We start from the raw sequence: 57,671 nt of genomic DNA on the forward strand, positions 1-57,671 counted from the left end.
TGATTCGCGACACAGAAAGTACAGCACTGCATGTATTGCGCATTCTGCAAGAGGAAGCCATGAAGGAAGGTACGGCCAGTGTGCACGTACAGGTTCTCGTGGACGTGGCAACATTCCTTCTGAACGAAAAACGCTCTGAAATCTACAAGCTGGAAGCGCGTTTGAAGGTGAATGTGCTCTTGATTCCAAACAAACATTTGGAAACACCGCATTACGAAATAACACGCTTGCGCCATGATGACGAGCGTCTTGAAGATCCGCGTCAGAGTTTTGAATTGGCAACTTCCAAGGAGGAGCCAAACTACTATGAGAAGAAAGTTGAAGGCGAAGCGGTTAAACGTCAGGAAGCGGTGATCAAGGGAGTAATTCCTACCCAGCCAGCACCTCCCCATCAGGAACGTAAGCCCAAAGCTGAACGGGCTGTTGCAGTTACTGCACCTGCGGGGCCTTCCTTGATTCAACGAATTATTGCTTGGTTTAAACGTGACACCACGGCTGAAGCACCTGCAGTGGTCATCGAGCAGAAGAGCAATGATCGTGGTGGCCGTGGACAAAATCGGTCTCAAGGTGATCGAAATGATCAGCGCAATGGTCGCGGTGGAAGAAATCGCCGACGTGGTGGCCGTGGTCGTGACGATGAGGCTACAGGCACAGCAACTGGCGACGAAGTGAAAGCCGCTGATGCGCAGCAAACACGCTCTGGCCAACAGAACCGTGGTGGCCGGGGCAAACCACGTGATGAGCGTGCAGCAGGCGCAGAGGTGCTGGAAGTAAAACCGTTGGCCGCTGTGGAAGCTGTGGCTGGCGATGCATCTGAATCCTCTGCCGAGCAAAATGAACGTACCGGTGGTCGCCGCCGCCGTCGTCGTGGTCGAGGTGGCCGAGGCGCAGGCGAAGGTGAAACAGCAGCAGCTGTAGACCAGGCCGCCATGCAGTCGGAAGATACTTTCCAGGCCGCTGATGCAGCAGATGACGAGGACTTGGCCAACAAGATTGCAGAAACCATGTCTTATGGCAACGATGAGGAACTGAGTGGTGATGAGCCACGTCGCCGTCGCCGCCGCCGTGGTCGTGGTGGCAACCGTGATGGGGCAGCCCGTGACAATGCTGGCACTGAGCAGTCTTCAGAAACCTCTGAACAAGTTTCTGAAGAGACAGCAGAGCAAACCATTGCAGCAACCGGCATGAATGTTTCTGAAATGGGTTTACCTGCAGAACCAACACAAATGGGCTCTACGGAGAACAATCCCGATGAGTCAGGTGTTTTGGGTGCGGAAGTACAGGCTGTTCAATCAGTAATCGCTGCAGTGGCCCAACCGGCGGAAGAAGCAAAGCCTGAGACAACGGAACAAGAGACTGTGGCCAAGGCCGAGACAGTACAAGCTCCTGTTGAAAGCCCAGCGGATACTGCACCTGTGGTCGAGCTGGAAACCAAACCAGTTGTTGAACCAACGGTAAAGCCGACAGCAAAGCCAACAGCAAAGCTGAACAAGGTTGAGCTGGAACAAATGTTGAGCAGCGCCGGTATGTTGTGGGTTGAAACGGACCATGAAAAATGGTCGCTTGTACAGTCGAATCTGGCAGTCACACCAAAGCCGGTTCGAGCACCACGCGAGCGAAAGCCGGTTGTTCAGATTGCCTCCGAGAATCTGGTTTTGGTTGAAACAAAACCTGAATTCAGAAGTGGTTCAAACTAAAGCAGTTCTCAGGTCAGCCATGACCCGAGTAAAAAACCCGATGGATGAGAGTCCATCGGGTTTTTTTATTGATACACAATGCCGGTAACCATAAAAAAAAACCCACTCATTGCTGAGTGGGTTTTTGCCATACCGTATCGAACTGATTTCCCTTTACTGGGCCATCACCTGAGAACCCATGGCTGTTGCACCCTCTTTGGAGCGCACTGGCGATATTTTGCCAGACTTGATGTCGTCGTACCAGGCATCATGATGAGCCTTGGCCCATGTTTCATCCACATAGCCGTCGCGCATGGCCTCAAGCGCACCTTCCATACCGATAGAACCGACATAAATATGCCCCATCGACATGATGATGAACAACAGCGCAGCGCTGGCGTGAATCACATGAGACTGTTGCATCAACAGACGTTCCTGGTCAAAGTTCGGGAAGTCGAGAATAAGGCCAGTTGCAGACACCACGAGGCCAAGCACCGTGACACCACCCCAGAACCAGATCTTCTCGCCCATGTTGAAGCGGCCTGCCGGTGCATGACCGAACAAACCACCACCCTTCTTGAGCCATTCAATGTCGTTTTTCTCTGGCAAATTGTCTTTCACGTACATGATGAAAAACACAATGATGCTGACCGCAAACAATGGACCCACAAAGTTGTGAATCACAATGCTCATGGAGGCGAGCCATGAATTGAGCGTTAAGCCCATCCACGGTGCCAACACATACTTGCCAAACATTAACAACAAGCCCGTAAGCGCCAAGGCAACGAAACTGAATGCCATGGTCCAGTGGGCCACACGTTCTGCCGAAGTAAAACGCTCAATCAACTTACCGGTACGTGGCTCAGGCAGCTTTACAGGACCTTTGACCAAGTGAGCACCAACAATCAACAGAAAAACCACTGCAACGGCCCAGCCGCCATAGTAGGAAATCCAGTCATTGCGCATTTGGCGCCATGTTTCACCGCTTTTGTTGATCAACACACCGGTTTCACGGCCTTTGGTGACTGTGGTGAATGAATCACCCGACGCCACGTCGGACCAAACCGGTGAGTTGTTCAGGGGCTGCGTTTGCTGCTTCTGGACTTGCGCTTGCGCGCGTTCAGATGCATCTTGCGCCATGGCCCCCATTGACCACAGTGAGCACACCGCGAAAACCAGCGCTGTGAACAAAGCCAACATCGCCTTGCTCATGCCTGGCTTTGCAGCAGCCCGAATGGTTGAATGTGTCATGATTGACTCTCCTTATTTGGCCTTTGCCGAATCGCCGGTACGAACGTATTCGTTCTGTGCTTTGGCTCGGACGTTCAGGTTGTCTGCCCAGCTTTCCTTGTCACCCGCTTTGAAACCACCGGCGGTGAATTCACCGCCGCCAGTCATATAAGCCGGTGTGTCGGCCTTGCCTGCATACCCCTTGCCTTCGTTGGCATCTTCCAGGGGTGAGCAACCAGTGGCCAAAACCAGGCCCGCAAAGGCCCCGGAAAGGATCAACTTGCTACGAAGCGCCATAATTACGCGCCCTCCTTGGCAGGTTGGCCATAAGCAGAACTCCAGCCCCACACTTCAGCGCCTTTGCCGCGAACAACCACACGATTGCGGAAGATGTCGGAGACTACGTCACCGTCACCAGCCAACAAGGCTTTGGTTGAACACATTTCGGCGCACAGTGGCAGCTTGCCTTCGGCCAAGCGATTGCGACCATACTTCTCGAACTCGGCTTCGGAAGCGTCTTCTTCTGGGCCGCCTGCACAGAATGTGCACTTGTCCATCTTGCCACGCTGACCAAATGCACCTTCCTGAGGGAATTGTGGTGCACCGAATGGACAGGCGTAGAAGCAATAACCGCAACCAATACACAGGTCCTTGTCGTGCAACACAACACCTTCATCGGTCTTGTAGAAGCAGTTCACTGGGCATACGGCCTGACAAGGCGCGTCTGAACAGTGCATACAGGCTACGGAGATTGAACGCTCTCCGGGTTCGCCGTCGTTGATGGTAACCACGCGGCGGCGGTTGATACCCCAAGCCACCTCGTGTTCGTTTTTACATGCGGTGACGCAGCCATTGCACTCAATGCAACGCTCGGCATCACACAGAAACTTCATTCGTGCCATTTTGTTATCTCCTTTGCATTAGTGCTTAAACCAGCTTTTCGATCTGGCAAACGGTGGTCTTTGTTTCCTGCATCATGGTAACCACGTCGTAACCGTAGGTTGTCGCAGTGTTTACCGCCTCTCCACGTACAACGGGTGCCGCACCTTCCGGGTAGTACTGCAGAAGGTCTTTGCCTTCCCAGTGTCCAGAGAAGTGGAATGGCAGAAACACAGTGTCTGCGCCTACACGGCGTGTAACCAAGGCTTGCACCTGGATCTTCGCACCGGTTGGTGTAGTCACGCGAACCTGATCGCCGTGTTTGATGCCACGGTCGTTCGCTGCCTTGGGGTTGATTTCAACAAACATGTTTTGTTGAAGTTCAGCCAGCCATGGGTTGGAACGAGTTTCTTCACCACCACCTTCGTATTCCACCAAACGACCTGAAGTCATGATCAAGGGGAAAGACTTGCCAATGTCGGCATTCTTTTCCTGAACAGACTTGTACAGGGTCGGCAAGCGCCAGAAGGCTGCCTTGTCGTCGTGTGTTGGGTACTTGGCAACCAAATCGGGTCTGGTGGAGTACAGCGGCTCACGGTGCTTGGGCACTGGATCCGGGAAGTTCCACTCCACAGCACGGGCCTTGGCGTTACCGAATGGATGGCAACCGTGCTTCATGGCCACGCGCTGAATACCGCCGGACAGGTCGGTTTTCCAGTTTTTGCCTTCGGCTTCGGTTTTTTCTGCCTCGGTAAGGTCGTCCCACCAACCCAACTGCTTGAGTAGGTCGGCTGTAAACTCGGGGTGACCGGTTGTAATTTCAGCACCCACTGGGTGTGATCCAGCCTCGGCCAACAGGTTGACACCGTCTTTTTCAACACCGAAGTTGGCGCGGAAGTTACCGCCACCGTCCATGACCGATTTTTCTGTCGAGTACAGGTTGGGTGAACCGGGGTGTTTGATGTCGGCTGTGCCGTAGCAAGGCCAAGGCAAACCGAAGTAATCACCATCACATGGGCCACCTTCGGCTTTCAATGTGCGAACGTTGAAGGTGTGCATGTTTTTCATGTGCAGCTTCAAACGCTCTGGACTTTGACCGGTGTAGCCGATGGTCCATGTGCCTCTGTTGATCTCTTTCAAGACGGATTCCATTTCTGGCTCCATCATGCCGCCCTTGCCCTTTACCAGTGTGAAGCTGCGGCTGAACTCGTCTGCGAACCCAAGCTTCTCTGCCAATTGCTGCATGATCATGTGGTCAGTGCGGCTATCGAACATGGGCTCGATCACCTTCTCGCGCCACTGCAGTGAACGGTTGGAGGCTGTGCAGGAACCGGCACACTCGAATTGTGTGGCTGCAGGCAGCAAGTACACTTCGCGGTTGGGGTTCAGGCCAGCAGGGTCGCCGGGCATCGCTGCCATGGAGGCGGTTGCTGAAGGATAAGGATCAACAACCACGAGCAAGTCGAGCTTGTCCATGGCTTTCTTCATGTCCAAACCACGGGTTTGTGAGTTCGGTGCATGCCCCCAGAAGAACAGGCCGCGAAGGTTGCCGGATTTCTGATCAATCAACTCGGGGTTTTCAAGTACACCGTCTACCCAACGCGACACGGTCATACCGGCTTTGGTGGTCATGCCCTCTGCATAGCGGCTCTTGATGTATTCGTAATCCACACCCCATACGCGGCACCAGTGTTTCCAGGAGCCTTCGGCAACGCCGTAGTAGCCTGGCAGTGAATCTGGGTTTGGACCTACGTCGGTAGCGCCTTGTACGTTGTCGTGTCCACGGAAAATGTTGGCACCGCCACCAGACACACCAATGTTGCCCAAAGCAAGTTGCAAAATACAAGATGCGCGAACCATGGCGTTACCAATGGTGTGCTGGGTTTGACCCATACACCACACAATAGTACTGGGGCGGTTCTTGGCAAACATCTCAGCCACTTTGTACATTTGCGCTTCGCCCACACCACAGGCTTCTTCAACTTTATCAGGAGTCCAGTTGGCCAACACTTCAGCCTTGATCTGGTCCATGCCGTAGACACGGTCGTTGATGTACTTCTTGTCTTCCCAGCCGTTTTTGAAGATGTGGTGCAACAAGCCAAACAGGAAAGGAATGTCTGAGCCAGAGCGAATACGCACGTATTCGTCTGCGCGCGCAGCAGTGCGTGTGAAACGTGGGTCAACCACGATCATTTTCGCGCCTGTTTCCTTGGCATGCAGCATGTGCAACACAGACACGGGGTGCGCTTCAGCTGCATTGGAGCCGATGTACAAGGCGCACTTGGTGTTCTGCATGTCGTTGTAGGAGTTGGTCATTGCACCATAACCCCAAGTGTTCGCAACGCCAGCCACCGTGGTGGAGTGGCAAATACGCGCCTGGTGATCACAGTTGTTGCTGCCCCACATCGATACCCACTTGCGCAGCAAGTAAGACTGTTCGTTGTTGTGCTTTGAAGAGCCGATGATAAATACGGAATCAGGACCGTTTTCTTCACGCAGTGCCAGCATTTTCTTGGCGATACCGTCGAGCGCTTCGTCCCAGGAAATTTTCTGGTACTTGCCGTCCACCAATTTCATGGGGTATTTCAAACGGTACTCACCGTGGCCGTGCTCACGAAGCGCCGCACCCTTGGCACAGTGCGCACCCAGGTTAATGGGGCTGTCGAACACCGGATTTTGGCGGATCCACACGCCATTCTGCACTACCGCATCGGTGGCGCAACCCACTGAGCAGTGCGTACAAATTGTGCGTTTGATTTCAATTGCGCCGCCAGCTGTGCTGCCTTCAGCAGCCGCTTCAGCGCGTTTGACCATACCAAACGGCAGGCTGCCCGCAACGGCACCCGCACCCACGCCAATTCCGGAGCGCTTCAGGAAAGCGCGGCGGTCCATTGTGGCACCCAAGCGCGACCCAATTTTATTGAGCAGGCTGTGGTTGTGATTTGGGATCACTTTGGCCACTGTCTTGTCGTCTCTTCTCTTTAACATCCTGGTCTCCTTGAGTTACACCAGCAAGGTTCTGTAATAGGTTTTCACATGCTCAGAGAGCTGGTAACCCTTCGATTTCTTTTCTGTGCCTGCGGCAGCGACTTGTTCGGCCACTTCAGGTTGTTTACTTACCACCAGTGCAGCACCGGCAGCAGCGACACCCACACCGGCACCCACCAGGAACTGGCGTCGTGCAAGCTTGGGTTTGTCTTGGCTTATCATTTTCTTGGTCATCTCATCACCTCCAATCAAACGGCACTTTCAAAATCGAAAGACTGTGTTTCAACATCAAAGAACACGCGGGCCAAACGACCCACAGTTTTGTAAAAATCGGTATTGCTGGCTGCCTCTATGTCGTCGGCCATGCGGCCATACCAGCTCGCCATGTGGGCCTGGAAGAACGCACGCTGCTCTGCAAACGACACAGGTGGCTCGTCCGCCAAAATCAAATAACGCATCACTTCGCACAGAAAAGCGATGTGGTCTTCGGTTTCCACCAAAGCTTCGTCGCGGGTCAGTCCAAACTTTGCCAGGTCATCGCGCAAGGCAATCAAGGGCTTTTCGTTCAAAAAACCAGCCATGTAATACGAGCCATACAACATCACTTCGGGGCGACCCACGCCAATGAAGTTGTCGACAAATTCCTGATTGATTTTCTTGCTGTCGAATTGCTCCACCACGCGAATGAGCTCGGAAAACTCGAAGCCCAACGGTGTTGTAATGTCGAGCGTGCCGCGATCAATTTCACGGAAACGGGCCAGAAACTCATCGTTTACCTTGCCGGAAAACAATTGGGACAACAGGCCATAAAAATCGGCGCGAGCCCAGTCTTCGCCGGCGATCAGGTTGTCATCCTGTTGAACCTGGGTGGTCATTTTTTCACCTCAAATATGGTCATTTCATCTTTGGCGCTATACATGTCAGTTACGCGGCAATCGGCGCACATTTTCAGCCGGTTTGCATTTCGTTCAAACATGCTGTGCGCACTCAGTTTTGCAAACATGTTCTCGATCATGTGCTTGGTGCCAAACGCTTTTCCACAGCTGATGCAGTGGAATGGCTGCGATTCGTTCAACACGCGCTTTTCGCGAGCTGCCGGGCCAAGCAACAGCTGTGGCACCAATTCCATTGCATTTTCGGGACAAGTTTCAACACACAATCCACACTGAACACAGTTCCGCTCAATGAAGCGGAGCTGAGGCAATTCGGGATTGTCGATCAGTGCTGAAGCTGGACAAGCGCTGGTGCAGCTCATGCAAAGCGTGCATTTGTCTTTGTTAACCAACACGGCACCAAAGGGTGCGGAAGCGGGCAATGCTATTGGTTCTTCAAAATCGAGCTGAGCATGCTTTTGAGCGTGCTCTGCCAGATGATCCACAGCGAACTCCATGCGGGTTCGCTTGTTGGAAGACAGCTCGAAGCTGGCAGCTTGCACACCGGAAGCGACCAAATTCGACGGCTGGAACAACTGCTCGGTTTGCCCAACAGCAAGAAGGCGGACACGGCGCTGCAAACCCATGGCTTCGAGCAGCGTATTTACCCAACCTACTTGTGCGCCAAGCGGCTCACCATAATGGGCCCCTTCCAGCGCAGATTGCACAATCGTAATTCTGTCTACACCAAAAGCCAGGGCCGACAACCACAAGTCTGGGCCCGCACTTGCACTGTGATTCAATTCGATGGGCAACAAACTAAAATCTGAGGAAGCGGACTTGCCGGCATTGATTGCCGCCATTTTTTTGGCTGACTCCAGCCAGTTGTGTTCAAAGTCTGGGCCGTGAAACACCAACTCCAACTTTTTTCCACCATTTGCACGAAACGCTTTCACAGCCGTTTTTATCGCGCGCCCCTGCGCAGTTGCGGGGCTCAATGCAAATTGAATTGCGCCGGTTGGGCACACGGTAGTACAGGCACCACAACCTAAACAAAGATGTGGATTTACCTCAATTTTTTCACCGGCAGATCGAATTGCCTTGGTACTGCAGGCGTCGATACAGTTGCTGCAGCCCTCTTTGTTCGAACGGCTGTGCGCGCAAATGCCCGACTTGTAATCAAAGAACTTGGGCTTCTCGAATTCACCCACAGTTTGAACTGCGTCCAGCATGGCTTCGAGCATAAGTTGCTCACTGTCGCCCACATGCCAATAACCCAAAGGCGCTTGGCGATCAGCAAACAAGCCCGGCATGGTGCAGTCAATGACCATGTCGTATTCGCGCGCTGAAACCAAATTCATGTCGGAAAAAGAAATGGCTTTGAACTCGCCACACGCCTTGATACATGCACCGCTCTGATCGCAACTGCCGAGGTCAATCGCAAAGGAATCTTTGGAGATCGACTTTGTTGGGCATGCATCAACACAAGCGCCGCAGCGTGTGCACATTTCCATGTCCACAGGGTTTGTTTTTCGGGTATTCAGAGTGAACGAACCCAAGTAACCCTCGGCTGAATCAACAGCCAAAGCCAGCACATTCAAATCACGCTTGGCTGGCAACACAACGCCAGAGGCATCAACAACCAACAAATCAACAGTGAGGTTGTTGGCCAGCGTTTGGGCATGGTGAAGCTGCTTGTCGGTTTGCGAAACAACAGCAATGCGGCCTTGCGATTTGAACAGCACGGCCGGGACGGGTTCTACCTGAAATTCAGTTTCGTAGGCGGCGAGTGCCGCAACGGCTGCAGCTGCCTCGGGAGATGACTGCAGGCCGGGCTGACCTCTCAGCAATCCGCGCAAATTTACGAATTCAATTGTTTGGGTGTTTGAAGATGTGTCTGAAACAGATTCGAACACCGCCTGTTCCTGAGTACACCCTACGAAACAACGCGCACCGCTGGACCGGTTTTTTGAATCAAGAATCGTGGAAATACCATCGCGACAAGCACGCTGAGCGGACAAAAACCGTACACCGTCGACGCTGACGTTTTTCAACGCCTTGTCAACTGTCTCGCCGCTTCCCTGGCAACCACACACAAACACATCCGAGTTGGTCATCTAAAACTTCTATTTTGGTTATTTGGCAATTAATTGCAAAACTTGTGCCACATCCACCCCGTAATTTTTCTTATTTAAAATCATTGGACTAGGAGAAGGGGCTTGTATACAAGGAAGGCATATGGTGCATTTTGTCTGTATCGACATGGACAATCGATACGACAAAATGTACCAAATGAAGATCATTTTTTTGGAAGATTTTCGAACGATCGTTCTGTTAACTGTTCTTTTGAATCAACGGCTTGCGATTCATTAGGGATTACCCTCGGGTCACCCTCGGTTTGTGTATTTTCTTCACCGGTCTGTGCTTCGTTTTCCGGTTTGTCTAGCACAGGCGTTGGAACTTCCGGCAACTCATCAACCGACCCAGGCAAGGCATTCAAACCCTCTTTTATGTCACCTATTTTCGGTAACTCAAGGTCTGGGCGACTCAACAATTGCTTTGACAACGTCATCTTGCCAATGTCCTCCTGACTCAACGGAGTGAACTTGCTGTAGTCATCAATGTAAATATCCAAACCGTCCATGACATTGAATTCCGGGCGGGAAAACAGAGCTTTGAAGGCCTTGTTTTTCAACTCTGCGGATACTTTGTCCACCATAAACGCCTTGATATCACCGCCCTGCTCCACTTTTGTTAAATCGGCTTCGGTGGGCAAAGGAATATCGACTTGGGGCTCTTTCGAGACCGCCACCGCAGAATCACCACTGGAATCGCGATTCAACTCAGCAGGGGTCTGTTTAATGCTCAGCTCACTGCCCCCTTGGATTGGCTCCGAGAGGTTTTCAAGTTGTTTTTCCTGCTCTTTGGCCTCCAGTTTTCGCTTTGACCACCTGCTTAGAAAATTATCACTCATCGCTTTAACTACGCTCCCCAGGTTTCACAAAAGACTGTGGGCGTCGGCGCTGCTTGGGCTCGGGTTGATACCTCGCCTGCACCAACTCAGCAAGCCAACTTGCCACGGGGCCGGGCAATGGAAGCGTTTGGACTTCCTCATTCGAGTCCATCCAGCGCGCGGCTTCGTCATAACTTAACGTTGCTTCAAAAACCGATGGTCTCAAGGTCTTGTTGTCTTCGGGATAACGTACGCAAAAGAAAACATAGGGCACTTCAGTATCGAGGTTTAAAAAATAGCCTTGCAATTGGTCTTGGTACACCTCAACTTTAAGGGTTTGCACCAGTTCTTCATCACCTTGTTCCAAGGGTACTTCCGCCGGACACATGTCAAGAACCTGCCAGCGAAAAGGCTGCCAGGGCGACTGTTGCATTACTTTTCCGATTTTTACTTTGATCGCCAGTTCACCCAGCACCAAAAAATTTGCACTCAAAAAACACCTCTGCGAGTTGCCGGTGCCCGCCAGTACGGGCACAATTCATGGTTATTAGATTAGAAGATACACCACAAGTATCACAATAGGAGTTTGCCCCATGGGGCGAGGGATTGAACGATGACAGACCGAGTTATTCAACTGGTCCAGGACAATTCGCGCGTAATTCCATTGAATTTCAGCGCGCCCGCAAGCAGTGAAGTACCCGCAAAAGATCATTTCAATCGCAGGCTTCATGACTTGCGCATTTCTGTCACTGACCGCTGTAATTTCCGTTGCGTGTACTGCATGCCAAAGTCGATCTTCGACAAGGATTACCAGTTTTTACCGCACAAAGACTTGCTCAGCTTCGAGGAAATCGAACAGGTGGCCCGTCAATTCGTGGCCTTGGGTGTAGAAAAAATCCGCCTGACTGGCGGTGAACCGCTGCTGCGCAAAAACATCGAAATACTGATCGAGAAACTGGCCCGCTTGCAAACACCCAACGGCAAGCCTGTTGAAATTACGCTGACAACCAATGGCACCCTGCTTCGAAAAAAGTCCAGAATATTGAAAGAGGCTGGACTAAACCGCGTCACTGTTAGCCTGGATGCGATCGATGATGCCGTGTTCAAAGCAATGAATGATGTCGACTTTTCGGTCAATGAGGTACTGGATGGTATTGAGGCTGCTTACGAGGCTGGCCTGGGGCCGATCAAAGTAAACATGGTTGTGAAAGGCGGCATGAACGATGACCAGGTCCTGCCAATGGCCAAACACTTCAAGGGCACACCGCACATTCTGCGCTTTATTGAGTACATGGATGTAGGCAGCAGCAATGGCTGGAAAATGGACGAGGTGGTGCCTTCAGCACGCATCGTGAACATGATTTCCCAGCAGGTATCCCCATTGCAAATGCTGGATGCGAATTACACTGGCGAAGTTGCAGAACGCTGGAAGTACAGCGATGGAAACGGGGAAATTGGCGTTATTTCGTCGGTAACCCAGGCCTTCTGTAAAGATTGCACACGCATTCGCCTGTCGACCGAGGGCAAACTTTACACCTGCCTGTTTGCAAGCAAGGGACATGATTTAAAACCGCTGATTCGTTCAAACGCATTGCCTGAAGCAATTGGCGAACAACTGAATCATGCAATCAGAAATCTGTGGGCTGTGCGGGCCGATCGCTACAGCGAAATTCGAACTGAAAACACCACGCAGCCAAAAGACAGAATCGAAATGTCTTACATCGGCGGCTGAGGAATTGATTGAAGCAAGTTATGGCAGCACACATACAAACCACCCATGCAAGCATTCCCAGCACCGTTGAAATTACCGCAATCAATGAACGTGGCGAACAGGTGCCCGTTCAAATTTCCGGAGAGCACCCGCTTACCCTGTACTTCGACAAAAAAGAACTGCTGACCATCATGACTCTGGGCGCGCAACCCGAGGCCTTGGCGTTGGGTTGGCTGCGCAATCAACGACTGGTTTCCGACCCATCGGAAATTTCAGCCATTCACGTGGATTGGGAAACAGAAAGCGTTGCAGTTACTTCTACCGTGCTGAAGACCACTGGCCAGACAATTTGGGAAACCACAGAAAAAGCCCAAAAACTGGAGAAGAAAACAACCACTTCCGGATGCGGTCAAGGCACTGTATTTGGCGACTTGATGGAAGATCTGGACAAGGTACATTTAAGCAATGCCTACAACTTGTCGCAAGACGTGCTGTACGGTGTGATGGACCAGGTGAGGAAACACGAATCCATATACAAACAGGCAGGTGCGGTGCACGGTTGTGCGCTTTGTTCCAACAGCGGCGAGAATCGCGGAGAGATATTGCTGTTTGTTGAAGACGTGGGCAGACACAACGCAGTGGATGCCATTGCCGGTCAAATGTGGTTGCACGGCATGACTGGCGAAGACAAAATTTTTTACACCACCGGGCGCTTAACCTCCGAAATGGTGATCAAGTGCGCCCAAATGGGCATACCGGTGTTGGTGTCTCGATCCGGGCTGACGCAAATGGGCTATGAAATCGCCCAAAAACTGAACATCACTATGCTGGGTCGCTGTCAGGGCAAGCACTACCTGCTCTACAGTGGCACGCATCGATTCAACACTTTAACCAACACACAATTCGCATGAGTATTTCACTTGATGACATCACTGGCGTTATCCTGGCAGGCGGAATGGGCCGTCGCATGGGTGGCATTGACAAAGGACTTCGAAATTTCAAAAACGCACCGCTGGCGCTTCATGCAATGATGCGTTTGAATGGACAGGTCGGCAGCATGACCATTAACGCCAACAGAAATATCGGTGTATACGAAGGGTTTGGCATTCCTGTCATCTGCGATCAACAACCCGATTTCGCAGGGCCTTTGGCAGGTATGCAAACCGCCCTTGGCTATGCCACTGTGCCTTTTTTGGTCACGGTACCTTGTGATGTGCCAATGTTCCCAATGGATCTGGTGGAAAAGCTGGGCGCACCGTTTGAAAAGAATGTGGGATTGATGTTGACAGTGGCCGCGACCAAGGGTCGACACCACCCGGTGTTTTGTATGATGCGCACCGAGTTGCTACCCAGCATGGAAGAGTTTTTACGCAGGGGTGGGCGAAAAATTGACGCATGGTACGCCAACATTCCTCATGAAGCAGTCGAGTTTGACGACGAGGCTGCTTTTCACAACGTCAATACCCTTGACGAACTTAAAGAGCTTGAGCAGAAATCCTGAGTAGCAGAACAAAGCATGGAAACTGATTTTCAAACGGTCGATGAAGCAAGGCTGAAAATACTGGCGCTTCTTCAGCCTATTACCGGGACACGCACCGTAGCCATTCGAGAGGCGCTCGACCAGGTGTTAGCAACAGACTTGCTGTCACCCATCAATGTGCCAGCACACGACAATTCCGCGATGGACGGCTATGCCTTCAGCGGGCACTGTATTCAAGCCGCTGGCATTACCAATCTGAAAATGGTCGGCACTGCTTACGCTGGAAAGGCCTTCAACGGCAATTGCGGCAAGGGTGAATGCGTGCGCATCATGACTGGCGCAGTAATGCCCGAGAATTGCGACACAGTGCTGATTCAAGAAAATGCCACCGTCAGTGGCGACACCATCAGCTTTCCGCCAGGTGCCGTCAAAGCCGGGGACAACCGCAGATTGGCGGGTGAAGACCTGACCATCGGAAAGCCTGCCCTGCCCGCCGGTAAGGTGCTGCGCCCAGCAGACTTGGGTTTAATTGCCTCGTTGGGTATCGCGGAAATTGCCGTACGCAGAAAACTGCGGGTGGCTTTTTTTTCCACTGGCGACGAACTCCGATCTTTGGGTCAACCCCTGGATGAAGGCTGCGTGTATGACAGCAACCGCTACACATTGTGGGGCATGCTGACACGCCTGCGATTCGTTGAATTACTGGATATGGGCGTTGTGCATGATTCACCTGAAGCGCTTGAGCAAGCCATGCTTCAAGCCATGGAACAGGCAGATGTTATCGTGACTTCGGGCGGTGTCTCTGTCGGCGAAGCCGACTACACAAAACACGTGATGGAAAAACTGGGCAGCGTGAATTTCTGGAAAATTGCCATGCGCCCCGGTCGCCCCATGGCTTTTGGTCAAGTGCACAACAAAAACACAGGTGATTCAGCATATCTGTTTGGTTTACCTGGCAACCCGGTGGCGGTCATGGTCACCTTTTACGCATTTGTACGTGACGCCTTGTTCAAATTGGCTCACGCAAATACCTTACCTATTCCCATGGTCACGGCAAAACTTGCGCAGAACGTGCGCAAGCGCCCGGGGCGTACCGAATATCAACGCGCCCGACTCGATATGACTCAAGGCTCTCCAATTGCACACCTTACAGGTGCACAAGGTTCCGGTATTTTGCGCAGCATGTCCGAATCCGATTGCTTGCTGGTGCTGGCCCATGATCAAGGTGACTTAAAAGCGGGCGACTCGGTGCTGGCCCTGCCGTTTGAAGGCTTGATTTAAGTTCCCAATGAACCCCACCCGGGGGAGTGAACCAAGTGAGTGATTTTCAGGGGTAAGTTCAGGCGCTACCATGGGCGCTCTTGAATTCAGGCCCCTGACATGCTCCAAGACCCCCGCCCCATCAAACCGTTACAACACACCCTGTGCAGTGTGCTGGAAGAGTTGGGGCTGGAGTTTCTGCCCAGCCAGTGGGCACTGCAATCCGAGCTGCTCGAGCCTGGCGACGACGCTGAACTGAATCACGTGTTGGGCTATCTTTCCGCCTGCAATATTTCCCGGCAACTATTTCACGAGGTGTCGCCCGGGGAAATCAAGCACCTGGGCCCATTCACCCTGGCCATGTTGCACAACGGCCAGTGCGGTCGGCTTGAAGAATTGATTGCACGTAATCCTGAGCAAACCGCCTTGAAATGGGCGCTTCAAATTGACTCGATCAAACCCGACAGCGTCCACGCCAACACCAGCCACACACCCTCAAGCCTGCTCGGCTTTTGGCAACAACTTCGCGACAGCCCATGGTTACGCGAAGCGCTGAATTTCGAGAACGGAAGCTTCAAGCCAGTGATCTACGCATCACTGCTAATTAACTTGTTGGCCTTGGCTGGCCCACTGTTTTCGCTTCAGGTGTACGACCGGATCATCCCCAACCAAGCCTACGCATCAATGATTGCATTGCTGATGGGGGTATTCCTCTGCCTGGGGTTTGAACATGCGTTAAAGCATGCCCGCCACCGCCTGATGGAAATTGCCGCGACATCAATTGACGCCCGCTGCACCACACACCTGTCAAAAGCACTCCTGAATGTACCCATTCACAAAACAGAACCCACTTTGCTGCTACAGCATCTTCGCTCGTTTGAACAACTGCGAGAATTGATCACAGGTGTATTCCTGCTGGCCTTGATTGACTTGCCTTTTCTGGTGCTGTTTTTGGCAGTAATCGCGCTGATTCACCCAGCGTTTTTATTGATCGCTGGTGGCGTTATTGGATTAACACTGTTATTCGTAGCAACCTCGCACAGAACAATGTCCCGGCTAGGGCAAATCCAGATGCGGCAAAGCCGCGAAACTCAAAGTCAATGGCTGGATTCACTCGCCTGCCTGGACAACATTCAAGCCCATGGCGTGCAACAGGCTCACAGCCAATTGCTCAACAAACTACAACTTAAGTCGCGATTAAGCGGCAATGCTGTGCGCGATCAGCTCTTTTCAGTCAACCAACGCATACACCTGCTACAGCAAAGCAGTTGGGTGCTTACAATTTCGCTGGGGGTTTACTTCATTGTTGAGAAACAACTCACAGTGGGTGGATTGATCGCAGTGTCGATGTTGACCATGCGCTGCTTTGCCCCCATTCAAAAACTGCAAGCGCACTTGGTGCAAACGCATTCAGCCCAATCCAGTTTCGAAGAACTTGACCAGTTTTTAGGCCAGCAAAATCAATCCAAAACACAACGTAACGCGCTTGAACGCGTGGATGACATTGCGCTTGAATCAGCCAGTGTGCTCAAGCCTGGGCGCAACAACACTACAGCACAACCCTTTGACTTCATACTTCGCGCCGTGAACTTGAACCTGCACGCTGGTGAGCGACTCGGAATTATTGGTACCACAGGTTCAGGAAAAACCTCCCTGCTGAAACTACTGGCACAACAGCTGAAATGCGACCTGGGTCAACTGGCGGTCAACAAACTGTCTGTCGACCATATTCACGCCAGTGAATTTCAATCCAAAGTGGGCTATGCCAGCCAACCTCCGGTGTTGATCAAGGGTAGTTTGCTCGACAACATTCGCTTCATGCGCCCAAACATTGGCACCGCGGACTGCTGGAAAGTTTTACGGCAACTGGGCCTGAAAGAATGGATAGACCAGCACCCCGACGGAATTCACATGGCGATTGAAAGCCAAGGCAACAATTTGTCCTCTGGGCAAAAACAGGCCGTGTCGCTGTGCAGGGCACTGGCTGGTCAGCCGCAATTGGTGCTTCTCGACGAACCCACCGTGTGCCTGGATCAACACATGGAAAACCAGCTAATGCAACACCTGCAACAACTACCGGAACAAACTATTCTGGTGTTTACCACGCACAAACTGGGGCTACTTTCTTGCGCAAACAGCTTGGTTCTAATGCACAACGGGCAAATACACACACAAGGGGGAAAACCTGAAGTACTGCACGCCGCCAACGCACTTGCCACGCAGCGCAAACAAGAAAGGCAGATTAAACAATGAGTATTCAAAACACAATAAAGGGGATTATTCATTGGTTTGCGGGGAAAAGTGGGCCGCACCACATTCCTGCTACAGCCGCGCTTGAACAATCACGGCTGTGGCAACAACAACAAGTGATCACCAGGCGACTGGTGCACTGCTGTGCGCTCACCTTGCTGGCCTTGCTCGCCTGGTCTGCGATTGCAACAGTGCCCCAGGCCGCGCATGGCGAAGCACGGGTAGTGCCTTCGCAGCGCTTGCAAGTGATTCAAACCGTGGACGGCGGGGTGATCAACCAAGTGTTCGTACGCGAAGGCCAATTGGTGAAAGCCGGTGACAAACTGGTGCAAATCGACATCACCCGCTTTTCATCAAGCCTGAAGGAAAAGGAGGCGATCGATGCCTCGTTTCAATTTCGGGAAGCCAGGTTAATGGCCCAACTTAACAAAACCGCACTGAATCTGCCTGCGGCTTTGGTTCAACAATTTCCCGATTTATACATGCAAGAATCCAAGCTGCTGCAAACCAAATTGCAAGAGTGGGCTGCGCAGACACAAATTTATGAGCAGCAACTTGATCAACGTCAACGCGAGCTTGATGAAGCCCAAAGTAATGCCACTGCGGCCAAACGCAATCTGGAAATATCCGAACAAGAATTGGGCAGCATGCGGCCTCTTCTAAAAAGTGGCGCGGTGTCACCAATCGAAGTGCTTCGTCTTGAACGCGATGTGGCCAAAGCCAAAGGCGACTTTGAAGGCGCCAATGCCCAGACTAATCGGCTTCATTCCGCGATTCGTGAAGCTCGCCAAAAAATTGAAGAAATTCGCTTGAAACAAATCAATGAAGCGCGCACTGAACTGTCCGAGGTCAAAGCGCGACTGGCCAGTCTGGAGCAAAACCAGATCGAACTTTCCGACCGGGTAAACCAGGCCACATTGAAAACCCCAGTAGACGGACTTGTACAGCGCATTTTGTACAATACCCGCGGGGCCGTTGTACCTGCAGGAAAGGAAGTGATCGAAATTGTACCGATTGATGAACAATTGGTTTTCGAGACTCGAATTAATCCGAAAGACATTGCATTTATTCGCCCCGAACAACATGCCAATATTCGTGTAACCGCCTATGACTATGCCATTTACGGCGCACTTGAAGGGACCGTGGAGAGTATCTCCGCAGACAGTTTACTTGACGAATTTGGCCGACCTTACTTCAGTGTAAAAGTCACGGTGCAACGCCAGCAGGTGCACGAAAAAATCCGTTTAATGCCTGGCATGGTTGCCAATGTGAGCATTGAGACCGAAGACCGAACGGTGTTGTCCTACCTCACCAAGCCGGTTTTACGGGGTTCGATCCAAGCCTTCACTGAACAGTGAAGCAAAGCCAACCTTACAAAATAACTCCATAGAGTTAACTCTCGCCCATCCTGACCCAATCACCTGTTTGGCACACAGTGGATTTGGAACCAAACTCGCGACTCGATCACTTATCAATGACATCGAATCCGAGGACCCGTATGAGCGAGAAGCCCGTTGTGAATGCCCAAGAATGCGACCCAAGTACACTGGGACTGGCCAGAAAACCGCGCCCTGCCCTGAAACGCAAGCCGCAAACCGAGGTGGTTGTACAACTGGGGCCATTTACCGATGGACAGATTACTGCCCCTGAAATGGTTCGCCCCCTGGAAGGACCAACCGAATGGCTGATCAAACCGAAAACCGGTGAAATTGTGCCTTTCGATGCGGGTACCCCACCTGACAAAGATGTTGTTCGCAAATACATTACCGTGGAAGCCCAAGACAACGATGTGCCAGAAGACCTTCCGAAATTGAGCGAAGGCTATGTTGTGGAACGCGTCAGCCAGGACCCACTACCCAGCATGGATGGCGAAGTGGGCGAAAACGGTACCGACACGGTCCGCGTGGTTGAAAAAGAAGGTCCTGCCAGTGTGGAATGCAAAGACATGCCACCCCCAACACCCGTGGATGAAAATGAAGAACCGCCGCCCGTAGACCCACCCGTCGACGAAGAGGAAGACTGCGAATGCCCCGCACCGCCCACCTGCCCCCAGTAGATGAGCAGGAAGAATGCAAGACCGATCCGGATTGCCCCGAAGTAGATGCGGTGAATGACTGTTCGAGTACCAAGGTAGATTGCCCAGTCATTGTCGACGTGCTCGACAACGACCTGGGCTGTGGCGAATTGAAAATCACCGAAGCGAGCGCAGAAAACGGAACAGTTGAAATCAGGGACGGCAAATTGCACTACACGCCCAACGAGGGATTTTGTGGTGAAGACGTTATCAGCTACACCATTGGTGACGACGGTTGCCTGACCGACACCGCCCATGTGTACATGAATGTTGAGTCAATTGACACACCCGTCAGTGACAGTGACTGCCCCACAGACTACACAGAAAACGCCGCTGACACGGGCGACACCAAGATGCACGACTATGAATACTCCTCCGAAGAATATTCGGTCGATGCCGTCGCACAAGCCACTCAAGAAAAAGTGCAGGCTTATCTGGAGCATGCCCAGGAACAAGCCAACGAACACACCCAAAGCAAAGCAGGATGGGCTTCAAGTTTCAGCGCCAGTGACTTTGACTCTTCATCCTGTGTACCCGCCGAAGACGCAGTTGCGGTGAGCTGATGCAATTTAACGAACGAGCCAACATGAACACAAGCCACACGCCAAACACCACATTGAGAACCTTGCCTGCAGCAATGTTTCTCGCCCTGCTCACTTTCAGCGTGCCCGCTGCATGGTCCCAGGAAAATCAGGCCACTCCTGCCGTAGAAACGCCCAACCCCTTGCAACAAAGCGTAATCAAGGGTTTGCAAAACAGCCCCACACTAGACGCCGATGTGCATGCACTTGAGGCACAAATGGAGGAAGCAAACGTGGTCTTTGGCACCCTGCTGCCCACGGTCGATGCGCGGGGTTCGGCAGGTCGGGAACGCACCAGCATTGAGAACTCGGACACACGCACCTACAACGCAAATTCCTATGGAATTGAGGCACGTCAAAACCTTTACAACGGGTTTGCCTCTCAGGCCCGCTACATGGCCGCCCATTCCGGGGCCATGCAAAGTTATTACCGATACATCAACAAAGCCAATCAGGTGGCCTTTGAAGCGTCCAGTGCTCATGTGGACGTTTCCCGGTTTCAGGCCCTTACTCTACTTTCAGAAAACAATCTGAAATACCACCAAGACCTGATGAACCGCATTGAAGAGAAAGTGAAAAGCGGAGTTAGCCGCCAATCCGATCTTGAGCAAGCACGCAGCCGATACACCTTGGCCTTGGGCAACCTGGCGACCGAGAAAGCAAACACATTTTCGTCGATGGCAAATTACCAGCGAATTACAGACACGGTTTGGCCTGTGAATCAAGCAGGGGAATATGTTGTTAACGCTAACTTTGAAGTCGAGAACAAAGAACGCCTGGTGTTCGCCCTGAACAACCACCCCTTGCTGAAAGCCTCTAACGCGGCAATTACCACCGCCAAGCAGGAAGTGACAGCAGCCAGCGAGGGCTTTCACCCTCGCCTTGACCTGCGCGCGAAAACAGATGTGTACAGCAATTACCTGTCTACCTTCGATGAGCGACAAATTTCATCCATTGACTTGCTGGCAACAATTAATCTGTACCGCGGCGGTGCCGACAACGCCTCCCGAAATGCCGCGATCAAACGACGACTTCGCAGCCTGGACGACAAGCTGATTATTTGCCGCGCCATTCGCCAGTCAACACAAACCTCCTTGTTCGACGTGGTCAGTTCGCAAAAAAAACTGAATTACTTTCGTGAGCAGGCAGCGGCAATTACCAAAGCACGTGCCGCATACGAGCAGCAATTCGCCGTGGGGCGGCGTAGCCTGCTCGATTTGCTGAGCGCGGAAAATGAGTACTATCAGGCGCAACGCGCCCTGATCAATATTGAAGCGGACTTAAGCATTTCAACACTGAAACTGCTGGCGGCCACAGGACAACTCACCACGCTGTTTGCAGTTGATGAGCTGGTCAACGCTGACGAACCCACCAAACGCAATGTCTTGTTCTACAAAGAACAAACACAGAGCGGTGCGGAAGCAGAAGGCTGCCCGGCCAGTTTGATTAATCTTGAAGATTTTGATTTGCCCAATATTGGATTCGACGAGGCGCTGAAGTCAGTCGATGCCACCAACAGCCTGCCCCCGATTCAGTTGGCTCAGCTCAACGACGGTGGCCCCACTCAACAAGTGGCGGCATTTGGTGACCCTGCGGAAGTATCAAAAAGCCTGATCGACAAAACGAAAGCGTGGGCCTCAGCATGGGAAAACAAAGACCTGAACAGCTACATTGCGTTCTATGCACCCAACTTCAAACCTGAAGAAGGAAGCTACGAAGCTTGGGTAAGTCACCGGCGTGATCGAATTTCGAAAGCGCAAGGAATCGACATCGAAATTTCAGACTTGCAAGTCATTCCCAGTTTCGACAAACCCGATGAATATGAAATCAGTTTTGTTCAGGATTATCAGGCGAAGTCGTATCAGGAACGCTCAAAAAAAGTACTGACCTGGAAAGAAGACAAAGGCATTTGGCAAATTATTCGTGAACAAAACATGCCTTTTACCACCGCGCAAACCCAAGGTAAAAAGGGTTTGAATCTTGCACAGGCCAAGGTCGAATAATTCAATAATCGCTAGGCCATCAGGCTGCGGGCCAACACTCGCAGCCGCTCGTACATTGCACACTTGCTCAAGCTCAAACTTCCCGACTCAGAAAATACTGCGGCATTGCCTGTATTGCCGCCTTCCCTGAAACCATCCAAAGCGCTGAATTCGCCACCCTGTTCCACGCCACCTTAGGCCACTCGGCTTGCACGTACCACACTGACCCCATTGAGCAACAAACGGCGTAATACTGAAACACAATCGTCAGGAATGTTGCCATGGCCTGGTGCAGCAACAATTACAGAGGCAGGCTTGCGACTCAAAAGGTCATTTAATTGACGCAAAGGACCGTTTCCAGGCACGCAGTACACCACAGGGACTTCCATGGCTTCGAACAGGGGATGCCCGGTTGCATCGTCATCAAATAGTTTTGAAAACTGACCTTGCGCCCCTGAATCCAAGGGCGAACTCATCGCCTCCTGGCTGTTCAGGCAATTTGAATCAGGCACCACAGAATAAGGTCCGTCGAAGGCATCGAAACCCGCTGTACTTTGCTTCTCCACGCATGCCGCAGGCGTAAACAAGCCCTGCATGAACAAGCCAAACGGCATGGTGCTGTTTGGCTGGCGACCCATCAAACATTGCTCGATAAAAGCCAGTGCACCACGCAAGTTTTCTGGACCATCGGCTTGTTCGGCATCGGCAGGCAACATGGCGCCGGTGAACAGCAAAGGTTTACTAAAGGCTGAAGTGGGCAATGTAAGGTGGAGGAAGTACAGCATGTCTTCCATGGTATCGGTGCCATGCGTCACCATGACCGCGTCTACCAAGGGCGATTGAAGCAAGCGCAAGAGAACTGAGCGCAGTTGCAGCATGTGCGACAGCTGCAGGTTTTGACTACCAATGCTGTAAGGTTGCTCAAAATGCCACTGTGCGCGGCGCAACAAATCGGGCATGTCAACTACAAGGCTTTCACCGCTGCGTTGGGCTGATTCATAAGCCCAGGTTTCCGATCCTTCGGTCAAAGCACCGGCAATGGTGCCACCTGTGGCCACCAATGCCACGCGGGGTAAGGTGTCAGGTGTTTGCGGGCGCATCGTCATCATCCAGCGGGTCCACCTTGCTGTCGTTGAACCCCAAAACACTCAGGGCATCTTTCTCGGGCAACTCATCAACGCCTTTCAATTTGCGTTGCATGGCGCGTGAACGAACTTCTGCGCCCTCAATATTTTTAGCGGCTTTTTCCAGGGTATCGCGCGTTTTGGCAAGAATATCGCCAAATTTACTGAACTCAGTTTTGACGGCGCTAAGCACTGTCCACACCTCGCTTGAACGTTTTTCCAATGCCAGCGTTTTAAAGCCCAGCTGGAATGCATTCAACAACGTGGTCAAAGTGATTGGGCCAGCGACGGTAACCCGGTGCAAACGCTGCAGGTCATCGACCAGGCCTGGGCGCTTCACCACTTCAGCATACAAACCCTCGGTGGGCAAAAACAGAATGCCGAAATCGGTGGTGTAAGGCGGGGCCAGGTATTTTTCTGCAATTGTTTTGGCTTCGGCGCGTATGGCCATGTCCAATGCTTTGGATGCGGTGGCCACGCCATCGGCATCTGCCCGGTCAAAACATTCAAGCAGGCGCTCGTATTGCTCTTTGGGGAACTTGGAGTCGATGGGCAACCACACGGGTTGGTCATCTTCCTTGCCCGGCAGGCGCACTGCGAATTCAACAATGTTGTTGCTGCCCGGTACAGGTTTAATATTGCGGCCGAACTGCGACGGTGTCAGCATTTGCTCAAGCAATGCCTGCAACTGCACTTCGCCCCAGGTGCCACGGGTTTTCACATTGGTTAAAACGCGCTTTAAATCGCCCACACCAGTGGCCAGGGTTTGCATTTCACCCAAACCTTTGTAAACCTGTTCAAGCCGCTCGCTGACCTGCTTGAACGATTCGCCCAAGCGGGTTTCCAATGTGGCGTGCAGTTTTTCATCCACCGTTTTACGCATCAATTCCAGCTTGCTGGCATTGTCGTCTTGAATGTCTTTGAGCTTTTGTTCAACCGACAAACGAATTTGCGTAAGCTGATCTTGAATCAGGGTGTTGGTGCGGTGCAGGGTTTCAGAAAACTGGTTCAGTTTCTCAGATTGAATTTGATTGCCCTGCGTGAATTGACCCACAATAATTTGCTGCAAACCATGTGCGGCCTGCTGACTCTTGGTGCGCGCTTGGGCAAAAGTTTGCTGAAGCAATTCAGCCTGTTTTCCTTGCCGTGTTTCCATGTCTTGATTAACAAGACGCAGTTGCTTGCTCAACTCTTCCGAGACGAAACGCTGCTGGGCCTGCGCATCCATGAGCTCATCAAGATTGCTCAACACCTGTTGTTGAAATTGGGCAAGCTCGGCCGAATTGTCGGCTGACATTTTTCGGTACACCAGGAAAAGACCGATCAGGACCACAAGCAACAGTCCCAGAACTGCCCATATCAGTGAAGCCTCCATGCTTACTCGCCCTTGATTGAAATGGTGTTCAAACCCTTGGCGCTGCCCTCGGGATCGGGTTTGTTGCGCATCCAGTCGGCTGTGCGGAAAAATGACAACATCAGCCCTTCAATGACTTTCTCGGGCAGTTGCATGGCACGCAAGGCATTGACCATGCACAACAGCCATTGGTCGCGGTCCTCACTGGAAATGGGAAAGGGCATGTGGCGCATGCGCAAACGTGGATGACCAAACTGGGGCGAATACAAGTCGGGACCACCCAACCAGCCCGACAGGAACAGGTAAAACTTTTCGCGTGAATGATTCAGATGAACCGGGTGCAGCTTGCGAATGCGCTCGAAATCGGGGTTTTGATCCATTTCGTCGTAAAACAGATCAACCAGCTTGCGCACCCCCACCTGTTGGTCTTCTGGCGTGTCGCCGAAGTAAAGAATGGGCGGCTTGGGTTGCGCGTCGTCGCTTGTGTTGGTGCTGGTGCTGCTTGAATCGTTGTTGCTCATGGACATGCCGGCCTGAATTTGGGTCTGGGTAATGCGGATAATCTACCCACATTGTACCGGCATGTAACATGCTTTACGCGGTGGCTTGCCTCAAGGTTTGCATCACCGGTGCGCGGCACACCTTGTTCACTGACCATGCACCAAAAACCACCGACACCGCAGCACCTGCCACCACCCCAGCAACAATGTGCATGGGCGACAGGAAATATTCAAACTCGAACACAAAATGCGCCACGCCCCAGCCCAACCCCTGGGCGGCTATTGCAGCCACCAAGCCAGCCAAAGCACCCAGCACAGAAAGCTCGAGCCATGCGGCACGCTGAAGTTGTGCAGTAGAAGCACCCATGGCGCGGTAAATCGCGGCTTCGCGGGTGCGCACCCGTGCACCTGTCATGACGCAGGCCACCACCACCAAGCCACCTGCTGCCACAGTGAACAGAAATACAAATTGAACAGCCTGCCCCACCTGCCCCAGAATTTTGCGAAGCTGGGTGATCACCAGTTCAGTGTCCAGCACGGTCAAGTTGGGGTAACTGCGCACCAACTCACGCGACACAGGAATGGCTTTGTCTTGTTGCAAACTGACCGAGGTAATCCAGGTTTGCGGGAAACTTTCCAGCACTTCGGTCGGAAACACCATGAAGAAGTTCACTTCCATGGAATCCCAACGCAGTTCGCGAATACTGGTAATTTCAACCGTGAGCGGTGTGCCTGCAATGTCGAAAGTCAGCTTGTCGCCCATGGCGAGCCCCAAGCGCACGGCCACACCATCTTCTACTGAAACCTCGGCCTTGGCCTGCGTTTCGTCAAACCATGCGCCTTCTGCAAGGGTGTTGTGCGTGGGCAATGTATCGGCAAAACTCAGGTTCAGTTCACGTTCCACGGTATTGCGGGCACGTTCATCAGCAAAAGTTTCCGCAGTAATGATTTCTCCATTGATGGCGCTTAAACGGCCACGCACCATGGGATACAGGTTTACGGGATTCTGGCTTGCCGTATTCAGGGTTTGTTGCACGCCCTCAACTTGATCAGGTTGAATATTGAACACAAAACGATTGGGTGCATCTTCGGGCACGGCTTCTTGCCAGCGGTCAATGAGATCACCCTGCACCACAGCCAGCATCAACAATGCGGCAAGGCCCAACGCAAGGCTTACACCCTGCAACACCAGTGTGCTGGCACGTTTGGACATGCTTTGAAACACCGCAATATTGGAACCTTTGGACGACCTGCCCCGCCCGAAATAAGCCAAGGCCTTGAGCAGGCCCCAAAACAACAAGGCAAACACAAGGGAGGTGCCAACAAAGCCGGCGAACAGCAACAGGGCCAACACCACATTGTTCACAATCAGCAAACACACAGCAATTGCCGTGAGCACGCCAAACAGCACAGACAACACCAATTGCCCGCCACTGCTTTTAAGCGTTTGATGACGAATTACTGCCACTGCCGGTGCACGCAAGGCATACCAGGTTGGCACCGCAGCAAAACCGAACAACAGCAGTGCTGACAGCAAAATACCCATAGGCAGGTAATACAAACCGGCCAGTGGCAAATCAACCCCCACCAGTTCGGCCAGCAAGGCCAGCAAGCCCCAGTGGGCCGCCCACCCCAAGGCCACACCCAGCACACCTGCACCCAGGGTTAACAGGCCCATGCCGATGACCCACATGCGCAACAGGCGTTTGGGCGTGTAACCCAGGCTTTTCAGCACGGCCAGTTCGCTGGCCTGCTCTTTGGCAAACAAATGCGCAACAAGCGCAATGCCCACGCAGGCCACCATGGTGCCGATCAGCGCGGCCATGGCCAGAAAATCATTGGCGCGTTCTAAAGTATTGCTGATCTCCGGACGCCCGTTTTCAAGGGTTTCAATTTCCTCGACAGGGGTTAACTGGGGAGTGAGTTCAGTGATCAGTTGGTCAACCAGGGGTTGAGCGCCCGTGAAATAAATTCGCCAGGTGGCGCGCGAGCCAAGGCCCAGCAACTTCGATTCGCCCAGGTCGGCGGTATTCATCATCACGCGGGGGGCAAAATTAACAAAACCACCGCCGCGGTCAGGCTCTACCAGAATGACGCGCGTTACCGGGCGTGTAATTTCGCCCACCTGAATTTCATCACCCAATTGAACATCCAGCGAACCCAATACGCCTTGGTCTACCCAAAGCTCGCCTTGTGGCGGACCACTGGCCACTTTTTCATCCTGCCCCTGTGCGTTGCGCACTGTCATTTGTCCACGCAGCGGATAAGTGTTGTTCACTGCTTTCAGAGACACAAGCAGATCAACCCGCGCGGAAGGGACCACGCTGGGAAACACCACGCTTTGCGCCTGCTTCAAACTGGCGTATTCCGGCTTATCCAGCACGGAAAGCCAAGGTGCGGCATCCACATTGCGTTTGGATTCAATGACCAGGTCTCCGCCCAACATTTGGCTGGCGTCGCGCACCAAAGCCGCCTCGATGCGGGCTGAAAACACCCCCACGGAGGATATCGCGGCCACAGCCAAGACCAAGGCCACGAACAAAATGCGGAACGATGCACGGCGTGATTGCCGCGCCCAATATTGAAAAGACTGCATGGGGAAAGCGCTTGCTGGGTAAAACACCAGTTTAGGACAAAGCGCGGGGATACAGGTTCCCCTGAATATTGCGGCGCAGTAATTTCTTCATGAATAAAACACGCAAAAAATTGACCGATCGTGCTATTTTGAGTGCTGACTCCAACAATAAAAATTACTTTTAAGTAACATAAGTAAATACATTACAAAAAACTACCGATTTTTAAGGAGACGGTAACGTGTCTGACGCATTCCCCCATTTGAATTCTCCGCTCGACCTTGGCTTTACCACATTGCGTAACCGCATCATGATGGGTTCGATGCACACCGGCCTTGAAGACAAATACAAGGAATTCGACAAATTTGCTGCCTACTTTGAAGCGCGCGCCAAAGGCGGCACTGCCTTGATCGTGACCGGCGGGTTTTCTCCGAATCTGGAAGGTTGGCTGTATCCTTTTGCCTCCAAATTGAGCAGCAGCGGTGCCATCAAACACCACAAGAAAGTGACCGAAGCCGTGCACAAGCACGACGGCAAAATCGTGATGCAACTATTGCACGCCGGTCGTTATGCCTATCACCCGCTCAGCGTCTCGGCTTCGAATGTGAAGTCATCAATTAACCCGTTCAAACCCCGCGAAATTGGCGACTTCGGCATTCGCCGAACCATTGCCGCATTCGCACGTTCGGCAAAAATTGCGCAAGAAGCCGGTTACGACGGCGTTGAAGTCATGGGCTCGGAAGGCTACTTCCTGAACCAGTTTATTTGCAAACGCACCAACCAGCGTACAGACCGCTGGGGGGGATCGGTTGAAAACCGTGCGCGTTTGTCGGTTGAAATTGTTCGCCGCATTCGCGAAACCGTGGGCGAGAAATTCATCATTATTTATCGCCATTCCCTGCTTGACCTGGTCGAAGGTGGCAACACCTGGGAAGACGTCAGTTACATCGCCAAGGCTGTGCAAGACGCTGGAGCCAACTTGCTGAACACCGGAATTGGCTGGCATGAGGCCCGTGTACCCACCATTGTTACGTCTGTACCCCGTGCGGCGTTTGCTGAACTGACTGCGCGCCTGAGGAAGGAATTGCGTATTCCCGTGATTGCGTCCAACCGCATCAACAAACCGGACGTGGCGGAGCAACTGTTGGCCGACGGCGCATGCGACATGGTGTCGATGGCTCGCCCCCTGTTGGCTGACCCCGATTTTGCGATCAAGGCCAAAGAAGGCCGCGCCGACGAAATCAATATCTGCATTGCCTGTAACCAGGCTTGCCTTGACCACACCTTCAGCCTGAAGCGTGCCTCTTGTTTGGTGAACCCGCGCGCCTGCCATGAACTTGAAATTGTGGACAAACCGATCGAGCGCAAAAAGAAAATTGCCGTGGTGGGTGCAGGCCCGGCAGGACTGGCAGCGGCCACTGAACTGGCCCGTCGTGGACACCACGTCAGCCTGTTCGACAAAGCGAGTGAAATTGGTGGCCAGTTCAACATGGCCAAACAAATTCCGGGCAAAGAAGAGTTTTTTGAGACCATCAGCTATTTCAAGCGTCAACTGGAACTGAAGAACGTGGACGTTCGCTTGAACACGCGGGTAGACGCCGCGCTGATTTCAAAAGAAAAATTTGAAGAAGTCATTCTGGCCACTGGTATTAAACCCCGCACGCCCGGTATTGAAGGCATTGATCACCCCAAGGTGATGAGCTATATCGACGTGCTGCTCCACAAAAAAGAAGTGGGCCAGAAAGTGGCGGTGATTGGAGCTGGTGGCATTGGGTTTGATGTGTCGGAATACCTGACGCACGACTTTGCCCACCCTTCCCCCACACTGGACCTGGAAAGCTGGAAAAAAGAATGGGGCATTACCTTTGACCCCAAGAACGCAGGTGGTATTGATGGCGTGCAGCCAGAACCACCCAAGCCTGCACGTGAGGTGTGGCTATGTCAGCGCAAGGACGAACCCTTGGGCAAACGCCTTGGCAAAACATCGGGCTGGGTGCACAAGGCCAGCTTGAAAAGCCGCCGCGTTCACTTTATGCAGGGTGTTGAGTACCTGAAAATTGACGACCGTGGTTTGCATGTGATGGGTGCGCATGGCCCCCAAATTCTGGAAGTGGACAACATTATTGTGTGTGCTGGCCAGGACCCCTTGCGTGAACTGGTAGAACCGATCGAGGCCTTGGGCGTGCCCGTGCATTTGGTGGGCGGTTCATCAGTGGCTGCCGAACTGGACGCCAAACGAGCAATTAACCAAGCCACTCGCCTGGCTGTAACCCTGTAAAGGCAGAACAAAAAAATGACTGAAAAATCGATGCTGCAAAAAGTGTATGCGCAAGTGGACAAACTGCCCACACCTTTAAAAACCCGCGCATTTACCCTGCTGTTTGGGCGCGCCGTGAAGTACTTCAAAACCAGTGGTTTGAAGTTTGAGTGGATTGAGCCCAACCATTCGATTGTGGTGATAAAAAACCGCCCCTATGTACAAAACCACATTGGTACGGTGCATGCTGTGGCCATGATCATGATTGCTGAATCAGCCACAGGTGCTTTGGTCGGCTTGAACGTACCTGCCAATGCCATACCCGTGATCAAGCGCATGGAGGTGGATTACCGCAAACGGGCAGCGGGCGATATGCGCGCCGAAGCCATGCTGACGCAGGAACAAATCACCATGATGCAAACCGAGGAACGCGGTGAAGTGGATGTGGCGGTCACCATTACCGATGGCGAAAGCAAAGAACCGATCTTTGTTCGCGCCATTTGGGCCTGGACCCCCAAGCGCAAAGGCTAAAATACAAAAAAACAGCGAGGAGACACCGGCATGGCCCCATTTGAATTTAGAACCGTCAACCGTATTGTGTGCGAATCGGGCAGCTCTGTACGAATGGCAGACATGCTGGCCCCATTGTTGACGCAGCACGGACTAAAAACCGCACGGGTCTTCATGCTGGTGGATCCTTTTATTTCCGGTACTGCTGCGTTCAAAACCATTTGCGACAATTTGACATCAGCAGGGCACGCCGTGCACAGTTGCAACGATGTGGAACCCGACCCGCCCGAGGCCTTGGTACACCGTGTGACCCAACTGGCAAAAGATTTCAATGCAGATGTGGTAGTTGCCATTGGTGGTGGCTCTACGCTGGATGTGGCCAAGCTGATCGCTGTGTTGGCGCGCGGCAAGCAAGAACTGACCACCATGTACGGCGTGGGTAATGTACACAGCGACCGGTTGCCACTGGTGCTGGTGCCCACCACGGCAGGAACTGGCAGTGAAGTGACTCCAATTTCAATTGTAACCACGGGTGTGGATACAAAAATGGGCGTAGTTTCGCCTGTGCTGTACGGCGACCTGGCCATTCTGGATGCGGACTGGACACTTAGCCTGCCACAACATGTCACCGCAGCCACCGGGATTGACGCCATGGTGCATGCCATTGAGGCCTACACCAGCAAACGTCTGAAAAATCCCTATGCGGACTTTCTGGCCTGTGAGGCGCTGCGCCTGCTGGCTGCGAACCTTCACACCGTGTGCAAAGACCCCAGTAACCGCGAGGCGCGCCAGGCGATGATGCTGGGTTCTTGCATGGCGGGCCAGGCTTTTGCAAACGCCCCCGTGGGCGCAGTGCATGCCTTGGCTTATCCAGTGGGCGGCATATTTCATGTGCCGCATGGCTTGAGCAATTCACTGGTGCTGCCCCATGTGTTGCGCTTTAACTTGCCCGCAGCCGAGCAGCAATATGCTGAATTGGCGCAGGTGTTGAAGCTGGGCCACCATGGTGACAACCAGGCACAACTGGCACAGGCCTTCATTGACTACACGGCAACCCTGTCGCCCTCCACTGGTTTGCCGGTGGGCTTGCGCGAAGTGGGCATTGCCGAAAAAGATTTGCCGGTGATGGCCAGCGCCGCCATGCTGCAAACCCGCTTGCTGAGTAACAACCCACGCGATGTGAACGAGGCCCAGGCCTTGGCCATATACCTGGCAGCCTACTAAACAATACCAACAACGACCATGACCACACTGGCTCAATACCCCTTACAGCAACTGGTTCAAACCCGTTGGCACTACAACGACATTTACGGCCATGTGAACAATGTGGTGTATTACAGCTACTTTGACAGCGTGGTGAACCGCTACCTGATTGAAGAAGGTGGCCTGGACATTCACAACGGCGAAGTGGTGGGTTTTGTGGTGGAAAGCCAATGCAAATACCTAAAGCCACTGGCCTACCCTGAACCCGTTATGGCAGGCCTGCGTGTGGGCAAGTTGGGCAACAGTTCAGTGCGTTATGAATTGGGGCTTTTCAATGCCGAAGGTGAATTGTGCGCCCAGGGCTACTTCATTCATGTGTTTGTGAACAAAGCCAACAATACACCCACGCCGATTCCGGAAGGCATACGTCGCAAAATGGCATTGCTGGTGATCTAAAAAATCAGTGTTCGAGCATTGCTCAGTCAATGCTCGTATTGCGCTCGAATGTTTTTCGCAACTTGCAGCAAACCGGCTGGCGACAAGTCGCTCAAGTCAATCAGGGGTGACTCATCAATATTGGGATATTCGCGCAATATTGAGCGGCGGTATGCCGGGTCGTAATGGTTGCGCATCAAACGCTCAAACAGCTCCGGCATTTGTCGGTCAGCCGCCAGTTTTCCCCACTCTTCGAATTCTTTTCCACCAACCAGGCTACGGATAAAACGCAGGCGTTCCAGCATGCCTTCCGGGTCTTCTTCAAAGTGTTTGTAATCCTGGCGCCACAGTTCAACCCGCTGCTGCATGTCCGCATGCACACGAACGGTTTTACCCTTGCGCATGGAATCGAGCATGGAAGCAGGAATTTGAACGTTGCCGATCTTTTTGCTTTCAGCTTCTACCCACACAGGTTTGGAAGGATCCAGCTTGGCAAGTTCCTCAAGCAGCAAGGTATCAAAATACTTTTGCGAGGGCTGCGGCGTATCGGGAATGGCACCAATAATCGAACCACGGTGCCTGGCAATCGCTTCCAGATCCACCACTTGGCAACCCGCTTCGTGCAAGGCGTACAACAGGCGGGTTTTTCCACAACCGGTTGGCCCACTCAGTACGTGGTAGTCAAACTTCGTGGGCGCTGTTTCAAGCTGCTCATTCACCCAGCGTCGATAGGCTTTCCAGCCGCCAGTGAGCTTTTGTACGTCGTAACCAATGGTTTCAAGCGCATCAATCCACAGTTTGCTCCGCTTGCCTCCACGGAAGCAGTACACCAGCACCTTGCCGTCTTTGGGGTATTTGGGCAGGTCTTCGGTCAAGTGCCGTGCAATATTGGCCAAGGAATAACGCACGCCAATGCTGTATGCGCCCATTTTGTCGCTGCGGTGAAGGGTGCCGACCTCTGCATACTCGTCGTTGTTCACCACGGGCATGTTGACTGCACCAGGAATGTGATCTTCCTCGTACTCGCGCGGCGAGCGGGCATCAATAATCAGCGTGTAACTGGAAAAATCATGCATGGCCAGACAACTTCAAATCAAAATGTTCAGCCCGGCAGAATAGCGTAAAACAAGGGATTGACCAAACCGGACAAGCCCTGCCCGGCAATTATGTGGGTAGATTGCGGCCTGGCAGGGTCTTCAGGCCACCAACAATGGTTTTCAGTTCTTTCCAGTCAGTGGCCTTTCGTTTTTGCAACATGGGCCACAACTTCATGAGCAGTTGCGCAGTGGCCAACACATCGGCTGCGGCTTGGTGGCGTTGTTCGCATTCAATGCCATAACGCTGCATCCAGACATCCAGCGGTAGTTGATGGTTTTCCTTGTGCAGCACCGCGGCCAAATGTTCAAGATCAAGCCAGTGCCGGTGGGTTGCCCGGCCCAGCACTTTGCGCATGGCTCTGTTGATCAGGATTTCATCAAACCAGCTATGAAATGCAATGATCGGCGAGTTGCCGACATAGCAAAGAAATTCAGACAAAGCCACCTCGGCCTTCACACCGCTTTGCTGCGCACCAATGCCAATGCCGTGAATCAAAATATTGTTTTTGTCGATGGCCTCAAATTCAATCATGTCGACAATTTCAGGGGGCTGTTTTATCACTACCTCAAAAGTATCGGTCAAGGAAATTCTTGGGCGGCGTTGCGAGTCAAAAGCAATCGCTGTGGCTGCAATTGAGATCAAACGATCTTTTTTCGGGTTCAAACCCGATGACTCTACGTCAACCACCACCCATCGATCGGGGTTAGGGCTGGAGAAATCCAGCGTTTGAACCAGGCGGGTTTTTATGTAGCTGGCCCAGCCTTGAGCGGGCAACAATTGGCCCTGCAATGTGGTGCTCAACGCATGTGCTCCATTTCAATTCGCTGCTGCAAACGGCGCCCCACCCGGAAACACTCTTTCAGTATGCGGCGGTCAATGTTATCCAGCACATCGTAGTTCACCACGTTGGGTTGATCCGGCAAATTGGGAACGGCCACGCCTTCATCAAGTTGTATGCGAAGGCGCATCATTTGCAAAAACTCAAAGGCACTCACCCAGGCGTCCCGGCGTTGTTCTTCCACACTTAAACGCTTGGCCACTGCCTCAAACCTGCGGCGCGTATTGACTTCATCAATACCAAACACCAGCGAGAAGAAGCGTGCAGCATCTACAAACACCGCTGTGCCTTGTTTTTTCAAGTCCAGTGTTCGAATGTCTTCAATCTCGGTTGTGTCAATACTGCCGTGCCAATTCAATGGCGGGCGAAAACGCATGATGTTTTCAGCCAGTAGCCGCAAGAATATGGTGGACTCCTTGGCGCGGGTCACGATGTAATCCCGCAACGGCTTTGCCAACTCTTTGTTACCCGCCAAAGCACGAAGATCAAAAAAGATGTTCACGCGCAGCAGGTTCTCGGGGGTAGCCACGTCGATCCATCGTGCAAATTTGTTTAACCACTCACCCGCTGTCATGCAGCAATCAGGGTTGCTGGCCATGATGTTGCCCTTGCACATTGGGTAACCGCACTGGTCAAGTGTTTGGTTTACTTCTTTGCCAAAAGCCAGCCAGCGTGGCCTGTCCACTTCGGGCTGATCGCTGACGAACAACAAGCCGTTGTCCTGGTCTGTGGCAATGGTTTGTTCCGAACGGCCTTCAGAGCCGAAACTGAGCCAACAGTAGCTGTTGGCATCAATGCCCATGCGGTTACCCACCACTTCAAGAATGCGTTCGGTGAGCACATCGTTCAGGTGGCTGATCAATTCGGTCAGCTGCTTGGCGGCAATGCCCTGGCCAAGCAGGTTTTTGGCAAAACTGCGTATGTCGTTGGCGCAGGTGCGCAGCATTTCAGCATCTTGGGCCGATCGAATGTTGCTGCTGATTTGCTTCAGCGACAAGCGCTGCATGGCAAAAATATCGCGCTCAGACACAATTCCACTTAATTTGCCATTGCGGGTTACTGGCACATGGCGTATGCCGAATCTGGACATTAACAAGGCGGCGTCTTGCGCAGAATTGCTCTCATCCAAGGTGTGCACAGGCGTATTCATGACCTCGGAAATTTGCGAGTTAAGCGGTTTTTGCGCCATGGCGACACGCGAGAGCACGTCTTGCCGGGTCAAAATGCCTTCAACCACCATGGTCTCGCTCACAACGATCATGGAGCCGATTCGATGCTCATGCATCACTTCCAGCACCTGCTTCAGCGGGGTATTGGGCGAACATGAAAACGGCTCATGGCGGCACACATCCCTTAAGGGTTTCTCAAGGGTTTGCTCTGCCAGCGTTTGCGAAGAATAAGCGACCTGAATTGCCTTTCTTGAAAGGTCCAGAAACTGCATGGTGCGCCGGGTGAGGTAATCGGAAAACACCGGGCTTTTGCGTGCCAGCGCCTGGACACCATCGAAAGTGAACATCAGGCAAAAGGTGTCTTCGCGGGCACTGTAGGTGGCAGTTACAGCACGTTTGGCCAAAAAGGCGTTCACGGGAAACATTTCCCCGGCTTCATATTGAAACCCGGTAGAGGACAGGTCGGCCAAACCCTTTCGGCCTACGGCTGAGCCTTTTTCAACATAGTAAAGAAACTGGGGGGGGCCGTCGTCGGGCCGCACAATTACTTCATTGGGCGCAAAGTAGGTTTCAGCACAACCATCAAGCAGGCAGTCCAGGTCGCGCGGCGGAATTTCACTAAACGGCGCGTATTTGACGAGTCTTTGCTTGATGTAGTCCAGCATTTGCCCAGAGGGGCTGGTACTGGATTGGGCGGATTCAGGAGCATTTACCCCCGAATCAGCCACAGAAGCGGCATTCGGTCGATTCACAGTCTCTCCATTTGCTGGGCTAAATGGTTTTTATAATGGTTTTCCCTATTGTAGCCTTAGCACCTTACAAAAAGCTTGTTTCTTCCAAACGACGCGCCCTGAAAATAGTGCTTGCTTTGCGCATGGGGCAGGAATATATTCGCGCAACTCCCCCGATGGCTGTCTTTTTCCGAGGTTAAATTGCAGTCAAACCCCACCACTATTATCGTCGATGGCGCAGGCGTTGAAGCCCTGTGCCAAAGCTGCGGCGTATGCTGCTCAACCTTCAGAATCAGCTTTTACTGGGGAGAGACCACGGCGGCCGAAGGCGGTGTGGTGCCAGTGGAAATGACCGAGCAAATGAACCTGTACCGCAGCTGCATGAAGGGAAGCTCACAGAGCAAGCCACGTTGCATTGCACTGGCGGGCAATATTGGTGAGTCGGTCAACTGCACCATTTACGAGAATCGCCCTTCCCCTTGTCGGGAATACGATGTGTTCGATGCACAAGGCGAGTTAAATCCCCGATGCAACCAGGCACGCGCCCAGCACGGACTTGCACCGCTGGATGTACGTTACGTGCCGGTGGTTGGTGTGCCGGATCACATCACCCTGCCAACGCCTGAAATCAATTCAAGTCTTTAATCAGTCAGCACCATTGAACATGTCTTGATCGTGCTCTGTTAACGCAGCGCGAACCGCCTGTGCATTTTCCACCGCCTGTGGGCTGTCGCCGTGCACACACAAAGTTTGAGCCACGACAACACGGCTCGAACCATCCAGACATGGCAATGGACCACCCCTTATCATCAAGGCAGCCTGGGCCTTGACCTGAACCGGGTCATGGAGCAAAGCACCCGGGTGACTTCTCGGGGCCAGTGTACCGTTGCCCAAGTAAGCCCGGTCGGGAAAAGCCTCCTCGATCACCTGAATGCCCGCAGAGCGCGCCCAAGCAACTAGGGGGCTTTCTGCCAGGGCCAGCATTTTAAGGTGCGGAAATGCATGGGCCAGCTTGATCAGTATTTCTGCCTCGGCGGGTTGAACCGCGGCGTCGTTATAAAGCTGACCATGAGGCTTGAAATGCGCAGGGGTACACCCCAGGTTCGCGGCAGTGTTTTCAAACAACTCCATTTGTTGCTTCAACTCGTTCAGTAGCACGGCGGGTGAAATTTCAGGCTTCTGGCGCCCAAAACCTGCGCGATCCGGGTAACTGGGGTGCGCGCCCACCTCCACATCATGCTCAAGCGCCAAGGCACACGCCTGGCGAATACTTTGCTCGTCACCCGCATGGCCGCCACAGGCAATATTGGCCCAATCAATAACATTGAACATGGCTTCATCGTGGGCACCACCTTCACCCAAATCTGCATTAATCCACATTTGTGTTTGCCTCGTTACATTCAATTTCGTGCCTGTAACGCCTGCACTCCTGTTCATGCCTGGACTGCAGGCGCAACGCTTGCTCTTCATCAACCACTACCCAATTTACGCTTTCCCCCAATCCCAGTTGCGACAATTTCCAAAGATCGCAAGACAGCACGCTGCCAAGGCGGGGGTAACCACCGGTGACTTGCGCTTCGCACAACAGCACCACCGCCTGCCCGCTGGGCGTCAACTGCACGACACCAGGGTGAACCGCATGTGAGCGCAAGGACACCGCGTACTTCAGGGACAAAGGCGATTCAGCCCCCTCCAAACGATACCCCATTCGACTGCTTAGCATGCCCAGAGTGAAAAACTGGTGGGCAAGCAGGTCTTGAGAATTTTCAGTGAGCTCAAAAAATTCCGGGCCTGGCAGTAGATGAAGCACTAATCGGGTTGAATATTCAGCGCGGGCCAATGGCATGGCCAAACGAATTCCGGGCCGTATGCTGGTGGCGAACTGCCGGGCAAAATGCAGTTCATCCCCAACCTGCAAGGCCCTGCCCTGAAAGCCCCCAAAACCTGCTGCAAGGCAGGTGCTGCGAGAGCCCATGAGTTCCGGCACATCGACGCCGCCCTGCACGCACAAAAGGTTCCAAAAGCCCAAGTGCGGCGGCCTTGTTCGCAGCAAGTCGCCTTCCTGCAGATCCACCATTTGACCGCACAGCAAGGACTTTCCATTTAAACAGGCTTGTGCACCACGGTTTGCAAACAGCACCCGGCATGGTTTGGCACACACAAAATCGAATTGCCCCATCAGCTCCAGGCAAGCAGCATTGTCTGGATTGCCCAGCGCAAGGTTGCCCAGGCGGAAGGAAAACCCATCGAGCACGCCCCCAATAGGCACACCCTCATGTTGGTAGCCCCAACGGCCCGAATCGCTGACAATGCCCTGCCCCTGCGCCCTGACGATTTTAAGCATGATCAGCCCGAATGAATTGCACGGTGTCACCGGCCTTGAAAAGTGACTGCCCTTCCTGCCCTGTGATCTCAGGATCAAAAAGCACCTGCTCCACATTCCCCAACAAATGCCACCCACCGGGACTTTCCCAAGGATACACAGCGCAATAATGTGCGCCAATTGCCAATGTGCCTGCTGGCACGCGCGGGCGCGGCGTTTCCCGGCGCGCAAACTGAAGCTGCTTGGGCAAACCTGTGAGGTAAGCAAAGCCGGGTAAAAAACCCAAAAACTGAACAGTGTATGTGGCGCTGCTGTGCAGCTCGATAAGGGCTTCAGGACTTAGTTTTGTTTTGGCGGCCAACCATTGAAGGTCTTGCCCGGCGACACCGCCATAGTTCACAAGAATTCGATGCTGGCTTCCCGACTTGACCAAGTTCTTCGTACTTTTCGTCAGTTCAGAAACGAGCCGATCAAGTTGCTCCAGTATGGATTTGCCTTGCGAATTGGAAAGAATTGAATTGGTAAACAACACGGTGATTGATTGATCGGCCTGAACACATTGAAATGCGGGCCAAGCCAGAGAGTGCATTGATTCAATCAATTCCTGACGAAATGCGGTGAGTCGGGCAACAGAGACCTGATTCTCGCCAGAAGTTGACCCTGTGGCCCAGTCAATCTGAATTGCGCGATCGGAAAGAAGATAAACCCTGGGCATGCGTGCTCGACAAAATTGAACATAATGCCTTTAGTTTAAACACAAAAAAAGCAGCCAACGGCTGCTTTTTCGGGATGAACTACACAGCTTACGCTGCGCCCTGTTTGCCTTCGCTGGAATCAATGGTTCGAAGGTCGGTGTCACCAATCGGAATTCTGCGCACTTTCATTTGTTCTGGGATCACCTTGCGCAACTCGACGACCAACAAACCATTTTTCAAATTTGCGCCATCCACTTGCACGTGGTCTGCCAGGTTGAATTTGCGCTCGAAACTGCGGAATGCAATGCCTTTGTGCAGGTACTGTTTGCCCTCTTCGTCAGCTTTGCGGCCACGCACTGTCAGCACGCCGCGCTCCACTTCCAGTTCAAGCTCTTTTTCCTCGAAACCAGCCACTGCCACGCTAATTTGATAGCGGTTTTCTTCCAGTGCTTCAATGTTGTAGGGAGGATAGCCGGTTGAAGTGTCGGCACGCATTGCGGCATCCAGAATACTGGCCATGCGGTCAAAACCGATGGTGCTGCGGTACAAAGGGGTAAGGTCGATTGTTGCCATGATTCATTCTCCTGAGAAGCAAAAAATCAGTTGTTCAAAATGTGCGGAAACTCTCACAGAGACATTTCCCACACCAATGATTTATGAGCTACCCAGACAATTTCAAGGTCTTTTATTAAAAAAATTTCAGCTCGAAAAAAGATCACCATCGACATAAAACCATTGCCCGTTTTCCTGCACAAAACGGCTGCGCTCATGCAAGCGACTGGCTGGCCCGCTGTGGGGCTTGTAACGGGCAACAAACTCCACTTCCGCATGTTTGCCTTGTGGCCAGTGCCCCTTTACATTCAGGCCCAGCCATTGGCCTTGCGCAAGCTCCTGTTGTAAATCAAGCTGGTTTGGTCGGGTACTGGCATGCCAGGTCGACAACACGTAGTCGCTTAAACCCATGGCATAGGCGCTGTACCGTGAACGCATCAGGGCCTCTGCAGTAGGGGGCAATGCCACGTTGATGTGAAAAGGTTCACAGCAGCTTGCATAGGAACCCTTGCCGCAGGGGCACAGCAGTGATTTATTTTTTTGGACCATGTAGGGCAAAGCCGGTGAACTGTGCAGATTTTTCATTTTAGACTGAAGCCAGAGACAGCCAACCAAAAACCAACAACAATGACCACTAACAATGACAACTAAGCCTTCACAAGTGCATGCGTTTAACCATGCCGACGCTTTGGGCCATCACGATGCAGTGGCCCTGGCCGCGCAACTTCAACGCGGAGAAACCAGTGCAACTGCACTGGTGCAAGCCGCTTACCACCGGCTGGAGCAAGTCAACCCGGCGCTACACGCCACGGTGTGCCTTCAGGAAGAAGCTGCGCTGGCTCAGGCAAAATATTACGATGAGCTTGGAAACTTCAGGGCATTTCAGGGCATACCCGCTTTTTTGAAAGACAACCTGGATTTGCAAGGCTTGCCCACCCAGCACGGTTCAGCGGCCATGCCGGCGACTACCAAGAAACACACCAGCGCAGTGGCACAGCAAATCATCGACACGGGTGTGGTGCTGTTGGGTAAAACCAAGTTGCCCGAATTCGGGCTGACCGCCACCACCGAATACAGCAAAGCCGAGCCCGCGCACAACCCCTGGAATACCGGGTACAGCACAGGCGGATCATCGGGCGGTTCAGCCGCCTTGGTGGCTGCAGGAGTGGTTCCAATTGCGCATGCAAACGATGGCGGTGGCTCTATCCGCATTCCTGCAGCCTGTTGCGGGCTCGTGGGCTTGAAACCCAGCCGTGGACGCCTTGCCATGAATGAAATGGCGAAAAACCTGCCCATCAATATTGTTAGCGACGGGATTGTGTCGCGCAGCGTAAGGGACACTGCGGCGTTTTTCGCCTTGGCCGAAGAACACTACAAAAACCCCACCCTGCCACCGTTGGGACACATTACGGCCCCAGGGCGCAAACGCCTGAAAATTGGCATGTTTACCCAGAAAATTTCAGGAAAGGAAACCGACACTGCCTGTGTAGAAGCTGTTCACAAAGCGGCCGCCTTGTGCGAAGAACTGGGCCATGAAGTGCAGGAAATTCAAATTCCGATCAATGCTCAGTTTGCAGATGATTTTTTACTTTACTGGGGCATGCTTGCCGCATCGATTTCACACCTGGGCAAGCTGGCAGTTGACCGGCACATGGACACCAGCAAGCTGGAACCACTCACCCACGGACTGGCCAGGCATTTCACCCGGAATTTACTGACCTTTCCTTTCGCGCTACGCAGGCTTTACCAATTTGAAGCGCGATACGCCACCGCATTTGCAGACCTTGATGTACTACTTAGCCCCACACTTGGCAAGCCTGCGCCGCCCTTGGGTTATTTGGCGCTGGACTTGCCTTTTGATGAGGCCAGGGAAAGGTTGATTAACTTTGCTTCCTTCACAGCGGCACAAAACGTGGCAGGTGCACCAGCCATCAGTTTGCCCATGCACCACACCGCTGAAGGAATTCCGGTGGGAGTCCATTTTGCAGCGGCCATGGGTCATGAATTCCGATTAATTGAGCTTGCGCTGGAAATTGAGCAAGCCCAACCTTTCAAGATGCTGGCATGAATTCCAGATGCGCTTTGTAAACCAGCGAGGCCCTGTCTACCATGGGGCAATGCCCCGTATTTTCTAGCAACAGATCAACAATTTCAGGCTTGATCTGTTTCAACACAGCCAGCCCGCCGGGGTGCACCAGTTGATCCGAATCGCCCCAAACCACCATCAGGGGCACGGTGGTTTTTTCTACCATCTCATTCAAACTTACATTGGCATCGGGGTTCACAAATTCCATGAACACGCGGTCAAGCAGCGATTTGTTTTTGATCGACATACGCCCGAAGTATTTGCGCATAAAGCCAGGCATGGGTGGCGCCTTGCCATTGAAACAAAGGCCAACCACCTTTTCATATTCTTCAAAATTGCTGGGAGCAAGAATGATTTTTCCCTCATCTGCGAATGCGCGCCCAATGGCTGTGTGTTCAGCACCCTTCACGCCAGCCGGGTTGAGCAAACAGGCGCTCAGCACTCTGTTTTCAAAGTTGGCTGCCAGGGTACCCGCCAAATAGCCGCCCATGGAATTGCCCATCACGTGGAAATTCTTGACCCCCACGGCGTCAAGCCAACGCACAACCCGGTCAGCCTGCTCTGCAATATTGAACCGTGCATTGCTGGGCCGGTCTGATTCACCAAAACCAATCAGGTCGGGAATCCATACGGTGTAATGGCGCATCAATCGCGGGGCAAGTGCCAGCCAGTTTTCCTTGTTGGCGCCAAAGCCGTGTACCAGCACCATGTCGGGCCCTTGCCCGCCCTTGAAGAATACGGTGCGCCCGTCTACGGTGTTGATGCTGCTCTTGATCAAGCCCATTTGCTTGCATTTGGAGTCGATCAATCGGCGGCAAAGCCAGTTCATAAACGCATTACTCATTGTTGTCTCACCTGTCGTGTTGTCTGGTTTTTTCTTACAGCATCCAAAGCCGCTTACTGATCTCGCTTACAGCAAATGGATGGCTTAGTTTTTTTCGTGATTGTTCAACAATACATTCACTGGGATCGATGTCTGTGGGAAGCGTCGAAACCTTCTGAAAAAGATTGCTCGATTTGAATAGGAGGATGTTCAAAATGAAAGCAAATGAACTACTGGAACAAATTCGCGAAGCCAATTTATCTTACCTGCTTCTGGCCAAACAACTCATCAACGAAGACAAAGCCGAGGCCATCATTCGCCTGGGTATCGATGAAAACACAGCAGACTTGCTGGACCAACTGACCACCGCACAAGTCTTGCGCATTGCAGCAAACAATGTGCCCATGTGCAGCATTCGGTTCGAAGACCCTGCCGTGTGGAAACTCCTCTCCGACCACGGAAAAGAACGCGCCATTTCGGGCATGCACGCCGCCATCCTGATGGCTGGCCGCAGTGCCCAAATTGCAGCTTAAGCGCACTTAAAAAACCGTGGTTCATGCACCCAAGGGTGCTTTGGAGAACAGACATGTCAAAGATTAAATCCTTGATGGCTGAGGCTGTCCAAATCAAACTTGCTTCTGACCTGATCAAGCTGGATGCCCGCTTGCAAGTTCTGGAAAGCGAAACCCAATTGTCGCGTGAACGCCTGATTCGCCTTTACAAGGAAATCAAGCAGAAGTCGCCACCCAAGGGCATGCTGCCCTTTTCAACCGACTGGTTCATGACTTGGCAGCCGAATATTCACTGCTCGCTGTTCATGAATTTTTACTCCACTTGCATCAAGCACACAGACCTTGAAGACGGGGAATGCCTGGTAAAGGCTTACAAACTTTATCGCGAGCAAATCAACGCCTTGGGCCTACCGGAAGTGTTGTCGCTGACCCGTGCATGGCGCCTGGTGAAGTTTTTTGATGCAGGCATGTTAACCACCACGGGCTGCAAAACCTGTCAGGGCAACTTTGTGGTGCACACCTATGACTTGGTGAACAACTACGAGTGCGGTTTGTGCAACATGCCTTCCCGTGCCGGGAAAACCAAGCAAGACGCAGCCACCCGCTTCTTCAATGAAGAAAGCATGCTGGAAACCGCTTAAGCAATTGGATGGCGTGCCGTTGTATCAAGCCATAAACCGGGCAAGGATTTGCCGGCTTCTGGCGTCCAGCGCAAACATGTCTTCGACAATGAACTGCATGCCGTTTGCATGGGTCAGCACCAGGCGACTACCACCCAGTCGTCGAATGCTTTCATCCGTGGGTAACTCAAACTTGCAGGGCCCTTTGTCGGTTTCCAAGGTCCAGATGCTTGGCGTGGAGTACGTGGACACCGAAGTAATTCGCAGCACCGAGGGCCTGAACTCCCGCACAGCAAGGTAATCTTTCACCACTGCTTGTGAGTCGGCGTCCAGTTGATCGAGCCTGTCCAGCCAAGCCAGTTCCTTGCTGTACTCATCCACAATTGAAATACTTTCGTCAGGCGCGGAAAAAGGAAATGCCAGCACCGGCATGACTTGGTCTGCCACCAGTGCATTGCCTTTGTACAAGGCCAACTTGCCTTGAGTTGATTCACGCAATCGCCATTCATTCATATTGGGCTTGCTCCTGCTTCAGTTTTTCCTGGGCCTGGTGCAAATGCCAAAAATGCGACTTCGCTGCCAGCAGTTCATCGTGCGGCCCCTCTTCTACCACCTTGCCACGGTCCATTACCACAATGCGGTCGGCTTTGCGCAACGTTGAAAGTCTGTGTGCAATCGCAATGGTTGTCCTGCCCTGCACCAGGTTGTCCAAGGCTTTCTGGATCTCCTTTTCTGTTTGAGAATCAACCGAGCTGGTGGCTTCGTCGAGAATGAGGATTTTCGGATCAATTAGCAGTGCGCGTGCAATCGAAATGCGCTGGCGCTCACCGCCCGACAAACTTTGACCACGCTCACCGACCAAAGAATCGTACCCATGCTGCAGTCGCAAAATAAATTCGTGCGCGTGTGCCAATCGAGCCGCTGCGATAATTTCTTCACGGGTGGCATCGGGGCGTCCATACGCAATGTTTTCTGCAATGGTGCCGAAAAACAAATACGGCTCTTGCAATACCAAACCAATGTTGCGGCGATAACTTCCCATCTCGATCTGGCGAATATCAATACCGTCGGCCAATACAGCGCCATCGCTTACATCGTAAAAACGACACAGCAAATTCACCAAAGTGGATTTACCCGAACCACTGTGACCCACCAAGCCAACCATCTCGCCCTGCTTGACCTTCAGGCTGACACCGTCGAGCACTTGCCTGCTGCCATAGCGGAAGGACACATTGCGCAATTCCAGCTCACCTTTGAGCTGATCGATTTTCACCGGGTTTTCAGCTTCCGGCACAGAGGACTTGTAATCGAGAATGTCAAAAATTCGCTTGGAGCCAGCTGCCGCTTTTTGGGTCACTGACACAATTCGGCTCATGGAATCGAGCCGCGTATAAAAACGACCTATGTAAGCCAGAAACGCCGTGAGCACACCCACGGTGATGTCGTTGTTCATGATCATCCAAATGCCCGAGGCCCAAATCACCAAAATACCCAACTCGGTCAACAAGCTAACCGTGGGTGCAAACAGTGACCAGGTTTTGTTGATTCGGTCGTTCACCTCCAGGTTACGGGTATTGGCTTTCAGGAAGCGATCCGACTCCCTGCGTTCCTGAGCGAAAGCCTTCACAACGCGAATACCGGGAATGGTATCGGTAAGAATGTTGGTGACTTCTCCCCACACTCGATCCACTTTCTCAAACCCAGTGCGCAATTTTTCACGCACCAGGTGGATCATCCAGGCAATCACCGGCAAAGGCAGCAAAGTCAGCAAAGCCAGCTCAAAATCAATGTTCATCAAGATGACGGCGGTCATCACAATCATGATGACATCGGTGATGAAATCGAGGGCATGCAGCGAAAGGAACAAATTGATTCGATCGGTTTCCGCACTGACACGCGCAATTAAATCGCCGGTGCGTTTTGCGCTGAAATAATCAAGCGACAAACTCATCAAGTGGTTGAATGTGGTGGTTCTTAAATCGGAACCGATTCGCTCAGACACCAAAGCCAACAAATAGGTTCTGGCCCAGCTCAGCACCGCAGCCACCACGGAGGAAATTAACAAAGCGCTCAGATAAAATGTGGCCAACTCGGTATTCATGGGTTGGCCGTTCTGGAATGGAATCAGCACCTCGTCCATGAGCGGCATGGAAAGATAGGGCGCCACAAGTGTTGCCGCAGTGGAAAGCAAAGTCAAAACCAGCCCGGCAAACAGACGCCAGCGATAGGGGTGCGCAAACTGCCACAAACGCAACAAGGCACGAGAGGACACTGGCTCGTCAAAACCGGCCTCGTCCAACTCATCTTCGGCGAGCAAACGTGGCACTGGATGCTGAATTTGGGCAGTGTGCGCCATGCCCTGCTCAAATTCGCGCACAGCGGTTTCAAGCAGCTCAACGAATTCTTCAAGTGCGCGATGCAAACTGAAGCTTGCGTAGAAATAAAATACCTGCCCGGAGTCAACCTGAATCAAGACCGTTGAAAGACCGGAATGATCAGACATGGAAATTTTTTCAATGCTCGCGAAAGGTGCTTTGAAAACAGGCGCCTGCAAGTCTCTGTCTACCACAATTAATTCATGGGCGTTAAAGGCTACTAGGCTGCGAGAAAACTCACGCCGAGTATTCATGTCAGCGACAAACACTGCTTGGGTTGGCGTGTTTGCGGTCCATACCTCTGAAAGTCGTTGTACTTCGTTTTCAGACGGTGAAAATCCAACGATTTTCAATGAGATTACCCCCTCAGTTCGCGAATTCGCTGATGTTACACCACTATTTCCAGCGACACGGAGTTAACATTGATCGAAAATCCAATCCTAGAAAACAAACCTGCCGGCACTCAGCTTATGACGCAAAAACGCCTTGAAGTACTCCGAACCATGTGGCTTGATGGCCCAAATATCTGGACCTATCGAAGTTGTATCGAGGCGTTGGTGGATATACAGGAACTGGAACAGTTTCCATCCAACTTGCTGCCAGGCTTTTACGAGCGATTAACGGCTTTGCTACCCGGTTTGGTTGACCACCGCTGCGGAATTGGTGAACCAGGCGGTTTTCTGCTGCGCGTGCGCGAGGGCACCTATGCTGCGCACATGCTCGAACACATCGTCATTGAACTACACACCCAGGCCGGGCTTGAGGTCGGTTTCGGCAAAGCCCGAATGACCAGCAAGGACGGTGTTTACAAAATGGTGTTTCGCACCCCCGATCCTGTTGTCGGCATGGCTTACCTGGAGGCCGGTGTGCGGCTGTTACACGCTGCCATTGAGGGCACCGAGTACGACTTGCAGGCCGAACTGAAGGTGATCAAACTTCACTGTGACATGCATGGCCTGGGACCAAGTACCCAACATATTCTAGACGCCGCCTATGAACGGCGCATTCCTATCGTTCGCCTGAACGATGGCAACCTGGTTCAATTGGGCCATGGAAACAAACAACAGCGAATCTGGACAGCTGAAACATCGAAAACATCGGCAATTGCCGAGGGCATTGCCGCTGACAAGGACCTGTGCAAGGAATTGCTGGCCCAATGTGGCGTGCCGGTTCCCGAGGGCGCATTTGCAAAGACAGCCGAACGTGCGTGGGAAATTGCGCAGGAAATCGGCTTGCCCGTGGTGGTTAAACCAGTGGATGGCAACCAGGGCCGCGGGGTTTCACTTGAGCTGGACAAACAGGAAGACATTCAAAAAGCCTGGGCACTGGCTTATGAAGAAAGCTACAGCGGCGTGATTGTAGAGAAATTCATACGGGGTGTGGAGCACCGTGTGCTGGTGGTCAACTACCAAATCGCGGCAGTTTCGCGTGGGGAGCTGGTCAGCGTGAAAGGCGATGGCCAATCTACGCTGCAAAACTTGATCGATCTGCAAATTAATGCCGATCCACGGCGCGGTGAAACAGAAATCACGCCACTTAAAACAATCCGCATTGCCTCAAACCCTGTGGTGACGCTGGAAGTTCAGCGACAAGGCTATCAAGCCGATTCGATCATTCCCCTCGACAAACAGGTCATCATCGAGCGAAACAGCAACGCCTCTGAAGATGTGACCGATTTGATTCACCCTGAAATTGCGCGACTGTGTTGCATGGCTGCGCGTGTTGTTGGGCTGGACGTGGCGGGTATTGACCTGGTGTGTGAGCACATTGACCAGTCCCCCAAAGGGCAATCGCTGGCTGTGGTCGAAGTCAATGCTGGCCCTGGGCTGCTAATGCACATCAAACCCGCCAGGGGGCAGGCACGCAACGTGGGCAAACCCATTATTGAGTCGCTGTTCCCCGGTGATGCGAATGGTCGAATTCCCACCATTTCTTACTCGGGCGGCAAGGAAATCGATGGTTTCGGCCCCGAACTCACCGAAATTCTTGAAGACCAGGGCCACAAAGTAGGCTTGGCCTGCGACCAGGGTTTGGTCATGAACGGTCGCACCATTAACAAAGCACCTTCAGCCAACTGGCAATCGGGTCGAAATTGCCTGATCAACAAGAACCTTGACACACTGGTCATGCAGGTCAAAGCCAGCACAATTTTATCGGAAGGCCTGCCTTTTGACCGATCAAGCCTGGCGGTCATTACCAGCATGGGTTCAATGGATGGGCTGAACGAATGGGACATTCTCACCAAAGAGCAGCACTTCAATGTGATGCGCACGTTGGTGGACCTGGTGCTGGCTAGTGGTCACGCCGTGGTGAATGCCGACGAAGTCAGCCTGTTACCCTTGAAAGACCTGTGCGATGGAAAGGTAATCTGGATCAGCAACAGCGCTGACAATCCAATTGTTACCGAACATGTCAAAAATGGCGGTATGGCAGTGATTTATCAAAGCGAGAACATCCATTTCATGGGTACCCGGGCGGAAGCCGAACAAAGAAGTCCCATACCCCTGAAACAGCCCCCTGTGAATTTGACCAAGGCACTGGCTCTGGCTGCTGCAGGCTGGGCGATGGATGTGCCCCACCACCTGCTGCGCGCCGATCTTCGGCAGCGCTATTGACCCCATGCCGATGCACACAACAGGTTGAAAAATTATGAAAATTGAACGCATTCGCGCCTTGCGCGGCCCCAATTTGTGGAGCAAAAACACCAGCATGGAAGCCTTGGTGTTTTGTGAAGAAAATGAACGCTTGTACGATCGGTTCGCCAACATTGAAATGCGGGTACGCAGCGCCCTGCCCGGCATTGGTTCACTGCGGGCCACCGGGTTCGAACAAAGCAATATTGCACTGGCTCACATTTTAAGCCGTGCCGCCCTGCGCTTTCAGGTTGAGGCGGGCTCGCAGGTCACCTTCGCCCATGTGGCCGACAACATCACCACAGGGTACTTTCGGGTGGTGGTGCAGTACGAAGAAGAAGAATTGGCGCGTGCTGCCTTTGAAGAAGCTCACCAACTTATCCTGGCTGCACTGGCCGGGCAAGACTTCGACGCGAAATCAGCCATTGAACGGTTGAAAGAGGCTTTTGAGGACTGCAAACTTGGACCAAGTACCGGCTCAATTGTCAATGCAGCCTTGCGCCGGGGCATTCCCATTCGCCGCCTGACACAGGGCAGCCTTGTGCAATTGGGCTGGGGCTCAAAAGCACGCAGAATCCAGGCTGCGGAAACAGACACCACCTGCGCCATTTCTGAAGAAATTGCGCAAGACAAGGACCTGACCAAAACCATTTTGTCTGCCGCGGGTATTCCAACCCCCAAAGGCAAGCTGGTCAAGACTTTCGAGGAAGCGCTAGAGGCGTTTCGCGAACTGACCCAAACCACCAAAAAAGGGGTGGTGATCAAGCCCAGCGACGGCAACCAAGGCAAAGGCGTAACCGTCAATATTGTCGATGAAGAACATTTGCGCGTTGCATTTGATGCCGCCAAAAAACACGGCAGTGGTGTACCCATTGTGGAGGAATTCATTCCTGGCCATGACTATCGCTTTCTCGTGGTGGGAGACAAACTGGTGGCCGCAGCACGTCGCGAGCCTCCATCCGTAGTGGGCGACGGCGTCAATTCAATTGCGCAACTCATTGAAATCGAAAACTGTAACCCACTGCGCGGCGAGGGCCACGGCAGTGCGCTGAGCAAACTTCGGCTCGATGAAATCGCAATAGCCCGGATCAAGAAACAGGGTTTCACTGCTGAAGCAGTACCCGGGCAAGGTGTTCGAGTCGTACTGCGCAACAATGCAAACCTGAGTACCGGCGGCAGCGCAACCGATGTCACCGACAACGTACACCCCGCCATGGCAGAAATGGTCATTCAAGCCGCACAACAAATCGGCATTGAAGTGTGCGGCGTTGATGTCGTGTGCGAACGCGTAGATGAATCACTTGAAGCCCAAGGTGGTGGCATTGTGGAATTGAATGCCGCGCCTGGCTTGCGCATGCACCTGGAACCCTCGATTGGCAAGGGCCGCGATGTCGGCGCAGCAGTCATCGATTTGATGTTCAAGAAAGACGAAAACGGTCGAATTCCAGTGGTGGCGGTGACCGGCACCAATGGAAAAACCACCACCGTTCGCCTGATTGAACAAATTTTGCGCTATCACAACCTGCGTGTCGGCTTTACGGGCACCGAGGGTGTTGTCGTGAATGGCCACCTGATTGACACAGGCGATTGCAGTGGCCCGAAAAGTGCCCACAAAGTTTTGGTTCACCCCGAAGCAGATGCTGCGGTGCTTGAATGCGCACGTGGTGGCATGTTGCGTGAAGGCCTGGGCTTTGACATGTGCGACGTGGGCATTGTGACCAACATTGGCGAAGGTGATCACCTTGGCCTGAACTTTATTGACAGCGTGGAAGACCTGGCCTTGCTGAAAAGCGTGTTAGTGCAAAACGTAGCCCCGGAAGGGCTTGCTGTGCTGAATGCCGATGACCGACATGCCGCCAACATGGCCAAGCTGACACCAGGCCGCGTGCTGTTTTTCACCAGCAACCCCGACAATCCGATTGTTGCTGCACACAAAGCCAAAGGCCGCCCCGTGATTATTCACGATGGTCGGGTCATCAATATCAGCTATGACGACACCGAGAAAACCATCGACCTGATGGATGTGCCATTGACCAACAACGGTTTGTTCACCTTCCAGGTGCAAAACGTGATGTGCGCTGTTGCTGCAGCATTGGCCCTGAATGTGCCCTTAAACACCATCCGTGCAGCACTGGGCAGTTTTCAGTCAACGCCCGACACAGTCCCTGGTCGCTTTAACTTTTTCAAGCACAAAGGTGGCTCAGTGATTGCCGATTACGGCCACAATCCCGATGCGGTCTCTACTTTGGTGAACACACTGAAAAACATACCTGCGATCAAACGCACGGTGGTGATTAGTGCTGCAGGCGATCGCCGCGACCAGGACATTATCGAACAGGGTCGATTGGTGGGCGGCTTTTTCGATCACATTATTTTGTATGAGGACGCCTGCCAGCGTGGTCGCCCAGACGGTGAAACCCTCGCCCTGCTGCAGCAAGGCATTGCCCAATCCAGCAGCGATAAAAAACGATCGGTGGTGGAGGTGCGCGGTGAATTCAAAGCCATCCAGATGGCACTGGATGAAACCGCAGCGGATCACCTGGTGCTGGTGTTGATCGACCAGGTGAATGAAGCACTGCAGTACCTGCAAAGCAACACAAGCGGCGAGACCGAAGCCACGCGCGCTGCAGTTTAAATACCAAGCCGCTTTAACATGCGGTGAAAATTACCGGAATCGAGCCCCAGTTGTCTGGCGGCTGCGGCTCGATTGTCATCGGTTTGCTTCAGCACCTGCTGAATCAGGTTTCTTGAAAACTCATCCACGGCATCGCGATAATCCATGCCACCCATCGGGGTACTCATTTCAATGTCCGGGTGACGATGAAGCCGAACATGTTCCTGCCCTGCTTCGGTCAATAGGTCCAGGTGCTCAAGCTCCACGGTCACCATGGGGCCGGCTTCATCCCGGCGTGCCTTCAACGCTGCGCGCCCCAATGTGTGCTCAAGTTCTCGCACATTACCCGGCCAGTTGTAACGCTTTAAGGCCGCCTCGCAACCACGACCCAAACGAAGATTTCGCAACCCCAACCGACTGCGGTTTTGTTCCAGAAAATAACCGGCCAGCAACACCACGTCGTCGCCCCGCTCACGCAAAGGCGGAATGTGCAAAGGGTAAGCACACAAACGGTGATACAGATCAGCCCTGAAGCGCCCTGCTTTCACTTCGGCAGACAAATCGCGATTGCTTGCCGCAACAATGCGAACATCAACCCGATGCTCCCTGTCGCTGCCCACACGCTGCACTTGCCCGCTTTGGAGCACCCGAAGCAGCTTGGCTTGCGCAGAGGCACTTAACTCGCCCACCTCATCCAGAAACAAGGTGCCCTCGTTGGCCAATTCAAACTTGCCCTGGCGATCGCGCTCAGCCCCGGAAAACGCACCCTTAACATGACCAAACAACTCGCTTTCAATCAACTGGTCAGGCAAAGCCGCGCAATTAATCACCACCAAGGGCAAATTGGCGCGACTCGACATGGCATGCAGAGCCTGCGCAACCAATTCTTTGCCTACACCGGTTTCGCCATGAATCAGTACTGCCAGCTGACTACTGGCAACGGTCAAAATTTCATGCTTTAGATCGCGAATGGGTTTGCTGTCGCCAATCATTTCCCGGCGAGACAATTGAACGCCCTCCAATGCCTGCAAAGCATTGCCATTGCCCTGACTCAGCTTCAAGTTGGTCAAGGTTCGCTCGTTCAATTCAGCCAAATGCACCACAGCCTCGCCCAAGCGGGCGAACATGGCCATGGCCCGCTCAACCTTGACGTCGAACACCCCTGCCTTCAAAGAATCAAGGGTAATCGCACCCCACAACTTGCCATTGACATGCAGGGCACAACCCATGCAGTCGTGCACAGTCAAATCCCCCGCATGCACCCCTTCCAGCAGACCATCGTAGGGATCAGGCAGCGTGGACTTGTTTGGAAAATGAGTGACCCCCCGGTAAGTGACAATCGCATTTAAGCGGGGATGCTCATTCAATTCAAAGCGGCGCCCCAGGCTATCCGGCGTCAAACCCCGAACGACCAATGGCTTTAAGGCCGAGCCTTCCTTTTTTAGCAAGGCACACGCGTTGCCCGGCAATGCCGCTGCCAATGAATTCACATAACGTGCATACCGGGTCTGCGGATCCAGGTCAGCGCCCAAGTCCTCGATCACCGCCATCACAAAACTGGACATTTCCATATATTGTCACTTTAACAATTATTGTGTTATTAACAATAATATCACATTGTTTTTAGCACAATCTTTTGAAATATTTAACAAATCCATAATTATCAATTAATTATATTAATCAATAGCTTAAAAAAATTTTAACGTCTGGCATGGATCTTGATAGTACTTGTCACCGAGAAGCATGTGTCAATTTACAATCACGCGAAAAAGGAACATCAACATGTCAGTGAGCACCGAACAAAAACAATGGATCAAGGCAACCATTCCCGCACTTGAACAGGGCGGCGAGGCCTTGACCACGCACTTTTACAAACTGATGTTCAGCAAATACCCGGTTACAGCCACTTTTTTCAATCCGGCTCACCAGCAAAAAGGCACCCAACCGCGTGCACTGGCCAATGCGGTACTGGCTTATGCAAAGCACATTGATAACCCAGCCGTGCTGATGGGTGCGGTTACCCTGATCGTGAACAAACACGTGGCACTGGGCGTTAAGGCCGAGCACTATCCTATCGTGGGCGAATGCCTGCTGCAGGCCATGAAAGAAGTACTGGGTGCAGCAGCCACCCCCGAAATTATCGACGCCTGGGCAGCTGCATACGGCCAACTGGCCGATATTTTAATTAATGCAGAAGCCAACCTGTATGCCAAACAAGCCATGTCCGCTGGAGGGTGGGAGGGGCAACGCGCTTTCAGAATTGCCGCGAAAGAGCAAGAAAGCGAACTGGTCACATCTTTTTACCTGAAACCTGTGGACGGCAAAGAGATCATGACCTTCAAGCCAGGGCAATACATTACCCTGCACTTGAATATCAATGACACAAGCATCATGCGCAACTATTCCCTGTCTGACTCACCCAATGGGGAGCACTACCGAATCTCGGTAAAACGCGAAGAAGGTGGCATGGTGTCCAACCACCTTCACAATGAATTTGCTGTGGGCGACACCGTGCAACTCAGCCCGCCCTGTGGCGAGTTTGTACTCGACGACAGCAAAGACCCACTGGTGTTGATTACCGCAGGCGTGGGGCTGACACCCGCCATTGCCATGCTCAAAGCTGTTGCCGGCCAGCGCGAGATTCGATTCATTCATGCCTGCAAGAACGTAGCGCAGCACTCATTCAAGAATTTGACTGAGCAACTGAAGGCTCAACACAGCAATATCACTACCGAGTATGTTTATGAAAATCAGCATGGCTTGATCAAAGCCCAAACCATTGAAAACAACCTGCCCAACAATGCACAGGTTTACTTTTTGGGACCAGTTGGTTTCATGGGTGCAGTGAAAAGCATGCTCGGGAAACTGGGCGTGCCTGCCGACCGTCAGCATTTTGAGTTTTTCGGCCCTGCGCAAGCCATTTGATTGATTTCAGGAACTAAGCCGACAAGCCTTTGGCTTTGCCAGAGGCTTGAGCCTGCACAAACTCCAGCAACTCATCAATTTGAAACGATTTGTCGAAAAAAGCCTTGGCACCAAGGCTTAAGCACCGGTGCCGTATGACCAAATTGGAGTAGTTGGAAAACACCACAATATTAACCGGGTGCGGATTCATCTCCAGACTTTGCTGGAGGTTCTTCAACACACCCAGCCCGGTACCTGATTCCAATTCCAAATCAACGATTGCCAAATCAGCGCATTCATTCCGTATTGTCGCAAGTGCCGCTTCCTCGGACTCCACACTTGCAATAACCTGCACACTGGGAATTTCACACAGCATCGCCTGCAACATGGTCTGCAACTCGATCGAGTCTTCAACCACCAGCACACGCAAGGGGAGCTGATCCATACAGTTTTGTTTCATGGCAGACACCTGAAACGCCCCGCCAGCGAGAAGGCCGGCGAGGCATCATGACAGCCCGTTAAGACTTGGGCTTCAACTCAATCAAATTGGAGACAGCTTTCACGCCCTCCACCTGCTTGGCCAACGCTTCGGCACGATCAATCTCGGCCTCGGTTTTGGCTTCGCCTGACAACACCACCACGCCTTGCTTGGTTTCCACATGAACACGCAAAGCGCTTACTGTTTTGTCCTCAGCGTGTTTTGCTTTCACCTTGGTGGTAATGGTGGCATCGTCCACATACTGCCCTACCGCTTTCAAGGGCTCTTTACCCTGCTCTGCGGCATAGACTGGGCTCAACGCAGACAAAGCAATACCAGAAGCAATCAAAGTTTGTGTGATCAATGTTTTCATAGTTGTACTCCTTCAAAGTGTTTGAACTGACTACTTTCAAGAAATCAAGATCAAAGGTATGTATTGATCAGGCTTCATGCGTTCAATACTACTGAGGGGCAAAACTGAGATCTGTCCGACAAGGACGATTCAATTGTAGGAATAGTCTGGCCTCAATGATTTACAACCCCAAAAGGAATACACAGATGATTCGATTGGCCATTGTTGATGATCATGCCATTGTGCGCGCTGGCTTTCGCGAAATGCTGAATGAAGAATTGGGAATGTCCATTCAGTTCGAAGCCGCATGCGCCGAAGAAGCAAAAACATTGCTTGGACAACACCCCTGCGACGTACTCATGCTCGACTTGTCGCTGCCTGATCAAAACGGCATCGACCTGCTTCGAACCGTGAAACAACGCCACGATGAAACACAGGTATTAATTATTAGCAGCTTTTCGGAAGACCGGTACGCCCTGCCAATGATTCGCAGTGGCGCAAGCGGCTATTTGTGCAAGGACTGCGATCGCAACGACCTGATCAATGCAATACACACCGTTGCACAGGGTCGCCGCTACATTTCTGCCAACACGGCTGAACTGCTTGCCCGTGAAGTGATGGGAGAAGCAGAAAAAACCGCTCATGAACAATTGTCGGAGCGCGAAATGCAGGTGTTCATTCGACTGGCGAAAGGCGAAAGCGTGTCACAGATCGCCGAGGCACTTCATCTTAGTGTGAAAACAGTCAGCACCTATCGGTCCAGGTTGCTTGAGAAACTGAGTGTTGGCAGCAATGCCGAACTTGCGACTTATGCCCACCAGCATGGATTAATCTTTGCCTGAATACATGCTTTGGATCATGGGTAGATGTACTTTGATCCGGGTTCCTTGACCCGGGCTCGAGCTTAACAGCAACTTTCCATTGAACATTTGGGCACGGTGTTTCATTCCGGCAATGCCGTGACCATGCAATTCAATGTCTTGGGTATCAAATCCAACACCGTTGTCTCGAATACTCAGGCACACCTCACCCGCCTCCTCACTCAAACTCAGCCACACCTGGCTGGCCTTCGCGTATTTTCGAATGTTGTTCAGCGACTCTTGTGCCACGCGAAACAATGCCAAAGACTGTTCAGCATTCAGATTCAATTCACGATCCGGGAAACTCATTTCAATCGGCAAATCAATTTCAAATTGCTGCCCAAGTGAGCGCAGTGCCTCGACCAACCCCAAACCTTTCAGCAAGGGGGGTTGTAAATCGTCCACCAAGCGGCGCGTCAGCGTAATGGTGCTGCCTATATTCTCGATCAAACGCAATAAGCGCTCTTGCACATCGTCTGCCAATTGCCCGCCTAGCGAACGGCGTAGCCAGCCAGCGTCCATTTTTGCCGCAGTCAGTGCAGACCCCATTTCATCGTGCAACTCACGGGCAATGTGCTGGCGCTCCTCCTCTTGTGCAGTGGTCAGGTTGCTGGCCAGGTTAGTCAACTCCAGTGTGCGCGCCGACACCTTCGCTTCAAGGCGACTGTTTTCGGTTTTCAACAGCTCCTGAATGCGGGCCCGCAGGGCCACCTGCCTTTGCTGCACCACAAACAAACCAACAATCAACAACAGGGACGCAATACCCAAGGCATAGCCCACATACTGAATTTTGTCGGCTCTTGCCAAATACATGTTCTCAAGGTCCTGATGAGCCTTTTCCCGCCGCGCTTTCAGTATCGCGAGTCGAACACGAATTTGGTCCATCAGTTGTTTGCCAAGTTCCCCGTGCTCCTCCGACAAAGCCACTGGTGCCTTGCCTTGGCTCAACATTTCACCCAGATACTGAAACTTCGCCTCAACCAGGCGCTTCAAAGCCTGCAAGTCTGCATGATCATCTGAACCTGGTGGAATATCAAAATTCATGGAAGCCATCAACGGCTCCAGTCGGGCTGCGGTGCTGCGGTAGGGCTCAAGATAAACGTCGTTGCGCATCAGCAGGAACGACAAGGCACTGGCCTCGGCATCCACCAGCAAAACCCACAACTGATCAAGGCGATCAATTCTTTTTTGATTGATTTCGGCCATCGCCATCACCTCGGCATTCATTCTGGAATGGGTGTAGGTGATGCCCAACAAGGCCAGCACCATGGCGCAACCAAAGATGAAAAGCCAATAGGGACGACCATGCCGAATCTGGCTTCGCACGGATCGAATTGACGAGTGAACAGAATTATTCAAACAGACCTTTAAAGACGCACAAAGGCCACTTCTCAGGTGGCCCGGCTTTGATTCAACCCAAGCGTTTCAAATAACTACGGCCTGGATTTAATCAAGTTCACGACAAAAGTAATTGCCGCAAGCACAATGAAAATGAAAAACAATACTTTTGCAATTTCCACCGCACCGGCCGCAATACCACCAAATCCAAACAAAGCAGCGATTAATGCAATTACAAAAAACACAACTGCGTAGTGCAACATGATCAACTCCTTGGGGGTTTAATTGGTTGACGCTTTACAGTAAACGCCTTAAGTGGAAAAGTAGGTCAGCTTTTGCCGAAGAAGTTGTGAGCAATGTCCTACAAGCCGGTAAAACACGCCTCTATTTTCTGGTTTGCCGCCTGAAGAATAGGTTAAATTAAATACAGATCATCCCGTAACAAAAGGATCATCGTGATTCTTGTCATCGCAAACCCGAAAGCTGGCTATCTCAAAACACGCAATTCCAGCGGCAGCCTTGCGGACATTCACCGCATTCTGGGCAATGCCGGACATGTGGCATTGACTCAAAATGCACAAGAACTAGAACAGGCCCTACTTGCCTACCAAAGCAGTCCACCCACTGTAATTGTGCCTTTTGGTGGGGATGGCACCGTGTCTGCGGTTTTGGGTGCAGCGGCCAAAGTGTGGGGTGAACGGGTGATTCCGCCAATTTTTCCCTTGCATGCAGGCACCATGAACATGATCGCTTGGGACGTGTATCCAAAAACAGCGCC

At 52.5% G+C, this 57,671-nt stretch carries 53 protein-coding genes (2 of these 53 cut by a window edge); 23 read left to right on the forward strand and 30 right to left on the reverse strand.

The features are described 5' to 3' along the window. Window positions 1-1,697 carry the 3' portion of an Rne/Rng family ribonuclease gene (locus tag P0D43_RS11195; protein WP_394672436.1) on the forward strand. It extends 1,228 nt beyond the left edge of the window, so 1,697 of the gene's 2,925 nt are visible here — the last part of the coding sequence; its start codon lies beyond the left edge, outside the window; its stop codon occupies window positions 1,695-1,697. 153 nt (window positions 1,698-1,850) lie between these two features. Here the strand turns inward: P0D43_RS11195 and P0D43_RS11200 are convergent, their stop codons facing one another. From P0D43_RS11200 to P0D43_RS11240, 9 genes are all read right to left on the reverse strand, one after another. Further along, complete coding sequence (locus P0D43_RS11200; protein WP_159570461.1) at window positions 1,851-2,927, reverse strand: formate dehydrogenase subunit gamma; 1,077 nt, start codon at window positions 2,925-2,927, stop codon at window positions 1,851-1,853. A 12-nt stretch (window positions 2,928-2,939) separates the two neighbouring features. Next, entirely contained in the window at window positions 2,940-3,203 is a 264-nt protein-coding gene (locus tag P0D43_RS11205; protein ID WP_341236640.1) for a hypothetical protein, read from the reverse strand. A 2-nt stretch (window positions 3,204-3,205) separates the two neighbouring features. Then, on the reverse strand, window positions 3,206-3,808 hold the full coding sequence (gene fdh3B, locus P0D43_RS11210) for a formate dehydrogenase FDH3 subunit beta (RefSeq protein ID WP_159570467.1): 603 nt from the start codon (window positions 3,806-3,808) through the stop codon (window positions 3,206-3,208). 25 nt (window positions 3,809-3,833) lie between these two features. Next, a complete protein-coding gene (locus P0D43_RS11215; RefSeq protein ID WP_394672437.1) occupies window positions 3,834-6,773 on the reverse strand; it encodes a formate dehydrogenase subunit alpha in 2,940 nt (979 codons plus the stop codon). Between the two features lie 15 nt (window positions 6,774-6,788). After that, window positions 6,789-7,007: a twin-arginine translocation signal domain-containing protein gene (locus tag P0D43_RS11220; protein ID WP_341236638.1), complete on the reverse strand. Its 219-nt coding sequence runs from the start codon at window positions 7,005-7,007 to the stop codon at window positions 6,789-6,791. 14 nt (window positions 7,008-7,021) lie between these two features. Beyond that, window positions 7,022-7,648 (reverse strand): molecular chaperone TorD family protein, encoded by a 627-nt coding sequence (locus P0D43_RS11225; protein ID WP_341236637.1) that lies wholly within the window; start codon window positions 7,646-7,648, stop codon window positions 7,022-7,024. After that, complete coding sequence (locus P0D43_RS11230; protein WP_394672438.1) at window positions 7,645-9,762, reverse strand: 4Fe-4S binding protein; 2,118 nt, start codon at window positions 9,760-9,762, stop codon at window positions 7,645-7,647. The genes P0D43_RS11225 and P0D43_RS11230 overlap by 4 nt, the downstream gene beginning before the upstream one ends. A 182-nt stretch (window positions 9,763-9,944) precedes the next feature. Further along, window positions 9,945-10,619, reverse strand: coding sequence for a DUF3306 domain-containing protein (locus P0D43_RS11235; RefSeq protein ID WP_394672439.1), 675 nt, complete (start codon window positions 10,617-10,619; stop codon window positions 9,945-9,947). A gap of 4 nt (window positions 10,620-10,623) precedes the next feature. Continuing rightward, window positions 10,624-11,073, reverse strand: coding sequence for a DUF3305 domain-containing protein (locus P0D43_RS11240; protein WP_341236634.1), 450 nt, complete (start codon window positions 11,071-11,073; stop codon window positions 10,624-10,626). 138 nt (window positions 11,074-11,211) lie between these two features. On the opposite strand from P0D43_RS11240, the gene moaA reads away from it, so the two are divergent. From moaA to P0D43_RS11285, 9 genes are all read left to right on the forward strand, one after another. After that, a complete protein-coding gene (gene moaA / locus P0D43_RS11245; RefSeq protein WP_341236633.1) occupies window positions 11,212-12,330 on the forward strand; it encodes a GTP 3',8-cyclase MoaA in 1,119 nt (372 codons plus the stop codon). A 20-nt stretch (window positions 12,331-12,350) separates the two neighbouring features. Next, a complete protein-coding gene (locus P0D43_RS11250) occupies window positions 12,351-13,220 on the forward strand; it encodes a formate dehydrogenase accessory sulfurtransferase FdhD (protein ID WP_159570488.1) in 870 nt (289 codons plus the stop codon). Beyond that, complete coding sequence (gene mobA / locus P0D43_RS11255) at window positions 13,217-13,810, forward strand: molybdenum cofactor guanylyltransferase MobA (protein ID WP_394672440.1); 594 nt, start codon at window positions 13,217-13,219, stop codon at window positions 13,808-13,810. Before P0D43_RS11250 ends, mobA begins: the two co-directional genes overlap by 4 nt. Before the next feature lie 15 nt (window positions 13,811-13,825). Next, window positions 13,826-15,070, forward strand: a complete 1,245-nt coding sequence (gene glp, locus P0D43_RS11260) for a gephyrin-like molybdotransferase Glp (protein WP_394672441.1) — start codon at window positions 13,826-13,828, stop codon at window positions 15,068-15,070. 99 nt (window positions 15,071-15,169) lie between these two features. Next, a complete protein-coding gene (locus P0D43_RS11265) occupies window positions 15,170-17,302 on the forward strand; it encodes an ATP-binding cassette domain-containing protein (RefSeq protein WP_394672442.1) in 2,133 nt (710 codons plus the stop codon). Then, complete coding sequence (locus P0D43_RS11270; protein ID WP_394672443.1) at window positions 17,299-18,657, forward strand: HlyD family type I secretion periplasmic adaptor subunit; 1,359 nt, start codon at window positions 17,299-17,301, stop codon at window positions 18,655-18,657. Before P0D43_RS11265 ends, P0D43_RS11270 begins: the two co-directional genes overlap by 4 nt. A gap of 140 nt (window positions 18,658-18,797) precedes the next feature. Next, the gene (locus P0D43_RS11275; RefSeq protein WP_394672444.1) at window positions 18,798-19,355 is read left to right on the forward strand and encodes a hypothetical protein; all 558 of its coding nucleotides are present in this window, start codon (window positions 18,798-18,800) and stop codon (window positions 19,353-19,355) included. Beyond that, window positions 19,325-19,936 carry an Ig-like domain-containing protein gene (locus tag P0D43_RS11280; RefSeq protein WP_394672445.1) on the forward strand — a complete coding sequence of 204 codons (612 nt, stop codon included), beginning with the start codon at window positions 19,325-19,327 and terminating at the stop codon, window positions 19,934-19,936. Before P0D43_RS11275 ends, P0D43_RS11280 begins: the two co-directional genes overlap by 31 nt. Then, on the forward strand, window positions 19,936-21,957 hold the full coding sequence (locus tag P0D43_RS11285; RefSeq protein WP_394672446.1) for a TolC family protein: 2,022 nt from the start codon (window positions 19,936-19,938) through the stop codon (window positions 21,955-21,957). The genes P0D43_RS11280 and P0D43_RS11285 overlap by 1 nt, the downstream gene beginning before the upstream one ends. Window positions 21,958-21,968: 11 nt before the next feature. Here P0D43_RS11285 and P0D43_RS11290 read toward each other — a convergent pair whose 3' ends face one another. The 5 genes from P0D43_RS11290 to P0D43_RS11310 form a co-directional block, all read right to left on the reverse strand. Continuing rightward, on the reverse strand, window positions 21,969-22,124 hold the full coding sequence (locus tag P0D43_RS11290) for a hypothetical protein (protein ID WP_394672447.1): 156 nt from the start codon (window positions 22,122-22,124) through the stop codon (window positions 21,969-21,971). 6 nt (window positions 22,125-22,130) lie between these two features. Continuing rightward, on the reverse strand, window positions 22,131-23,036 hold the full coding sequence (locus P0D43_RS11295; protein WP_394672448.1) for an asparaginase domain-containing protein: 906 nt from the start codon (window positions 23,034-23,036) through the stop codon (window positions 22,131-22,133). Beyond that, window positions 23,017-24,435: a DNA recombination protein RmuC gene (rmuC, locus tag P0D43_RS11300; RefSeq protein ID WP_394672449.1), complete on the reverse strand. Its 1,419-nt coding sequence runs from the start codon at window positions 24,433-24,435 to the stop codon at window positions 23,017-23,019. The genes P0D43_RS11295 and rmuC overlap by 20 nt, the downstream gene beginning before the upstream one ends. A gap of 2 nt (window positions 24,436-24,437) precedes the next feature. Beyond that, window positions 24,438-24,935 (reverse strand): group II truncated hemoglobin, encoded by a 498-nt coding sequence (locus tag P0D43_RS11305; protein ID WP_394672450.1) that lies wholly within the window; start codon window positions 24,933-24,935, stop codon window positions 24,438-24,440. Window positions 24,936-25,008: 73 nt separating this feature from the next. Continuing rightward, a complete protein-coding gene (locus tag P0D43_RS11310) occupies window positions 25,009-27,510 on the reverse strand; it encodes an ABC transporter permease (protein WP_394672451.1) in 2,502 nt (833 codons plus the stop codon). A gap of 218 nt (window positions 27,511-27,728) precedes the next feature. On the opposite strand from P0D43_RS11310, the gene P0D43_RS11315 reads away from it, so the two are divergent. The 4 genes from P0D43_RS11315 to P0D43_RS11330 are packed head-to-tail and all read left to right on the forward strand — an operon-like array spanning window position 27,729 to window position 31,913. Then, window positions 27,729-29,765 carry an FAD-dependent oxidoreductase gene (locus P0D43_RS11315; protein ID WP_394672452.1) on the forward strand — a complete coding sequence of 679 codons (2,037 nt, stop codon included), beginning with the start codon at window positions 27,729-27,731 and terminating at the stop codon, window positions 29,763-29,765. Between the two features lie 15 nt (window positions 29,766-29,780). Then, entirely contained in the window at window positions 29,781-30,275 is a 495-nt protein-coding gene (locus tag P0D43_RS11320; RefSeq protein ID WP_159570524.1) for a DUF4442 domain-containing protein, read from the forward strand. 30 nt (window positions 30,276-30,305) lie between these two features. Beyond that, on the forward strand, window positions 30,306-31,478 hold the full coding sequence (locus P0D43_RS11325) for an iron-containing alcohol dehydrogenase (protein WP_394672453.1): 1,173 nt from the start codon (window positions 30,306-30,308) through the stop codon (window positions 31,476-31,478). An 18-nt stretch (window positions 31,479-31,496) separates the two neighbouring features. Further along, entirely contained in the window at window positions 31,497-31,913 is a 417-nt protein-coding gene (locus P0D43_RS11330; RefSeq protein ID WP_394672454.1) for an acyl-CoA thioesterase, read from the forward strand. A 26-nt stretch (window positions 31,914-31,939) separates the two neighbouring features. Here the strand turns inward: P0D43_RS11330 and mnmH are convergent, their stop codons facing one another. From mnmH to P0D43_RS11345, 3 genes are all read right to left on the reverse strand, one after another. Continuing rightward, window positions 31,940-32,968, reverse strand: coding sequence for a tRNA 2-selenouridine(34) synthase MnmH (gene mnmH / locus P0D43_RS11335; RefSeq protein ID WP_341236623.1), 1,029 nt, complete (start codon window positions 32,966-32,968; stop codon window positions 31,940-31,942). 88 nt (window positions 32,969-33,056) lie between these two features. Continuing rightward, entirely contained in the window at window positions 33,057-33,791 is a 735-nt protein-coding gene (locus P0D43_RS11340; RefSeq protein WP_394672455.1) for a 3'-5' exonuclease, read from the reverse strand. After that, window positions 33,788-35,749 carry a DUF294 nucleotidyltransferase-like domain-containing protein gene (locus tag P0D43_RS11345; RefSeq protein ID WP_394672456.1) on the reverse strand — a complete coding sequence of 654 codons (1,962 nt, stop codon included), beginning with the start codon at window positions 35,747-35,749 and terminating at the stop codon, window positions 33,788-33,790. The genes P0D43_RS11340 and P0D43_RS11345 overlap by 4 nt, the downstream gene beginning before the upstream one ends. A gap of 180 nt (window positions 35,750-35,929) precedes the next feature. Here P0D43_RS11345 and P0D43_RS11350 point away from each other — a divergent pair, with 180 nt between their 5' ends. Then, complete coding sequence (locus tag P0D43_RS11350) at window positions 35,930-36,373, forward strand: YkgJ family cysteine cluster protein (protein WP_394672457.1); 444 nt, start codon at window positions 35,930-35,932, stop codon at window positions 36,371-36,373. Here the strand turns inward: P0D43_RS11350 and P0D43_RS11355 are convergent, their stop codons facing one another. The 5 genes from P0D43_RS11355 to P0D43_RS11375 all read right to left on the reverse strand — a co-directional run bounded on the left by P0D43_RS11355 (window position 36,374) and on the right by P0D43_RS11375 (window position 39,883). After that, complete coding sequence (locus P0D43_RS11355) at window positions 36,374-37,108, reverse strand: LamB/YcsF family protein (protein ID WP_394672458.1); 735 nt, start codon at window positions 37,106-37,108, stop codon at window positions 36,374-36,376. Then, window positions 37,098-38,072: a biotin-dependent carboxyltransferase family protein gene (locus tag P0D43_RS11360; RefSeq protein WP_394672459.1), complete on the reverse strand. Its 975-nt coding sequence runs from the start codon at window positions 38,070-38,072 to the stop codon at window positions 37,098-37,100. The genes P0D43_RS11355 and P0D43_RS11360 overlap by 11 nt, the downstream gene beginning before the upstream one ends. Beyond that, on the reverse strand, window positions 38,065-38,766 hold the full coding sequence (locus P0D43_RS11365; protein WP_394672460.1) for an allophanate hydrolase subunit 1: 702 nt from the start codon (window positions 38,764-38,766) through the stop codon (window positions 38,065-38,067). The genes P0D43_RS11360 and P0D43_RS11365 overlap by 8 nt, the downstream gene beginning before the upstream one ends. An 88-nt stretch (window positions 38,767-38,854) precedes the next feature. After that, window positions 38,855-39,319, reverse strand: a complete 465-nt coding sequence (locus P0D43_RS11370; protein WP_394672461.1) for an Hsp20 family protein — start codon at window positions 39,317-39,319, stop codon at window positions 38,855-38,857. Window positions 39,320-39,445: 126 nt separating this feature from the next. Beyond that, window positions 39,446-39,883, reverse strand: coding sequence for a YchJ family metal-binding protein (locus P0D43_RS11375; RefSeq protein ID WP_341236615.1), 438 nt, complete (start codon window positions 39,881-39,883; stop codon window positions 39,446-39,448). A gap of 55 nt (window positions 39,884-39,938) precedes the next feature. Here P0D43_RS11375 and P0D43_RS11380 point away from each other — a divergent pair, with 55 nt between their 5' ends. Further along, a complete protein-coding gene (locus P0D43_RS11380) occupies window positions 39,939-41,366 on the forward strand; it encodes an amidase (RefSeq protein WP_394672462.1) in 1,428 nt (475 codons plus the stop codon). On the opposite strand, the gene P0D43_RS11385 is transcribed toward P0D43_RS11380, so the two are convergent. Then, window positions 41,350-42,228 carry an alpha/beta fold hydrolase gene (locus P0D43_RS11385; protein WP_394672463.1) on the reverse strand — a complete coding sequence of 293 codons (879 nt, stop codon included), beginning with the start codon at window positions 42,226-42,228 and terminating at the stop codon, window positions 41,350-41,352. The two genes, P0D43_RS11380 and P0D43_RS11385, sit on opposite strands and share 17 nt — an antisense overlap. A 194-nt stretch (window positions 42,229-42,422) precedes the next feature. Between P0D43_RS11385 and flhD the strand changes: the two genes are divergently transcribed. Both flhD and flhC read left to right on the forward strand, forming a co-directional pair. Next, window positions 42,423-42,740, forward strand: coding sequence for a flagellar transcriptional regulator FlhD (gene flhD, locus P0D43_RS11390; protein WP_201301475.1), 318 nt, complete (start codon window positions 42,423-42,425; stop codon window positions 42,738-42,740). Between the two features lie 53 nt (window positions 42,741-42,793). Then, window positions 42,794-43,360: a flagellar transcriptional regulator FlhC gene (gene flhC, locus P0D43_RS11395; RefSeq protein ID WP_394672464.1), complete on the forward strand. Its 567-nt coding sequence runs from the start codon at window positions 42,794-42,796 to the stop codon at window positions 43,358-43,360. A gap of 24 nt (window positions 43,361-43,384) precedes the next feature. On the opposite strand, the gene P0D43_RS11400 is transcribed toward flhC, so the two are convergent. Together P0D43_RS11400 and P0D43_RS11405 are read right to left on the reverse strand one after the other, a co-directional pair. After that, the gene (locus P0D43_RS11400) at window positions 43,385-43,852 is read right to left on the reverse strand and encodes a DUF1854 domain-containing protein (protein ID WP_394672465.1); all 468 of its coding nucleotides are present in this window, start codon (window positions 43,850-43,852) and stop codon (window positions 43,385-43,387) included. After that, complete coding sequence (locus P0D43_RS11405; RefSeq protein ID WP_341236644.1) at window positions 43,845-45,968, reverse strand: ABC transporter ATP-binding protein; 2,124 nt, start codon at window positions 45,966-45,968, stop codon at window positions 43,845-43,847. The genes P0D43_RS11400 and P0D43_RS11405 overlap by 8 nt, the downstream gene beginning before the upstream one ends. A 216-nt stretch (window positions 45,969-46,184) precedes the next feature. Here P0D43_RS11405 and P0D43_RS11410 point away from each other — a divergent pair, with 216 nt between their 5' ends. Next, on the forward strand, window positions 46,185-48,329 hold the full coding sequence (locus P0D43_RS11410; protein ID WP_394672466.1) for an ATP-grasp domain-containing protein: 2,145 nt from the start codon (window positions 46,185-46,187) through the stop codon (window positions 48,327-48,329). Window positions 48,330-48,363: 34 nt separating this feature from the next. After that, the gene (cphA, locus tag P0D43_RS11415; protein WP_341236609.1) at window positions 48,364-50,982 is read left to right on the forward strand and encodes a cyanophycin synthetase; all 2,619 of its coding nucleotides are present in this window, start codon (window positions 48,364-48,366) and stop codon (window positions 50,980-50,982) included. Here the strand turns inward: cphA and norR are convergent. Then, the gene (gene norR / locus P0D43_RS11420; RefSeq protein WP_341236608.1) at window positions 50,979-52,532 is read right to left on the reverse strand and encodes a nitric oxide reductase transcriptional regulator NorR; all 1,554 of its coding nucleotides are present in this window, start codon (window positions 52,530-52,532) and stop codon (window positions 50,979-50,981) included. The genes cphA and norR overlap by 4 nt on opposite strands. A 211-nt stretch (window positions 52,533-52,743) precedes the next feature. Between norR and hmpA the strand changes: the two genes are divergently transcribed. Continuing rightward, window positions 52,744-53,886 (forward strand): NO-inducible flavohemoprotein, encoded by a 1,143-nt coding sequence (hmpA, locus tag P0D43_RS11425; RefSeq protein WP_236550870.1) that lies wholly within the window; start codon window positions 52,744-52,746, stop codon window positions 53,884-53,886. 13 nt (window positions 53,887-53,899) lie between these two features. Here the strand turns inward: hmpA and P0D43_RS11430 are convergent, their stop codons facing one another. Together P0D43_RS11430 and P0D43_RS11435 are read right to left on the reverse strand one after the other, a co-directional pair. Then, window positions 53,900-54,325 (reverse strand): response regulator, encoded by a 426-nt coding sequence (locus P0D43_RS11430; RefSeq protein ID WP_159570579.1) that lies wholly within the window; start codon window positions 54,323-54,325, stop codon window positions 53,900-53,902. A gap of 58 nt (window positions 54,326-54,383) precedes the next feature. Continuing rightward, window positions 54,384-54,716, reverse strand: coding sequence for a BON domain-containing protein (locus tag P0D43_RS11435; RefSeq protein WP_159570582.1), 333 nt, complete (start codon window positions 54,714-54,716; stop codon window positions 54,384-54,386). A 185-nt stretch (window positions 54,717-54,901) separates the two neighbouring features. Here P0D43_RS11435 and P0D43_RS11440 point away from each other — a divergent pair, with 185 nt between their 5' ends. Continuing rightward, window positions 54,902-55,537 (forward strand): response regulator transcription factor, encoded by a 636-nt coding sequence (locus tag P0D43_RS11440; protein ID WP_159570585.1) that lies wholly within the window; start codon window positions 54,902-54,904, stop codon window positions 55,535-55,537. Here P0D43_RS11440 and P0D43_RS11445 read toward each other — a convergent pair. Together P0D43_RS11445 and P0D43_RS11450 are read right to left on the reverse strand one after the other, a co-directional pair. Continuing rightward, window positions 55,523-56,914, reverse strand: a complete 1,392-nt coding sequence (locus P0D43_RS11445; RefSeq protein WP_341236607.1) for an ATP-binding protein — start codon at window positions 56,912-56,914, stop codon at window positions 55,523-55,525. The two genes, P0D43_RS11440 and P0D43_RS11445, sit on opposite strands and share 15 nt — an antisense overlap. 74 nt (window positions 56,915-56,988) lie before the next feature. Next, on the reverse strand, window positions 56,989-57,156 hold the full coding sequence (locus tag P0D43_RS11450) for a DUF1328 domain-containing protein (protein WP_138518522.1): 168 nt from the start codon (window positions 57,154-57,156) through the stop codon (window positions 56,989-56,991). 192 nt (window positions 57,157-57,348) lie between these two features. Here P0D43_RS11450 and P0D43_RS11455 point away from each other — a divergent pair, with 192 nt between their 5' ends. Further along, window positions 57,349-57,671: the beginning of a diacylglycerol/lipid kinase family protein gene (locus P0D43_RS11455; RefSeq protein ID WP_394672467.1), read on the forward strand. 610 nt of this gene lie beyond the right edge of the window; only the first 323 of its 933 coding nucleotides appear in the window; the start codon lies at window positions 57,349-57,351; its stop codon lies off the right edge, out of view.

This window comes from Limnobacter sp. (assembly GCF_043511195.1).
In the GTDB taxonomy this organism is placed as follows: Bacteria; Pseudomonadota; Gammaproteobacteria; order Burkholderiales; family Burkholderiaceae_B; genus Limnobacter.

Coding starts and splice junctions, on each gene's coding strand:
- P0D43_RS11200 (WP_159570461.1), bottom strand. CDS start 2,927: ATGACACATTCAACCATTCGGGCTGCTGCAAAGCCAGGCATGAGCAAG.
- P0D43_RS11205 (WP_341236640.1), bottom strand. CDS start 3,203: ATGGCGCTTCGTAGCAAGTTGATCCTTTCCGGGGCCTTTGCGGGCCTG.
- fdh3B (WP_159570467.1), bottom strand. CDS start 3,808: ATGGCACGAATGAAGTTTCTGTGTGATGCCGAGCGTTGCATTGAGTGC.
- P0D43_RS11215 (WP_394672437.1), bottom strand. CDS start 6,773: ATGTTAAAGAGAAGAGACGACAAGACAGTGGCCAAAGTGATCCCAAAT.
- P0D43_RS11220 (WP_341236638.1), bottom strand. CDS start 7,007: ATGACCAAGAAAATGATAAGCCAAGACAAACCCAAGCTTGCACGACGC.
- P0D43_RS11225 (WP_341236637.1), bottom strand. CDS start 7,648: ATGACCACCCAGGTTCAACAGGATGACAACCTGATCGCCGGCGAAGAC.
- P0D43_RS11230 (WP_394672438.1), bottom strand. CDS start 9,762: ATGACCAACTCGGATGTGTTTGTGTGTGGTTGCCAGGGAAGCGGCGAG.
- P0D43_RS11235 (WP_394672439.1), bottom strand. CDS start 10,619: ATGAGTGATAATTTTCTAAGCAGGTGGTCAAAGCGAAAACTGGAGGCC.
- moaA (WP_341236633.1), top strand. CDS start 11,212: ATGACAGACCGAGTTATTCAACTGGTCCAGGACAATTCGCGCGTAATT.
- P0D43_RS11250 (WP_159570488.1), top strand. CDS start 12,351: ATGGCAGCACACATACAAACCACCCATGCAAGCATTCCCAGCACCGTT.
- mobA (WP_394672440.1), top strand. CDS start 13,217: ATGAGTATTTCACTTGATGACATCACTGGCGTTATCCTGGCAGGCGGA.
- glp (WP_394672441.1), top strand. CDS start 13,826: ATGGAAACTGATTTTCAAACGGTCGATGAAGCAAGGCTGAAAATACTG.
- P0D43_RS11265 (WP_394672442.1), top strand. CDS start 15,170: ATGCTCCAAGACCCCCGCCCCATCAAACCGTTACAACACACCCTGTGC.
- P0D43_RS11270 (WP_394672443.1), top strand. CDS start 17,299: ATGAGTATTCAAAACACAATAAAGGGGATTATTCATTGGTTTGCGGGG.
- P0D43_RS11275 (WP_394672444.1), top strand. CDS start 18,798: ATGAGCGAGAAGCCCGTTGTGAATGCCCAAGAATGCGACCCAAGTACA.
- P0D43_RS11280 (WP_394672445.1), top strand. CDS start 19,325: ATGCCCCGCACCGCCCACCTGCCCCCAGTAGATGAGCAGGAAGAATGC.
- P0D43_RS11285 (WP_394672446.1), top strand. CDS start 19,936: ATGCAATTTAACGAACGAGCCAACATGAACACAAGCCACACGCCAAAC.
- P0D43_RS11295 (WP_394672448.1), bottom strand. CDS start 23,036: ATGCGCCCGCAAACACCTGACACCTTACCCCGCGTGGCATTGGTGGCC.
- rmuC (WP_394672449.1), bottom strand. CDS start 24,435: ATGGAGGCTTCACTGATATGGGCAGTTCTGGGACTGTTGCTTGTGGTC.
- P0D43_RS11305 (WP_394672450.1), bottom strand. CDS start 24,935: ATGAGCAACAACGATTCAAGCAGCACCAGCACCAACACAAGCGACGAC.
- P0D43_RS11310 (WP_394672451.1), bottom strand. CDS start 27,510: ATGCAGTCTTTTCAATATTGGGCGCGGCAATCACGCCGTGCATCGTTC.
- P0D43_RS11320 (WP_159570524.1), top strand. CDS start 29,781: ATGACTGAAAAATCGATGCTGCAAAAAGTGTATGCGCAAGTGGACAAA.
- P0D43_RS11325 (WP_394672453.1), top strand. CDS start 30,306: ATGGCCCCATTTGAATTTAGAACCGTCAACCGTATTGTGTGCGAATCG.
- P0D43_RS11330 (WP_394672454.1), top strand. CDS start 31,497: ATGACCACACTGGCTCAATACCCCTTACAGCAACTGGTTCAAACCCGT.
- mnmH (WP_341236623.1), bottom strand. CDS start 32,968: ATGCATGATTTTTCCAGTTACACGCTGATTATTGATGCCCGCTCGCCG.
- P0D43_RS11355 (WP_394672458.1), bottom strand. CDS start 37,108: ATGTGGATTAATGCAGATTTGGGTGAAGGTGGTGCCCACGATGAAGCC.
- P0D43_RS11360 (WP_394672459.1), bottom strand. CDS start 38,072: ATGCTTAAAATCGTCAGGGCGCAGGGGCAGGGCATTGTCAGCGATTCG.
- P0D43_RS11365 (WP_394672460.1), bottom strand. CDS start 38,766: ATGCCCAGGGTTTATCTTCTTTCCGATCGCGCAATTCAGATTGACTGG.
- P0D43_RS11370 (WP_394672461.1), bottom strand. CDS start 39,319: ATGGCAACAATCGACCTTACCCCTTTGTACCGCAGCACCATCGGTTTT.
- P0D43_RS11375 (WP_341236615.1), bottom strand. CDS start 39,883: ATGAAAAATCTGCACAGTTCACCGGCTTTGCCCTACATGGTCCAAAAA.
- P0D43_RS11380 (WP_394672462.1), top strand. CDS start 39,939: ATGACAACTAAGCCTTCACAAGTGCATGCGTTTAACCATGCCGACGCT.
- P0D43_RS11385 (WP_394672463.1), bottom strand. CDS start 42,228: ATGAGTAATGCGTTTATGAACTGGCTTTGCCGCCGATTGATCGACTCC.
- flhD (WP_201301475.1), top strand. CDS start 42,423: ATGAAAGCAAATGAACTACTGGAACAAATTCGCGAAGCCAATTTATCT.
- flhC (WP_394672464.1), top strand. CDS start 42,794: ATGTCAAAGATTAAATCCTTGATGGCTGAGGCTGTCCAAATCAAACTT.
- P0D43_RS11400 (WP_394672465.1), bottom strand. CDS start 43,852: ATGAATGAATGGCGATTGCGTGAATCAACTCAAGGCAAGTTGGCCTTG.
- P0D43_RS11405 (WP_341236644.1), bottom strand. CDS start 45,968: ATGAATACTCGGCGTGAGTTTTCTCGCAGCCTAGTAGCCTTTAACGCC.
- P0D43_RS11410 (WP_394672466.1), top strand. CDS start 46,185: ATGACGCAAAAACGCCTTGAAGTACTCCGAACCATGTGGCTTGATGGC.
- cphA (WP_341236609.1), top strand. CDS start 48,364: ATGAAAATTGAACGCATTCGCGCCTTGCGCGGCCCCAATTTGTGGAGC.
- norR (WP_341236608.1), bottom strand. CDS start 52,532: ATGGAAATGTCCAGTTTTGTGATGGCGGTGATCGAGGACTTGGGCGCT.
- hmpA (WP_236550870.1), top strand. CDS start 52,744: ATGTCAGTGAGCACCGAACAAAAACAATGGATCAAGGCAACCATTCCC.
- P0D43_RS11430 (WP_159570579.1), bottom strand. CDS start 54,325: ATGAAACAAAACTGTATGGATCAGCTCCCCTTGCGTGTGCTGGTGGTT.
- P0D43_RS11435 (WP_159570582.1), bottom strand. CDS start 54,716: ATGAAAACATTGATCACACAAACTTTGATTGCTTCTGGTATTGCTTTG.
- P0D43_RS11440 (WP_159570585.1), top strand. CDS start 54,902: ATGATTCGATTGGCCATTGTTGATGATCATGCCATTGTGCGCGCTGGC.
- P0D43_RS11450 (WP_138518522.1), bottom strand. CDS start 57,156: ATGTTGCACTACGCAGTTGTGTTTTTTGTAATTGCATTAATCGCTGCT.